General features: G+C 59.0%; 65 protein-coding genes and 1 pseudogene (2 of these 66 running past the window's edge). 29 read left to right on the top strand and 37 right to left on the bottom strand.

Features of this window, described 5'->3' with window-relative positions:
* The 8 genes from lgt to P73_RS23325 all read right to left on the bottom strand — a co-directional run.
* On the bottom strand, positions 1–406 hold the 5' portion of the coding sequence (gene lgt, locus P73_RS23355; RefSeq protein ID WP_028095401.1) for a prolipoprotein diacylglyceryl transferase. 500 nt of this gene lie to the left of the window's left edge; the window shows 406 of its 906 coding nt (coding positions 1–406); the start codon lies at positions 404–406; its stop codon lies beyond the left edge, outside the window.
* 97 nt (positions 407–503) lie between these two features.
* Positions 504–1652, bottom strand: coding sequence for a c-type cytochrome biogenesis protein CcmI (gene ccmI, locus P73_RS23350; protein WP_235953233.1), 1149 nt, complete (start codon positions 1650–1652; stop codon positions 504–506).
* A gap of 11 nt (positions 1653–1663) precedes the next feature.
* Positions 1664–2134, bottom strand: coding sequence for a cytochrome c-type biogenesis protein (locus P73_RS23345; RefSeq protein WP_028095417.1), 471 nt, complete (start codon positions 2132–2134; stop codon positions 1664–1666).
* A gap of 1 nt (position 2135) precedes the next feature.
* Positions 2136–2696 (bottom strand): DsbE family thiol:disulfide interchange protein, encoded by a 561-nt coding sequence (locus P73_RS25305; RefSeq protein WP_038068298.1) that lies wholly within the window; start codon positions 2694–2696, stop codon positions 2136–2138.
* Positions 2697–2699: 3 nt separating this feature from the next.
* A complete protein-coding gene (locus tag P73_RS23340) occupies positions 2700–4700 on the bottom strand; it encodes a heme lyase CcmF/NrfE family subunit (RefSeq protein ID WP_028095416.1) in 2001 nt (666 codons plus the stop codon).
* 47 nt (positions 4701–4747) lie between these two features.
* Entirely contained in the window at positions 4748–5047 is a 300-nt protein-coding gene (locus tag P73_RS23335) for an SHOCT domain-containing protein (RefSeq protein WP_198431755.1), read from the bottom strand.
* Positions 5048–5069: 22 nt separating this feature from the next.
* Positions 5070–6455, bottom strand: a complete 1386-nt coding sequence (locus P73_RS23330) for an ATP-binding protein (RefSeq protein WP_028095414.1) — start codon at positions 6453–6455, stop codon at positions 5070–5072.
* Positions 6452–7174, bottom strand: coding sequence for a response regulator (locus tag P73_RS23325; RefSeq protein ID WP_009573615.1), 723 nt, complete (start codon positions 7172–7174; stop codon positions 6452–6454). The genes P73_RS23330 and P73_RS23325 overlap by 4 nt, the downstream gene beginning before the upstream one ends.
* Here P73_RS23325 and P73_RS26590 point away from each other — a divergent pair.
* From P73_RS26590 to P73_RS23300, 6 genes are all read left to right on the top strand, one after another.
* Positions 7136–7966, top strand: a complete 831-nt coding sequence (locus P73_RS26590) for an EF-hand domain-containing protein (RefSeq protein WP_229861857.1) — start codon at positions 7136–7138, stop codon at positions 7964–7966. The two genes, P73_RS23325 and P73_RS26590, sit on opposite strands and share 39 nt — an antisense overlap.
* Positions 7967–8055: 89 nt before the next feature.
* A complete protein-coding gene (locus P73_RS23315; protein WP_009573613.1) occupies positions 8056–8442 on the top strand; it encodes a DUF302 domain-containing protein in 387 nt (128 codons plus the stop codon).
* Positions 8443–8463: 21 nt separating this feature from the next.
* Entirely contained in the window at positions 8464–8925 is a 462-nt protein-coding gene (locus P73_RS23310; RefSeq protein WP_035367136.1) for a rhodanese-like domain-containing protein, read from the top strand.
* 15 nt (positions 8926–8940) lie between these two features.
* Positions 8941–10389 (top strand): multicopper oxidase family protein, encoded by a 1449-nt coding sequence (locus P73_RS23305; protein ID WP_028095412.1) that lies wholly within the window; start codon positions 8941–8943, stop codon positions 10387–10389.
* Complete coding sequence (locus P73_RS25300; RefSeq protein WP_028095411.1) at positions 10386–11078, top strand: TVP38/TMEM64 family protein; 693 nt, start codon at positions 10386–10388, stop codon at positions 11076–11078. The genes P73_RS23305 and P73_RS25300 overlap by 4 nt, the downstream gene beginning before the upstream one ends.
* The gene (locus P73_RS23300; protein ID WP_028095410.1) at positions 11071–12393 is read left to right on the top strand and encodes an APC family permease; all 1323 of its coding nucleotides are present in this window, start codon (positions 11071–11073) and stop codon (positions 12391–12393) included. Before P73_RS25300 ends, P73_RS23300 begins: the two co-directional genes overlap by 8 nt.
* 208 nt (positions 12394–12601) lie before the next feature.
* Here P73_RS23300 and P73_RS23295 read toward each other — a convergent pair whose 3' ends face one another.
* Both P73_RS23295 and P73_RS23290 read right to left on the bottom strand, forming a co-directional pair.
* Positions 12602–12922: a type II toxin-antitoxin system RelE/ParE family toxin gene (locus tag P73_RS23295; protein ID WP_028095409.1), complete on the bottom strand. Its 321-nt coding sequence runs from the start codon at positions 12920–12922 to the stop codon at positions 12602–12604.
* A 5-nt stretch (positions 12923–12927) separates the two neighbouring features.
* Positions 12928–13170 (bottom strand): type II toxin-antitoxin system ParD family antitoxin, encoded by a 243-nt coding sequence (locus tag P73_RS23290; RefSeq protein ID WP_028095408.1) that lies wholly within the window; start codon positions 13168–13170, stop codon positions 12928–12930.
* 473 nt (positions 13171–13643) lie between these two features.
* Here P73_RS23290 and P73_RS25295 point away from each other — a divergent pair, with 473 nt between their 5' ends.
* Positions 13644–14297, top strand: a complete 654-nt coding sequence (locus P73_RS25295; RefSeq protein ID WP_051693628.1) for a hypothetical protein — start codon at positions 13644–13646, stop codon at positions 14295–14297.
* Positions 14298–14533: 236 nt separating this feature from the next.
* On the top strand, positions 14534–15376 hold the full coding sequence (locus P73_RS23285) for a hypothetical protein (protein ID WP_028095406.1): 843 nt from the start codon (positions 14534–14536) through the stop codon (positions 15374–15376).
* A 296-nt stretch (positions 15377–15672) separates the two neighbouring features.
* Here P73_RS23285 and P73_RS23280 read toward each other — a convergent pair whose 3' ends face one another.
* Together P73_RS23280 and P73_RS23275 are read right to left on the bottom strand one after the other, a co-directional pair.
* Positions 15673–15882 carry a hypothetical protein gene (locus P73_RS23280; protein ID WP_028095405.1) on the bottom strand — a complete coding sequence of 70 codons (210 nt, stop codon included), beginning with the start codon at positions 15880–15882 and terminating at the stop codon, positions 15673–15675.
* An 18-nt stretch (positions 15883–15900) separates the two neighbouring features.
* Complete coding sequence (locus tag P73_RS23275) at positions 15901–16125, bottom strand: DUF2188 domain-containing protein (protein ID WP_028095404.1); 225 nt, start codon at positions 16123–16125, stop codon at positions 15901–15903.
* 67 nt (positions 16126–16192) lie between these two features.
* Here P73_RS23275 and P73_RS23270 point away from each other — a divergent pair, with 67 nt between their 5' ends.
* Together P73_RS23270 and P73_RS23265 are read left to right on the top strand one after the other, a co-directional pair.
* On the top strand, positions 16193–17314 hold the full coding sequence (locus P73_RS23270; RefSeq protein WP_028095403.1) for a helix-turn-helix domain-containing protein: 1122 nt from the start codon (positions 16193–16195) through the stop codon (positions 17312–17314).
* On the top strand, positions 17311–17814 hold the full coding sequence (locus tag P73_RS23265; RefSeq protein WP_043872287.1) for a PIN domain-containing protein: 504 nt from the start codon (positions 17311–17313) through the stop codon (positions 17812–17814). The genes P73_RS23270 and P73_RS23265 overlap by 4 nt, the downstream gene beginning before the upstream one ends.
* On the opposite strand, the gene P73_RS23260 is transcribed toward P73_RS23265, so the two are convergent.
* From P73_RS23260 to P73_RS23245, 4 genes are all read right to left on the bottom strand, one after another.
* A complete protein-coding gene (locus tag P73_RS23260) occupies positions 17811–18602 on the bottom strand; it encodes a TniQ family protein (RefSeq protein ID WP_043872286.1) in 792 nt (263 codons plus the stop codon). The two genes, P73_RS23265 and P73_RS23260, sit on opposite strands and share 4 nt — an antisense overlap.
* Positions 18599–19480 (bottom strand): TniB family NTP-binding protein, encoded by an 882-nt coding sequence (locus P73_RS23255; RefSeq protein WP_028095479.1) that lies wholly within the window; start codon positions 19478–19480, stop codon positions 18599–18601. The genes P73_RS23260 and P73_RS23255 overlap by 4 nt, the downstream gene beginning before the upstream one ends.
* 1 nt (position 19481) lies before the next feature.
* Positions 19482–21116: a Mu transposase C-terminal domain-containing protein gene (locus tag P73_RS23250; RefSeq protein ID WP_028095480.1), complete on the bottom strand. Its 1635-nt coding sequence runs from the start codon at positions 21114–21116 to the stop codon at positions 19482–19484.
* 143 nt (positions 21117–21259) lie between these two features.
* Positions 21260–22879, bottom strand: a complete 1620-nt coding sequence (locus P73_RS23245) for an ISL3 family transposase (RefSeq protein WP_074743530.1) — start codon at positions 22877–22879, stop codon at positions 21260–21262.
* A 125-nt stretch (positions 22880–23004) separates the two neighbouring features.
* Between P73_RS23245 and P73_RS23240 the strand changes: the two are divergent.
* Positions 23005–23697: pseudogene (locus P73_RS23240) on the top strand (hypothetical protein); the annotation flags it as partial.
* 202 nt (positions 23698–23899) lie between these two features.
* The gene (locus P73_RS23235) at positions 23900–24565 is read left to right on the top strand and encodes a L,D-transpeptidase (RefSeq protein ID WP_043872284.1); all 666 of its coding nucleotides are present in this window, start codon (positions 23900–23902) and stop codon (positions 24563–24565) included.
* Between the two features lie 39 nt (positions 24566–24604).
* Here the strand turns inward: P73_RS23235 and P73_RS26585 are convergent, their stop codons facing one another.
* A complete protein-coding gene (locus P73_RS26585; protein ID WP_050686128.1) occupies positions 24605–24874 on the bottom strand; it encodes a hypothetical protein in 270 nt (89 codons plus the stop codon).
* A 169-nt stretch (positions 24875–25043) separates the two neighbouring features.
* Between P73_RS26585 and P73_RS23230 the strand changes: the two genes are divergently transcribed.
* Together P73_RS23230 and P73_RS23225 are read left to right on the top strand one after the other, a co-directional pair.
* Positions 25044–27440: a heavy metal translocating P-type ATPase gene (locus P73_RS23230; RefSeq protein WP_234994810.1), complete on the top strand. Its 2397-nt coding sequence runs from the start codon at positions 25044–25046 to the stop codon at positions 27438–27440.
* 99 nt (positions 27441–27539) lie between these two features.
* Positions 27540–28016, top strand: coding sequence for a L,D-transpeptidase family protein (locus P73_RS23225; protein ID WP_043872282.1), 477 nt, complete (start codon positions 27540–27542; stop codon positions 28014–28016).
* 3 nt (positions 28017–28019) lie between these two features.
* Here P73_RS23225 and phnE read toward each other — a convergent pair whose 3' ends face one another.
* From phnE to P73_RS23205, 4 genes are read right to left on the bottom strand one after another with little or no spacing between them, the layout of a single operon-like run.
* Entirely contained in the window at positions 28020–28778 is a 759-nt protein-coding gene (phnE, locus tag P73_RS23220) for a phosphonate ABC transporter, permease protein PhnE (RefSeq protein ID WP_009820129.1), read from the bottom strand.
* Complete coding sequence (locus P73_RS23215; RefSeq protein WP_052453653.1) at positions 28778–29560, bottom strand: phosphonate ABC transporter ATP-binding protein; 783 nt, start codon at positions 29558–29560, stop codon at positions 28778–28780. The genes phnE and P73_RS23215 overlap by 1 nt, the downstream gene beginning before the upstream one ends.
* Positions 29557–30432: a phosphate/phosphite/phosphonate ABC transporter substrate-binding protein gene (locus P73_RS23210; protein ID WP_043872281.1), complete on the bottom strand. Its 876-nt coding sequence runs from the start codon at positions 30430–30432 to the stop codon at positions 29557–29559. The genes P73_RS23215 and P73_RS23210 overlap by 4 nt, the downstream gene beginning before the upstream one ends.
* Positions 30432–32312: a cytochrome c peroxidase gene (locus P73_RS23205; protein ID WP_052453654.1), complete on the bottom strand. Its 1881-nt coding sequence runs from the start codon at positions 32310–32312 to the stop codon at positions 30432–30434. Before P73_RS23205 ends, P73_RS23210 begins: the two co-directional genes overlap by 1 nt.
* Positions 32313–32406: 94 nt before the next feature.
* On the opposite strand from P73_RS23205, the gene mntR reads away from it, so the two are divergent.
* On the top strand, positions 32407–32877 hold the full coding sequence (mntR, locus tag P73_RS23200) for a manganese-binding transcriptional regulator MntR (RefSeq protein ID WP_009820125.1): 471 nt from the start codon (positions 32407–32409) through the stop codon (positions 32875–32877).
* 243 nt (positions 32878–33120) lie between these two features.
* Here mntR and P73_RS23195 read toward each other — a convergent pair whose 3' ends face one another.
* Genes P73_RS23195 through P73_RS23135 form a run of 13 tightly spaced genes read right to left on the bottom strand, consistent with a single transcriptional unit; the run spans position 33121 to position 43676 of the window.
* Positions 33121–34113, bottom strand: a complete 993-nt coding sequence (locus tag P73_RS23195) for a cytochrome c oxidase assembly protein (RefSeq protein WP_040652273.1) — start codon at positions 34111–34113, stop codon at positions 33121–33123.
* A complete protein-coding gene (locus P73_RS23190) occupies positions 34110–36029 on the bottom strand; it encodes a penicillin acylase family protein (RefSeq protein ID WP_043872280.1) in 1920 nt (639 codons plus the stop codon). The genes P73_RS23195 and P73_RS23190 overlap by 4 nt, the downstream gene beginning before the upstream one ends.
* Before the next feature lie 24 nt (positions 36030–36053).
* Positions 36054–36221 carry a hypothetical protein gene (locus P73_RS26220; RefSeq protein WP_043872279.1) on the bottom strand — a complete coding sequence of 56 codons (168 nt, stop codon included), beginning with the start codon at positions 36219–36221 and terminating at the stop codon, positions 36054–36056.
* Positions 36221–37792: an apolipoprotein N-acyltransferase gene (gene lnt, locus P73_RS23180; protein ID WP_052453652.1), complete on the bottom strand. Its 1572-nt coding sequence runs from the start codon at positions 37790–37792 to the stop codon at positions 36221–36223. Before lnt ends, P73_RS26220 begins: the two co-directional genes overlap by 1 nt.
* Entirely contained in the window at positions 37789–38283 is a 495-nt protein-coding gene (gene lspA / locus P73_RS23175) for a signal peptidase II (protein ID WP_009820121.1), read from the bottom strand. Before lspA ends, lnt begins: the two co-directional genes overlap by 4 nt.
* Positions 38264–39049 (bottom strand): ZIP family metal transporter, encoded by a 786-nt coding sequence (locus P73_RS23170; RefSeq protein ID WP_040652270.1) that lies wholly within the window; start codon positions 39047–39049, stop codon positions 38264–38266. The genes lspA and P73_RS23170 overlap by 20 nt, the downstream gene beginning before the upstream one ends.
* A 22-nt stretch (positions 39050–39071) precedes the next feature.
* The gene (locus P73_RS23165; protein ID WP_009820119.1) at positions 39072–39530 is read right to left on the bottom strand and encodes a DUF411 domain-containing protein; all 459 of its coding nucleotides are present in this window, start codon (positions 39528–39530) and stop codon (positions 39072–39074) included.
* 3 nt (positions 39531–39533) lie between these two features.
* Positions 39534–40907, bottom strand: a complete 1374-nt coding sequence (locus tag P73_RS23160) for a M23 family metallopeptidase (protein ID WP_043872277.1) — start codon at positions 40905–40907, stop codon at positions 39534–39536.
* Positions 40904–41530, bottom strand: coding sequence for an SCO family protein (locus P73_RS23155; protein WP_043872276.1), 627 nt, complete (start codon positions 41528–41530; stop codon positions 40904–40906). Before P73_RS23155 ends, P73_RS23160 begins: the two co-directional genes overlap by 4 nt.
* The gene (locus tag P73_RS23150) at positions 41530–41997 is read right to left on the bottom strand and encodes a copper chaperone PCu(A)C (protein ID WP_040652268.1); all 468 of its coding nucleotides are present in this window, start codon (positions 41995–41997) and stop codon (positions 41530–41532) included. The genes P73_RS23155 and P73_RS23150 overlap by 1 nt, the downstream gene beginning before the upstream one ends.
* 28 nt (positions 41998–42025) lie before the next feature.
* Entirely contained in the window at positions 42026–42685 is a 660-nt protein-coding gene (locus P73_RS23145) for a DsbA family protein (protein WP_009820115.1), read from the bottom strand.
* Entirely contained in the window at positions 42682–43104 is a 423-nt protein-coding gene (locus tag P73_RS23140) for a disulfide bond formation protein B (RefSeq protein WP_009820114.1), read from the bottom strand. Before P73_RS23140 ends, P73_RS23145 begins: the two co-directional genes overlap by 4 nt.
* A 5-nt stretch (positions 43105–43109) precedes the next feature.
* The gene (locus tag P73_RS23135) at positions 43110–43676 is read right to left on the bottom strand and encodes an SCO family protein (protein ID WP_043872275.1); all 567 of its coding nucleotides are present in this window, start codon (positions 43674–43676) and stop codon (positions 43110–43112) included.
* Between the two features lie 213 nt (positions 43677–43889).
* Between P73_RS23135 and P73_RS23130 the strand changes: the two genes are divergently transcribed.
* The 6 genes from P73_RS23130 (at position 43890) to P73_RS23105 (ending at position 48447) form a co-directional block, all read left to right on the top strand.
* Positions 43890–44318 carry a MerR family transcriptional regulator gene (locus P73_RS23130; protein WP_037239845.1) on the top strand — a complete coding sequence of 143 codons (429 nt, stop codon included), beginning with the start codon at positions 43890–43892 and terminating at the stop codon, positions 44316–44318.
* A 1-nt stretch (position 44319) separates the two neighbouring features.
* Positions 44320–44646, top strand: coding sequence for a YnfA family protein (locus P73_RS23125; RefSeq protein ID WP_043872274.1), 327 nt, complete (start codon positions 44320–44322; stop codon positions 44644–44646).
* 78 nt (positions 44647–44724) lie between these two features.
* On the top strand, positions 44725–45459 hold the full coding sequence (locus P73_RS23120) for a cytochrome c biogenesis CcdA family protein (RefSeq protein ID WP_008282973.1): 735 nt from the start codon (positions 44725–44727) through the stop codon (positions 45457–45459).
* A 93-nt stretch (positions 45460–45552) separates the two neighbouring features.
* On the top strand, positions 45553–46323 hold the full coding sequence (locus tag P73_RS23115) for a transglutaminase-like domain-containing protein (RefSeq protein WP_008282972.1): 771 nt from the start codon (positions 45553–45555) through the stop codon (positions 46321–46323).
* Positions 46313–47257: a cation diffusion facilitator family transporter gene (locus P73_RS23110; protein WP_008282971.1), complete on the top strand. Its 945-nt coding sequence runs from the start codon at positions 46313–46315 to the stop codon at positions 47255–47257. Before P73_RS23115 ends, P73_RS23110 begins: the two co-directional genes overlap by 11 nt.
* 434 nt (positions 47258–47691) lie before the next feature.
* Positions 47692–48447 carry a hypothetical protein gene (locus P73_RS23105; RefSeq protein ID WP_085976983.1) on the top strand — a complete coding sequence of 252 codons (756 nt, stop codon included), beginning with the start codon at positions 47692–47694 and terminating at the stop codon, positions 48445–48447.
* Positions 48448–48550: 103 nt separating this feature from the next.
* Here P73_RS23105 and P73_RS23100 read toward each other — a convergent pair whose 3' ends face one another.
* The 3 genes from P73_RS23100 to P73_RS23090 form a co-directional block, all read right to left on the bottom strand.
* On the bottom strand, positions 48551–48775 hold the full coding sequence (locus P73_RS23100; RefSeq protein WP_008282968.1) for a hypothetical protein: 225 nt from the start codon (positions 48773–48775) through the stop codon (positions 48551–48553).
* Positions 48776–48941: 166 nt separating this feature from the next.
* Entirely contained in the window at positions 48942–49199 is a 258-nt protein-coding gene (locus P73_RS23095; protein WP_037275519.1) for a helix-turn-helix domain-containing protein, read from the bottom strand.
* Positions 49200–49323: 124 nt separating this feature from the next.
* Positions 49324–49575 carry a hypothetical protein gene (locus tag P73_RS23090; RefSeq protein ID WP_037275520.1) on the bottom strand — a complete coding sequence of 84 codons (252 nt, stop codon included), beginning with the start codon at positions 49573–49575 and terminating at the stop codon, positions 49324–49326.
* 210 nt (positions 49576–49785) lie between these two features.
* Between P73_RS23090 and P73_RS23085 the strand changes: the two genes are divergently transcribed.
* The 8 genes in view from P73_RS23085 to P73_RS23055 are tightly spaced (at most 55 nt apart) and all read left to right on the top strand, a layout consistent with a single transcriptional unit that may run on beyond the window.
* On the top strand, positions 49786–50154 hold the full coding sequence (locus tag P73_RS23085) for a hypothetical protein (RefSeq protein WP_009807505.1): 369 nt from the start codon (positions 49786–49788) through the stop codon (positions 50152–50154).
* Positions 50155–50197: 43 nt separating this feature from the next.
* Positions 50198–50818: a lytic transglycosylase domain-containing protein gene (locus P73_RS23080; RefSeq protein WP_043872273.1), complete on the top strand. Its 621-nt coding sequence runs from the start codon at positions 50198–50200 to the stop codon at positions 50816–50818.
* Positions 50815–51108: a TrbC/VirB2 family protein gene (locus P73_RS23075; protein WP_043872272.1), complete on the top strand. Its 294-nt coding sequence runs from the start codon at positions 50815–50817 to the stop codon at positions 51106–51108. The genes P73_RS23080 and P73_RS23075 overlap by 4 nt, the downstream gene beginning before the upstream one ends.
* Complete coding sequence (locus P73_RS23070) at positions 51101–51379, top strand: VirB3 family type IV secretion system protein (protein WP_040104433.1); 279 nt, start codon at positions 51101–51103, stop codon at positions 51377–51379. The genes P73_RS23075 and P73_RS23070 overlap by 8 nt, the downstream gene beginning before the upstream one ends.
* Positions 51369–53744, top strand: a complete 2376-nt coding sequence (locus P73_RS23065; protein WP_043872271.1) for a VirB4 family type IV secretion/conjugal transfer ATPase — start codon at positions 51369–51371, stop codon at positions 53742–53744. The genes P73_RS23070 and P73_RS23065 overlap by 11 nt, the downstream gene beginning before the upstream one ends.
* The gene (locus P73_RS26215) at positions 53741–53908 is read left to right on the top strand and encodes a hypothetical protein (protein WP_162841715.1); all 168 of its coding nucleotides are present in this window, start codon (positions 53741–53743) and stop codon (positions 53906–53908) included. Before P73_RS23065 ends, P73_RS26215 begins: the two co-directional genes overlap by 4 nt.
* A gap of 55 nt (positions 53909–53963) precedes the next feature.
* A complete protein-coding gene (locus P73_RS23060; RefSeq protein ID WP_043872270.1) occupies positions 53964–55052 on the top strand; it encodes a lytic transglycosylase domain-containing protein in 1089 nt (362 codons plus the stop codon).
* A protein-coding gene (locus tag P73_RS23055) for a type IV secretion system protein (RefSeq protein ID WP_043872294.1) crosses the window boundary here: on the top strand, positions 55052–55272 show its 5' end (the start). 589 nt of this gene lie beyond the right edge of the window; 221 of the gene's 810 nt are visible here — the first part of the coding sequence; its start codon is at positions 55052–55054; its stop codon lies off the right edge, out of view. The genes P73_RS23060 and P73_RS23055 overlap by 1 nt, the downstream gene beginning before the upstream one ends.

Genomic DNA, 55272 nt, shown 5'->3' with positions numbered 1-55272 from the left:
TCAGGAGCGGCATACGCTGACGGATGCCATAAACAAGCGCGGCAATGGTTACTCCAGCAAACCCACCATGAAATGACATTCCCCCTTGCCAGACCTTCAGAATTTCTAACGGATTGGCAAGATAGAACCCGCGCTGATAGAACATCACGAACCCTAACCGCCCGCCAACGATCACCCCGATGATAATCCAGGTCAAAAGATCCTCAATTTGGCGCGGTGTTAGCGGGGCGCCCGATGCAGGCCACAGAGCGGCGCGTTTGACCGTGGCAACACAAATTCTCCAGCCGACGAGAAGGCCGATGATATAGGCCAACGCATACCAGCGGAGAGTCAACGTAAACGTGCCGATCTCAACCGAAAATATATCCGGCCCGATATTTGGGAACGGAAGTGCGGACAAAGGCATGGACATTCTTTCTAGTCATTCGGGTGAGGTCGGATCGTGCACATACGCCGTTCGTGCTCTCTCATGGTTTGTTCATCGCGAGTGAAGCTTCCGCGGGCTATTGGCCCGACTGGAGTTCTTCCAAGGACTGCAAAATGACACTTTGGCGCGGGTCTTCGGAGGAAACGGGCACCAATAGCTCTTTGGCTCGACTGTACGCGTTCAAGGCGAGGTCAGTTTCGCCGAGCACCCTGTAGGCCCTGCCAAGACGCATCCATCCATCGATATCGTCTGGTTCAGCCTCAAGGCGTGTTGCCAAACGTTCCACCATGGATCGGATAAATGCATCTCGATCGACATCATCCATCTGGCTGGCCGCTTCGACATCTGCAGCAGTGGGGCCGGGCGAATTGCCTGACATTACTGGAGCATAATCCGACAAACTGATAGGCGCTCGGCCTAGTGCCGCACCTATCCGGTTTGCTTCCGCGACAAATGTTTCCATCCAGGGTGCGAACCCATCCACTTCGTCCAATCGCGTGAGAAGACGATTGTAGGCCTGCTCATTCGCACCCGCTTGCGCAAGCCCGACAGCATCGTAAAAAGTTCCAGCAGGATTGGTCGGATCGAGCTCAAGTGCTCTTGCAATGGCCCGCTTCGCTTGGGGTGTCACGATCCCCTGTTCGGAAACGATGAGAGCTTCCGCATAGATCGAAAACACAGCAGAATCGGCATTCATGGATTGTGTTGCACGCTCGTAGGCCGATGCGGCATCCGAAGCGCGGCCCAATTTCATGAAGGTCTGTCCAAGGAGCATCCAGCCCTCCAAGGCTCCGCCTTCTGAATCCGCCTGCAACCGCTGCAATAGCTTCTGCGCCAACGCTTCGATTTCACGATTTTGCGCGACCTCTGCCTGGCGATCCTCGAAAGCGATGCTGGATAGGTTTGGCGCTCCAGCAAAACTGTAATACCCCGCCGCGAACAGCGGCACAAAGACCGCAGCAGCCATGAGTATGACCCTGCCGCCGCCGCTGGATTCCCCGGTGTTTTTTACTCTCCCCACGGAGAGAACCCGCCGCTTGATTTCCTGTCGCGCCGCATGCGCCTCTGCGACTGAAAGCAGGCCGCGTTCAGCATCCCGATCGACTTCAGACAACTGGTCCTTCAAAACTGCGAGAGTCCTGTCTTCGGCCGGACCTTGCACCAAGGCAGGCTTCCACGCCGAAGCCGCAACAATCCCTGAGGCAGTCAAGGCGAGGACTGCCATTGCAATCCATATCATCGGTGGTCCCCTTCGCTGGATGAAGTGAAAATGCGTGCGACCTCGGCCTCCTCGTCATCGCTCAGGTCTGCGATTTTTTTTCTTTTTCGAGAGCCCATCAGGATGCCGCCACCGATCCCCAGAGCCAAGAGCCCAAGGAGTGGGGGGGTAAACCAGAGAGCGTAGGTCTCGGGTTTAAACGGAGGCTTCAGTAGAACGTAGTCGCCGTATCTCGCTTGGATGAAAGCAATTGCATCTTCGTTCGTGTCACCCGCAACCAACCGTTCCCGGACCAAAAGTCGTAGGTCGCGCGCAACGCCGGCGTTCGAGCTGTCAATATCCTGATTTTGGCAAACTACGCAGCGAAGCTGCCTGGAAACCTCCCGTGCCCGAGCCTCGAGGATTGGATCGGAGAGGATTTCGTCGGGCTCAACAGCCTGCGCAGACATTGGCATGATGAGTGCCAACACAAGGAAGAAACTACGCATGTCAGCTCCTCTCCTCTAACACACCCGCTTGTCGGAGAGCTTGGCGAAAGGCTGATACAGCCTCTTCACCGACGATCGGGCCGACGTATCGGTAGAGCACCGTTCCATCGCCTCCGACAATGAATGTCTCGGGCACACCCGAAATCCCCCACTCGATCCCGGCACGACCTGACAGATCCGAGCCAATACGTTCGTACGGGTTCCCGAGATTTCGAAGCCAATTGACCGCGTCTGCGGGTTGATCCTTGTAGTTGATCCCGAACAAACGCACGCCATCGCGCTCAACCAAAGCGCTCAGAACCGCGTGTTCGGCACGACAGGGAACGCACCAGGAAGCGAAGACATTGACGACGACTGGCGTTGGGTTTCCGAGCAGGTTTTCCCGAGACAGTCCCTGTACATCAAGACCCGGCACCGGCCCGAGATTGAACGAGGGAGCTGGCTGAGAAATGAGAACCGAAGGAATCTCGCTTGGGTCACGATTGGGATTCAGGCCCCACAAGAAAAATCCGCCGACAATCACTGCCAGTACCAAGGGAATAATCGCTACAGCTCGTTTCATTGCTCACTCCGCTGCGACCGGTTTCGTGGATCGTGCCTTGGAGCTTTGGGGTGCCCCGACACGGAAGCGGCGATCGGACAAGGACAGACTGCCGCCTATGACAAGCATGGCCGCACCCAACCAAAGCAAGCCGACGAATGGCTCATAGAGAATACGCAGAGTCCAGGCACCGCTCTCTTCGGCTTTGTCCAGAGAGGGTTCCGTGATCGAAGCGTATAGGTCTCCCGCCAGGGTTGACCGTATCGCCGATTCTGTTGTCGTACTTTGTGCGACCGGATAGCTGCGCCGCTCAGGTTTGAGAGCCGTCACGAAAGAGCCGCCCCTTTCGACGCGCAGGGTTCCCTGATCCGCAATATAGTTCGGGCCACGAACGCGCTGCACACCTTCAAATGTGACATCAAATCCCGCAATGTTGACACTCGTGCCGGGCTCTACAAATGCGATCTCTTCAGATTTCCAAACCGAAGAGCCAATCATGCCGATCATCAAGACCGCAACTCCCGCATGAGCGAGCGTCATTCCATGCGCCGCGCGGGGCAAATTGCGGGCACGCCGGATGCTTTCCTGGAGCGGAACCTCGAACAAACGAACCCGCAGCGCCCATTCACGTAAGGAAGCAAAAAACAACCAAAGCGCGATGAGGATCGAAAGATATGCCAACACGGGCCCGCCTTTGGCGAAATACCAAATTGCGAGCGTTGCCAGCACCGCCAGCACCACCACGAAGCGGACACGTTGAAGCACTCCGACCAGATCGGCTCGTTTCCAGGACAAAAACGGCCCGAGACCCATGACAAAAACCAAGGGGAGCATCATTGGTACGAACGCGCCATTGAAGAACGGCGGACCGACGGAAATCTTGTCACCAGAAACGGCTTCGAGAAACAGCGGATAAAGCGTACCGAACAGAACCGTGCCAGTCGCTGTAGCCAGGATCAGGTTGTTTAGCAACAACCCTGCCTCTCGACTAATCGGCTTAAACAACCCGCCACCTTCCATCATTGGCGCCCGCCACGCATAGAGTGCAAGTGAGCCACCAATTGAAATCGCAAGCAGGCCAAGAATGTATAGGCCTCGCTCCGGATCCACGGCAAAAGCATGCACAGAGGTCAGCAAGCCAGACCGAACCACAAATGTGCCGAGGAGTGACAGCGAAAACGTCAAGATCGCGAGCAGGATTGTCCAGCTTTTGAACGCGTCACGCTTTTCAGTGACAATCGCCGAATGGAGAAGTGCTGTCCCGAGAAGCCAGGGCATAAAACTGACATTTTCAACCGGGTCCCAGAACCACCATCCACCCCAACCCAGTTCGTAATATGCCCACCACGATCCGAGAGCTATCCCCGCAGTCAGGCTGATCCACGCGGCCAGTGTCCAGGGTCGAACCCATCTTGCCCAGGCTGTGTCGATCCGTCCCTCGATCAAGGCTGCGGCTGCAAACGAAAAGACGATCGAGAAGCCGACATATCCAAAATACAGCAGCGGCGGGTGCATCGCGAGGCCGATATCCTGGAGCAGAGGATTGAGGTCAGCGCCATCAAGCGGCGGAGGAAAGACGCGCTCGAACGGATTGGATGTAAAGAGAAGGAAGGACAGAAACCCGACGCTGATCCATGCCTGCATTGCCAAAGTTCGCGCTCGAAGTGTTTCCGGTAGGTTTGAGCCGAAAGCAGCAACCGCAGCACCGAAGATGGTCAGAATGAAGACCCAGAGCAGCAACGATCCTTCATGACTTCCCCAAGTCGCCGCGACTTTGAAGATCATTGGTTTCAGCGAATGCGAATTGTTCGCGACGTTCAAAACAGTGAAATCAGAGACAACAAAAGCGCGCATCAAGGCGGCAAAGGCAAGTCCGACGAAGACGACCTGCCCAAAAGCAGTTGACCGGGCTGAACGCATCCAGAGAAGATTGCCCCGGGCCGCGCCGAAAAGAGGAATAGTCGATTGGACGATGGCCAACGCCAATGCGAGGGCCAGCACAAAATGGCCGAGTTCCGGGGTCATAGGAGCCTCATGATCTTTGGCAGTGGGATCGACTGGTGATCAGTTTCTCAGTCGTCTAAAGCGGCCTTGCGCTTGCGATACTCGTCTTCATCAATCTCACCGCGCGCGAAGCGATCCCTGAGAATGTCCTGAGCACTAGACCCGGAAACACGGTCCTTTTCGCTGAACCAGCGAACGGCGAAGAATATCAGCGCAATAATCACGCCCCAGAACACGATCATCATCAGCCCTCCCAGCATTCCAAATCCACCGCCCCACATGTGGCCGTAATAATCTCCGCCTGGGTCCGCCATGGCGGCCGTCGCGAACAGCGTGAATGCTGCGGTTGTGTTGGTAAGTCTAAGCATGTCGGTTTCCTTTTCTGTCATTTCATGTTTCAGCAACTGGCAATCGAATTGTCGCGATAAGCCCGCCGTCCGGGTGGTTCGCCAGACTGATCTCCCCACCCTGCGCGCGAAGAATGGACCTTGCGATCGACAGGCCCAGCCCATGCCCGCCGGTTTCCAGAGATCGGCTTTCTTCAAGCCTGAAGAATGGGTCAAATACGCGTTCCAATTCTGCGGTTGGAATCCCCGGCCCTCTGTCAGTGACGGAAATTTCTATTTCCCCATCGGCTGATATCCAGCCCAGCGTTGCGGACCCGCCGTAGCGCACCGCGTTCTCGATCACGTTTCGCAATGCCCGTCGAATGGCATTGGGGCGCAATCGAACCGTGACTTCGGGGCCGTCAGAGAGCACAAACGGTACGACCATATCCCCCCGCAGAGCTTCTAGGAACGATTGCAGGTCAACATCCTGCATTGGTTCGTTCCCTGAGAGACCTTTCGCGAAGGTAAGGGTTGCTTCCACCATCGACTGCATTTCTTCGACGGTTGCGACGAGACTCTCTCGGGTTTCGTCTTCCTCTACCATTTCTGAATGTACTCTCATTGCGGTAAGCGGAGATCGAAGATCATGTCCAAGGGCCGCCAGAACCCTCGTTCGGTCGGCAACGAACCGTGTCAGCCTGTCCTGCATGCGGTTGAAACCAGCGGTCAGCTCCCGAACCTCCTGGGGTCCCCGTTCTGGCAACGCGTCTATGTCTTCTCCACGCCCCAATCGTTCCGACGCCCCGGCCAATCGCCGCAGAGGGCCCAGCAGTCCGGTCATGACAAACCAGCTCACTGCGACCAACAGGGCCATTGCCGTCAGACCAAATGTCAGCATGGAATAAAGCGGCCACTGGATCGGCGGACGCTCAAAGCGCGTACTTACGTTCAACCACTGGCCACCGGCGATCGAAATTGAAAGGTTCATCTCGATAGCGGACAGTTCACCTCGCATCATGGCCAAGTGCATCTCGGTCATTTCGTGCGACAGGTTCGGTAGCGGCAGGATCGCGCCTTGGATCTGGTGAAGCTCTACACGAATGTCGCGACTGTAGCTGTCGTTCAGGAGTGCGCGGACGCGGGTTTCAACCAACCCGCCATCCGAATGGTCGCTATGTTGCACAAGCGGCTTCGTCCCGAGGTCAAAGCGAACAAGGGGCGAGTTCGCCGCGCGGATAATTGATGGGCGCAGGTCAGCGGGTGCCTCTTCAATCAAGCGCGCAACATTTGCCGCTCGTCCAGCTGCCTCAAACCCAAGAGCAGCCCGTATGGCGAGGCTTCGTTCATCGGCGAAGAGCCACAGGCTGACAAACTGTGCGATCCCCAACGCGATAATGATGAGAAGAACGAGTTGGATCCGGAGAGATCGTAGGAGCCGCCAGATCATTCGGACACCTCGACGTCGACCGACAGGCAGTAGCCGCCGCTTCTGATCGTCTTGATAATACGTGGACGGAGAATGTCGGGCTCGAGCTTTCGCCGAAGGCGCGAAATCTGGTTGTCAATTTTCCTGTCCAACGGACCAGCGGAAATGCCCTGAGAAAGATCTAGCAACTGATCGCGGCTCAACACCATCCGAGGGCGCTCCAGAAGGACCGTCAGCAGTTTGAATTCTGCGACCGTAAGAGCGGTCTCTTGTCCCGCGTCGTCGAGAAGCACCTGCCGGTCTACATCCAAGGTAAGGTGTGCAAAGCGGACTTTGCGGCCGCTCAGAGATCCGGTGAAGGCTTCTTTGTGCTCGCTTCTTCGCAGGACGGCTTTGATCCTCGCAAGGAGTTCGCGTGGATTAAACGGCTTGGGAAGATAATCGTCCGCACCGATCTCCAAACCGACAATACGGTCCGCATCTTCACCGAGCGCGGTCAACATGATGATCGGCAGTCGCCCTTCGCTTGACAGACGTTGGCAAACGGAAAGGCCATCCTCGCCAGGCATCATGATATCCAGGACCAGTAGGTCGAAGCTTCCGACAGCCAGCTTCGCGTCCATCTCCGCCGCATCCTTGGCAGCGGTTGCTCGCATGCCATTCTTTTCCAGATAGCGGGTTACACTTTTCCGGATCTGTTCATGGTCATCCACGACGAGAATATGTGGCGCGTGTTGCATGGGGCCCTTCTAAAGCATTGGAAATCAGACGGTCAGGTTCCTTTTTGTCGCCAATTGTATCAGCCCCTGTCCATTGCGACAGACGGATACAAATCCACGGGTGTACGTCCTTACATTCAAATGTTTGATGCCAAGTTGTATGAGGTCAAAAGAAGGAAAGGCTTCAAAATGTCCTACTCAACAAAAATTTCTACCGGTCTTCTGGTTGCCGTTCTCACAGCAGGTGCTGCGCTCGCCGATGACAGCCATCACCAAGCTGCGGGCGCTGAAAGCGTCTCTCCCAATGTACTTGCTCAACCGATGGCAGGGACGGGCGGGCCCGGAATGCTGATGGGTGGCGGCATGATGGATCCCAGTCAGATGGCCGAGCATCTTCAGATGATGCACGGCATGATGCGCATGATGATGCAAATGCATTCGGGCATGATGAGCGGAAACGGCAGCATCATGGGACCAAGCACAACCGGTCAAGGTATGTTCCCGATGATGGGGGGCAACATGATGTCAATGTTCGATATGGATGGAAACGGCGCAGTGTCTCCCGAAGAGGCGCATGAGGGCCTTCAGTCGATGCTGTCGGACTATGACGCCGACGGTAACGGCACGCTCTCGATTGACGAATTCGCGTCGCTTCACGCCAAGGCGATGCGCGAGACCATGGTCGATCGTTTCCAGATGCTCGATGCTGATGGCGACGGCCAGATTTCTCAAGGCGAAATAGTCGCCCCTGCCGACAACATGGCACAGGGTATGACAGCAAATCCCGGAATGATGACGGACCAAGACAACTGAACCCCGTCGTTCAGAATTTCCCCATTCAGGCAAGCCCGTCAACGGTTCGGCGCTTTGGGTTTGCCTGAACAAGATCGAGAGGGCTCAAAATGAGTTATACCTACAACAGACATCTGCCCAATACGGCGATTGATGATGCGGAGATGCGCCTGCGCGAAGCCCTGAAAGAAAAGGGATTTGGTGTACTGACCGAAATCGACGTCCAGGCAACAATGAAGAAAAAGATTGACCGCGACATGGATGGATACCGCATTCTGGGTGCGTGCAACCCTCATATGGCATGGGAGGCCATTGGGCTGGAGCCCCGTATAGGATCGATGCTGCCTTGCAACGTGATCTTGCGGACGGTCGAAAACGGCACTGAAATCAGCGCTGTTGATCCTGTGGCTTCGATGGCCGCTGTCGAGAATGAGAAGCTGCACGAAGTCGCCGCGCAGGTGCGCGATATGCTGCGATCTGCGGTTGACAACGCATAAACTAAACTGAGGAGGCAGACCATGCTGAGCCGCCGTCAAACTTTTGGCCTGTTCGCATCGAGCACCTTGCTTGCCTATTCGCCAGCTTGGGCTGACAACCATGACGTATGGGCGCTCGATACTCTCCATGATGCGCTGAAAAGCGATTTGGCAAGGCTTGTGGACATCCGCAGACCCGAGGAATGGCAAGATACCGGCGTCGCGGAGGGGGCGTGGCCAATCGACATGACCCATCCGCGGTTCGGGGAGCGCCTCTTCGCCGCCCGCGATCTTGCTGCGGGACGCCCGGTCGCCCTGATTTGTCGGACCGGCCATCGCTCAGGTCTCGTAATGAGCAAGTTGCGTGAAGCGAAAGCTGCCGGCTTTGTTGACGCCGTAGGCGGGATGCTTGGCGCCCCGGGGAGATCCGGCTGGATCGAGCAAGGTCTGCCGACAGTAACAAGAGAAGCCGCACTGGCCGCCCTCCCAAGTGAGCTAGCGTGAGACACAAGCTATACCATGACCAATCGTAGAGCCTTCATCGCCGGCTTGGCTGGCCTGCCGTTTGCCACAGGTCCGCTGGCGGCCATCGCACAGGAGAGTGTCAGGGCGTTGGCTATGCCACCATTGCTCGACGCAACCCGCGATCGGCATTTCCGTCTGACTGCCCAAAAGGGCAAGACCGATTTTACAGGACTGGGCGGCGGCGAAACCTGGGGGTTCAACCAATCCTTTTTGGGGCCTACACTACGTCTTCCCGCAGGAGCTTCGACGCAAGCACAGATCGACAATACGCTGTCAGAGAAAATCTCGGTGCACTGGCACGGTATGCTGATACCCGGCGAAGTTGACGGCGGCCCACACCAGACGATTGAACCGGGCACGACTTGGTCTCCCGAACTGGATCTGACACAACCACCCGCTACTCTTTGGTACCACTCGCACGTTCATGGCGACACCGGACGACAAGTTCAAAGGGGATTGGCCGGTGTGATCCACGTTGATGACGGTCGGGACGATGCTCGGGGTCTCCCGATCTCATACGGCGTCGATGATTTGACATTGGTTCTGCAAGACCGCCGGTTCGACCGGCAGGGCCGCATCGATTATGGCCTGTCTATGCCAGATCAGATGATGGGTTTCATGGGAAATGTCATTCTTGTTAACGGTCAGCTAGGCACCCAGGCTGTCGTCCCTCGCGGTATTGTCCGTTTGCGCTTGCTCAACGGCTCGAACGCGAGGATTTATCCCCTATCGTTTTCTGACCGTCGCGAGATGCACCTCATCGCGACGGACAGTGGCTATCTTAATCAACCTGTCGCAATTGAGTCCCTCGTGATCGCTCCCGGCGAACGATACGAAGTCCTCGTCGATTTTTCGGGAGGAGAGGCTGGCACGCTGGTATCCTCTGCAAATCCCAATCAGATGATGGGTGGGATGATGGGCGGCGCGAGCACTGCTGGGGGGAGCTTCGTAGTTCTACCCTTTGGTGTGGATGTGAGACTTCCTGCCCGCATTCTGGAAATACCCGCCGACTTGGGCGGCGTCCTGCCTGACAGTGAGGCCCGATCAGTCAATACACGTCAGATCACACTCGATATGCCAATGGGGATGGGCATGATGATGCGTAGGTCGAATGATCGGTTTGCGATCAATGGGCAGTCCTTCGACATGGGGAGGATAGACTTGTCTCTTTCGAAGGGGGCGACCGAGATTTGGCAAGTCTCCTCAAACATGATGATGCACCCGTTTCATGTTCATGGCGTGAGGTTTCAGGTGCTCGCCGAAAACGGAAAGAAACCAAGCATACAAAATTCTGGCTGGAAGGATACCGTGCTCGTAAATGGCCGTGTCGATATCCTGGTCAGCTTTGAGCAGACGGCAGATCGCGCCAATCCCTTCATGTATCACTGTCACATCCTTGAACACGAAGATGGAGGAATGATGGCGCAGTTCACGGTCACATGATCGTGCAAGCATGGGGATATGGTCGCCTGATTGGTTGTTTGGCGATAGCAACTGTTCTGTCTCTTGCAGTTTTCGGCCTTTTTTCGGGCACGGTTTCTCTGAGCAATCTTGGGGTCGCCTTTTCACAGGCTGAAGTGCAGCGCCATATTGAAAATGCCGGAGCCGTTGGCCCCCTCGCGGTTATTGCACTCATGGCCCTCGCGATTGTCGCAAGCCCCATACCGAGCGCACCAATCGCACTAGCCGCCGGGGCTGCATTTGGCCACTATCTCGGAGCCGCCTACGTAGCCATAGGCTCGGAGCTCGGTGCTACAATCGCATTTGTCATCGCGCGAAAACTCGGTCGAAGCACAGTTCGGCGTTTTTTGGGTAAATATTCAGAGTTCGGGCTGTTGGGGTCGCAAAAGGCTCTGATGTTATCAGTGTTTGCGTCCCGCCTGCTTCCATTCGTTTCTTTCGATGCAATCAGCTATGTTGCGGGCTTGAGCCAACTTCATCTATGGCGCTTCATGCTGGCAACTTTTGCCGGGATTTTGCCGGCGAGTTTTGTTCTTGCCCATTTTGGAGCTGTGGCCATGTCAGGGGATTGGGGAACGGCTGAATGGATCACGATAGGACTTGGGGTTGTGACAGCACTGCCTTTTGTCTTTTTGACCCTCAAAAATAGAAAGCAGATCGACGATGAATAGCGACTATAAAGCGGGCAGCATTTCTCTTTGGGATGCCGTCGCCATGGGGACTGGTGTCATGATTGGCGCCGGAATTCTGGCACTCACAGGCCAAATTGCGGAACTGGCCGGCCCTACCTTTCCACTTGTGTTCATCGTTGGAGCCATCGTTACAGCCTTCAGCGCTTACACTTACATAAGAATGTCCAATGCCTACCCGTCAGCTGGCGGAATTGGAATGATCCTGCAAAAGGCCTATGGACCAACCGCCGTAGCCGCTGCAGCGGCTTTGCTTATGGCTCTGTCAATGGTCATTAACGAAAGCCTAGTCGCACGGACCTTCGCAAACTATTTGCTCCGTGGACTGGGCATTGCACCAGATGGCTTACTGGTTCCGGCAATAGGCGTTGCTCTCATTATCGCAGCCTATGTCGTCAACATCTCGGGCAACCGCTCTGTAGGCTGGATTTCCCAATTGCTCGCCGTACTGAAAGTTGGCGGTATCACTCTGTTTGGGATCTCTGCGCTTTGGGCCGGCGGGTTTACTTTTGGCACAACAGGAGATGGAACAGCTTCACAGGGTCTCAGTGGATTTGTTGGTGCCACAGCGTTGGCAATTCTGGCATTCAAAGGGTTCACGACAATCACCAACAGCGGCGCCGAGATAGTGGACCCACACCGCAACATCGGACGCGCGATCATCATTTCATTGGCGGTCTGCGTAGTGGTGTATCTCTTGGTAGCATTTGCGGTGGGAAGCAGCTTGCCGCTTGGCAAGATCGTCGAAGCAAAAGACTATGCGCTCGCGGAAGCGGCAGCACCGTCCCTTGGGGAAACGGGCTTCTATCTGACCGTCGCGCTCGCTTTGATCGCAACTGCATCAGGCGTGATTGCCAGCATCTTTGCGGTATCTCGTATGTTGGCAATGCTGACAGAGATGAAATTGATCCCGCACAGTCATTTTGGGATGTCAGGCGGAGTCCGCGACCATACACTGATCTACACAGTAGTGATTGCGAGCCTGCTGACCATTCTCTTCGACGTTAGCCGAATAGCTTCTATGGGGGCCTTCTTTTACCTTGTAATGGATATGGTTATTCACTGGGGAGTGTACCGAAACCTTAGGGCCGAGCTTTCTGCGCATGGATGGATCATGTTGACTGCAATCGGTCTCGACGCGATCGTGCTTGTCGTATTCGCTTCACTAAAGTGGCAGAGCGATCCAATGATTGTAGTGGTCGCATTCGCGATCATGGCTTGTGTATTGATCTTTGAGCATTGGTTTCTTCAGCGCACAAAAACCGAGCCACATCAACATGATCACAATGGGAATTGAGTGCTCGCGTGATGACCAGGTATCGAAGCAGTAATTCTTAGCGCTTCCAACATTCAAATTGGTCGGGTTTGAGCGATTTTGAGATCCACTTTGCCGATGTGTAGGACTACTTCCGTTGCCTCAATGCCGGGCGCCAACGCGCGTTTCACGAGGTCAGTGAAGACTATGGAAGACTGGTCGAGCCATTGAAATGAGGAAACGCAAGAGCTTAACCGCCGTCGAGACCCTCGTAGTAGACGAGCGCGGGCATGTTGCGGCGCTGGTGCACGATGCGCAGGATGACTGCCGCCCCATCCGCGGCATCTAGCCGCTTGTAGAAGATCACGTGACGTTGGCAGTTGACGGACCGCATCCCCGGAACGAAGAGACTCCTGTCCCGACCCCGGTCGGGATCCCCGGTGATCTGCTCGAAGGCGTTAACCAACTGGCGGTAATAGACGAGCCATTGATCCCTACCCCAAGTTTCGACGGTGTAGGCACGGATCTCTTCAAGGTCGGCCCTGGCCCGACCGGAAAGCCGAATAGTCATGTGGGTCAGCGATCAAACGCATCCGGTTCGAAGGCATGAGCATCGAACTCGGCGAAATCCCCATTTTCGGCCAGGGAGGCTGCTTCCTCTAGGTCGGCCTTGAGGGAATAGAACTGCCGGGCGCCATCCTTCTCCATCAGCATCCTTACGCCGGCGCGCACGACTTCGCTCAGATTGGCGTAGGCGCCGGACTCGATCTGCGCCTGCACATATTTCTGCATCGGTTCGGTCAGGTGGACGTTTGGCATCAGACTCTCCTATCCATGCTCAATCGTATCAGATACTGACATAGATATTCAAGCTCATGCTCGATCCCAACTTGGGCCCCAAATCGGCTCGCTGGCTGCTCCCGCCCTTCTGATCCCGGATTCCATGCGGAGAGCCGGGCCCGGCAGTTTCCCGATACAGCCCTTCCCGAGGCCACGAGCGCTGCGCCACGCGGTTTGGAGGGCTCATTCGATCTGTCCTTCCGTGACCACTTTCGCGGCCACATTGGAACACCCAATTTCCCCTTTGTAACAGACGTTTGTTTAGCAGCTAACGTGAAAGGGGTCCGCAATTTTGGCCACTTTCAAGACGCAGAAGCAGCCAGAACCGGCGTCAGATCTTGGAAGCGGTCAAGCGACACAAGCGAACAGTCGCAAGCAACCATCAATCAAATCTTCTTGCTATCATTAATGTTGTTTCGTATCGCTGCACCATTATAGATGGAGTCGGCATCATGAAGCACGTGATCCACAGCGTGGCAACAGCCACGGCACTAACCATATCCGGACTAATGGCCTCGTCAGGTCCGGCTCAAGCCTATCAGGTCGACTGTGCAATCCTCCTCTGCCTTGCGGGCGGCTGGCCTGCCTCCGCGCCCTGCGCGCATGCCAGAGCGGTCTTCATTCGGCGGATCACACCATGGCCGATCGAGCCGCCCTTACAAATCTGGCGGTGTCCGATGGGTGTGTCGTTCAACGATCCCAGCCCGATGTCGCCTATGGAACGCCTTAATGACACCACGTTCCGCGATCCGCCCGAACCGCAGGAATCGACTCCGATACCCCTTGTTCACGTCCAAGCAGATGAGCAAGCTGACATCGACATCTCAGGCGACGCCTTTGATTTCGTGCGCAGCATACGGGTCTATCACATCCAGTACCGCCAGCATGAAAACCGAGATGGCGACTGCAATCGCAGCGACTCGACGCGATTGGGGTCCTACGGCGTGCAGGGCGACTACCGATGGACAAGATCCACCGTGGGCCAGGTGCCAGCCGCATCCGGCCTGAGCATCCCGAATGGATGTGGCAGCTACTTCTACCGTTCCGTCTTCGTCGACTGGCGTGATCACGCCGGGAACTATGGTTCTGAAGAAGTTCGCTACTGACAAAATCTGCGCGCGGTTTTGCCGCGCGCGTCATCTCAACCCCGCACGTAAGGCTGTGCAAAACCCCCGAAAAGGAGACGACGCCAGACCGTGAAGCCTGACGCCGTGCTAGAAAACTCCGTGAACAAGAGTTTCCTAGCGCACCGCTAAAACACCTGCAACCAGCAAAGTTGTTTTGCTGGCAAGAATGTTGTTGTCTCACGACATGGCGTCGGTTCTCCAAGGAGACCTCGACCATGGAACCTACGACCGGCCTGATCCTGCGACGGATCACGCAGACAAATCTCTCTGTTGCAGCGCACAAGCTTGCTACCCTCATCCTCGATGCCATCGCCTGGAAGGATGGCTACAACGGTTTGTCGCGCGGAACGGCAGCCTTCACCCTCTCTGCCCTAGCGGAGAGGATGGGTGTTTCACGACAATATCTTTCGGTTCTTTTGAGCGAACTTGAGACGTCGGAGTTGCAGCTCGAGCGGGCGAAGCCGAATGGCAAGTTCGCGCCCTGGATCTTTCGGTTTTCCGCCTTCGACAAGGAGAGTGAACCCCATGATCTCGTGTCAGGTGAAGACGACACATCACTATCTAGAGATAATAATAACAAAACTATCTTCTCAGGGCTGATCGATATCACCGCGAGTTCGAACGTTTTTCAGACCAGTTGGGCAGAGCTCATCAAAGCGGCGAAGGCCACGTTGCCCTGCTGGAACATCGACACCCAGGTCATCTGGGATCGCTTCCTCGCCTTCAACCGATCCCGAGGCAACGGCAGGGTGCCGGCCGGCTTCCTGCTTGGCTTCATGCGCCGATGGCGAAATTCGTGGGGAACTCCAACTTGTCCCGCGGTCAAGCCGCCCGCGAGACCAATAACGGATCCCAAAGAGCGCGAATTGCTGAGACAGATGCAAGCCGCACCAACTGCGAACCGCCAGTTCCACGCGTCCGACTTGTGTCGCTTGATCGGACACGCTGCCTACGAAGCGCGGGTACTCGATGTGATCCGCAAGTTTGGGTGCCAGAGGTTTTCAGCAACTTTGGCGGTGCACGGACGGGCGGTGTTTGCTGGCGAGATTGCGCGGTGACTTTCACTCAGTTGGCCAATCAAGCTCGACTTCAGCCAGATTGTGGGCGCAATAGCCGGTGTGGTCGCGCAGTGAGTTCTTGAAGCACTGCATCGGCTTGAAGCCATGTGCCTTCCTATCCGAGGGGCCGAAGCCGGAAGGGATGGCCTGAATGTCGTATGAACGGCGGTTGCCTGAGAAAGGACTCCCGTCTCCCGCTACAAGCGGCGGTTCAGCGACCGGAGTTGATGATTGCCAGCCGAAGGGGCAATCCAGTTGGGGAGGTGAAGTCGCTGTGGGCGGCTTCGACGGCCACGTCAGCGCAGCCGCTTCTTCATGCGCTCGATCTGCTCGGGCGAGCCCTCGAAGCTGTAGCCTTCGCGGGTCTTCTTCATCCGCACGCCGGGACCGGCAGCCTTCTTGAGGCTGTCTTCAACGTGCTTCTCCATGCTGCGCGTCAGCTCACGCTGAAGCTGGGCGGCAGAGGCGATCTTGCGGCCATTGAACCGCATTTCGATGCGAGCCATCGCGTCGTTCCTTTTCTGTTAGCCCTTCGGAGGGAAGGGATCGTTGCCGTAGGTGTTACGCTCGCGGATGCGACCGTTCTCGCCGTGGATCAGCATCTCGCTGCCCTGGCGCATGGCGGATTCTCGCGCGGCCGCGATGGCCTCGCGCTGCGTGCCATGGACGGAAGACGCGCGGGAGTTGCCCGCCCCCTTCACTGCCCAACCGCCCTGATGCGGCACAACATGCTGATTTTTCTTAGACATTTTAAGCTCCATATGTCGATTTCGGTTGACGATTCTGCCAACCTTGTGTTTAAATATAGATTAGGAAATGGCGCTTATCAACCAAAACAACAACCGCCGGGAGAGGACCATGTTCGGACAAAGGCTCAGGCTTGCCCGCAAGCGGGCTGGCCTATCCATGCAAGCTCTCGCCGACCGCGTGACCCCAAGCGTGTCGGCGCAGGCCATCAGCAAATACGAAGCGGACAAGATGATGCCGTCCTCGTCGGTGTTGGTCGGCCTCGGAAAGGCGCTCGGCGTGTCGCTGGATTTTCTTGTCGGTGGCCAGGTCGAAGCTCTGGAAAGCGTCGAGTGGCGGAAGAACTCGACTGCCTCGGCGCAGGATCGCGCGATGGCGGAAGCCATCGTGATCGAGAAGCTCGAAGACTATCTCGCCATCGAGGACATCCTCGACCTGCATCCGGCTGAAGACCCGTTCGCCGCGCTGCGCGTGGACATGGTAGCCGATGAAGAGGCCATCGACGCCAAAGCGCGGGACGTGCGGCGCGAGTGGAAGCTCGGGATCGACCCCATCCCAAGCATGACCGCCCTGCTCGAAGACAAGGGGCTCAAGGTCATCGAGGCCGATCTACCTGAGCGCATCAACGGGCTGGCTTGTCATGTTGAGCGGGCGGAAGGTGCACCGACTGAGGTGATCGTCGTCTCGCGGCACACCAACGTCGAGCGCAAGCGCTTCAACCTCGCCCATGAGCTCGCGCATCGGATCATCATCGAGACCGGCAATGTCGCGCTGAAAAAGGAGCCGTCCATGCACCGCTTCGCGGGGGCGTTTCTTATCCCGCGCGAGCATCTGGAAGAGGAAGCTGGCCGGAACCGGCACGGCATGACCTGGATAGAGATCATGCGGCTCAAGCGCACCTACGGAGTCTCTGCCGCCGCGATGCTCGTGCGGCTCGGCCAAGTGGGCATTCTGTCGAAGAGCGCTGTGGAATATGCGTTCAAGACCTATGCGCGAAGCTGGCGGCGCGAAGAGCCGGAGCCTATCGGTCCCGGTGAGGGTTTCGCGGCCTTCGAGAAGCCGCAACGCTTCGAGCGCCTCGTTTGGCGCGCGCTCGGCGAGGAGTTGATTTCGCCTGTTCGCGCTGCCCAGATGCTCGGGCTCCCTTTGAGCGTTGTCGAACGTGACATCAGGGGGCCGCGTGACCAGTGACCTGTATCGTCGTCAATGATGCGTCCTGCCTGATCGACCTGAAGAAGGGAGAGTTGCTGCACGTCCTGCTGCGGCTGCCCTATCGGTTCATCGTGCCCCTGCCCATCCGTGAGGAGGAGCTCCTCGACTTCACGGCGCAGGAATGGCGGATGCTCGAAGATGGTGGCCTTGCCACCTATGATCTGCCGGGCGAAGAGGTCGCGCGGGTTTTCGCACTGAAGCGGGAACATAGCCGCTTGTCGGCCAACGACTGCTTCGCCCTCGTGACGACAACCTGCCAGGAGAACGGTATCCTCCTGACCGGCGACAACCTGCTGCGCAAGGTGGCCACCGCCCGCGCCGTGCGCGTTCATGGCGTACTCTGGATCATTGACGAACTGCACGCGGCCGGTGTCTGCGAGGTCGAGCTTCTCATCTCCGCGCTGCAGGTCTGGCGCGCGGATGTCGCGTTGCCCTTAAATCTGAGACACGACGCGTTCGGGGATATTTTTTGCCCTTAATTATGAGATTCCACTGCCATCGCGCCTATGCTTTTCGCGCGCTGCCGGGCGATGTAATCGACCGCGGCAAGCAGACGTGGCTCCTTATCGAAGGCGCGCAATAGAGCAACCCTTGCATAGTCGTCGATGCCGGAGCTTGAGATGGCCGCTTTGACCAGTGGACGGGATTGGGCTGCATCAATTGCAGCAAGGCAAAACAGCCTTACTTCCAGCCTGTGGCCCTGAAGAGCGTGTAACGGATCTCCGCGGAAGGCCTTTAATGATATGGCAAAGGTGACCGCGCGCATTGCGCGCCGAAGTTGCTTGGAGCTGCGTAATCGCGCGGCGTATTCAAGCCGCGCGGCGCCGTTGCGCGCACGATTTATCAGCTTTTCGGGCATCTGTTCGCCACTGGCCTTGCCGAGCGTCGGCACAAGTCTCGTCCCACAAACCTGGCAGTCGAATGCCCAGGCTCGCCTCCAATGCTTGAGCGAAAGGCCCTCTCTGGAACATTGCAGGCAATGCTGGAATGGTATCTGGGCCGTCAGCGAGGCTTCTCGTGTCGTCATTGCTGGGAAGGTCAAAGATCGCACAACATCTGGGTCAATCCGTGCGGCGTTGGCAATCTTCGCCGCCGCTGCCGCGTCGATGTTGAAGTCCAAGGACGTGCCATGAGTTGTATCGATTTCGATATGGGCCAGCAGTTCCGCATCATCACAGTAGTTGGCCGCCGCCAGCCGAGACAACCAACCTGACAACAACTCGTCTGGCAGCGGCGCGACAGTCTTGGGCAGCGGGTGCGGCTTCACACCCCGGACTTCTCGAGCCGCCGATGGGGGTTCGCATGGCGCGACCAAACCGGCGTCCATTTTACGATTGCGTCATCGGTGATGCATTCATCACCTGTTACAATGGCGTCGATGGAAAGATCCTTGATCAGGGCGAAAATGCGCGAGGTCACCCCACCGGTCAGTGCAAGTATCTGCTTGAGTGACTTGACCTTCAGGTTGGACTTCTTTTCCAGTGGCATGGCAGCAATAAGGGTCTGGATCATGTCCGAGAACTCGGCATCGTCGCGCCAGTTTGGCAAGTGATGTTCGTCCAGCCGTCGGGCAAGCTGGATATCACCACGGATGGCGTCGACGGCCTCGCTGACCCCAAGACAGACCAGTGACACCTCGAGCTCATTGCTGAGATAACGAAGAACATTGAGAAAGCGTCGCTGTTCGCGGTGGGTCCCGGCCAAGAGGTTGTGGACCTCGTCGATCATGATCATCCGCAGGCCAAGGTCGCGCAAAAGCGCAATAACACGGACTTCGAGGGAGGCCACATTTTGAGCGCGCGCGCCCAGTGCCGTGGCCGGTGCCCCGACGGACGCCAGGATGTGCAGATAGAACCGCCGTTCGTCGGGAGCTGGCGGTGCTTGTAACAGCAAGAGCGGCGTTCGCGTAATTCCCGATGCTGGGTCATATTCCGGTGCATATCTGCGCGACAGGTTGCGGGCGATCATCGTCTTGCCGATCCCAGACGCGCCATGCACAAGAAGGCCAGGCATACGGGTTTGCCTTGGCGCTTCGATCATACCCTGCAAACGGTCCAGAACTTGTTCGGCCCGCGGAAAGCCAATCCAGATATCCGATTGAATGAGGGCGATCCGACCGTCTTCCTCTGTTGTCCCTGCCCTCAATTCACCATCTCTCCACTTTGAACAATGGGCGCGATGTATCACCCGTGTCGATCGGGCGCAGCCTTTCGGTTTTCGAGACAGCCGAGTTGGTGCCCTCCAATGTCCCTTTTCTTTCACGGGATCGGCGTTCGGCCTTCGTTAGGCCCCGGCTTTCAAACTCGATCTGGCGTTGCTGTCGGATCAGCTCAGCCAGGACCAGCTCATTGGACCCGGATTTGCCAAGGGCACGGGCCTTCCTCATGGCTTCGCGATATTCCCAGAGCGGCACGGGCGGAATTTCCAAGTTTCTGTAACGCGCCTCAACATATCGGCCATCGTCCAATTCGACCCAGATCATTGAGATATCGCGAGGGTCGTAGCGAACGACCACCTTCCCATCCCCGCGCCCAATGTGGCCTGCAAGCGCATCCGACCAGTACCGTATCTGGAACAGATGGATGCCGTCACGCCTGACCTTGCGCAGTTCGCTCGGCAAGAAGCTCACCCGAAAGGCTTCCATCTCGAAGGGGATGTCGCCCATCATTTCCTCTGAGAGCACCTCCCATTTGGCGACGGGCGTACAGCCAAGACTTGAATGAATGCTGTTGTTGTAGCGGCAGATTTCCAGGGCAAACCAGCGATCAAATTCGCCTAAAGTCATCGCGGCCATGCCTTCGGCATCGTAGTCGCCCTTGGCCACGACCGAGGATTGCGTTGTTCCAGGCAACAGGTGCACGGCCCCCATCATCGTGCCGATCAATCGTTCGATGTGCCCTCCGAAATGAGGACTGCCTGGCGGCCGATAGACCAGATCGATCCCCCATTCCGCACATGCCGACCGAAAGGCATGCGACCGGAAATCGCGCCCGTTATCGACGTGGATGCTATGCGGTTTACCCTGCGCGGGCCAAGGAACATTGCACACCAATTCCGCCAGAAGTTCCGCCTTGGGGGCCACAGCCTGTGTCAGGCAAAGCGCCACCGACAGACGCGAAGGAGCCTCGAGAGAGGTGTAATATCCGGTCACCATCCGCGTTGCGACGTCGATCGCCAGCGTGACCCAAGGCCGCCCAATTGGTTGGCGTTCAAAACTGTCGACGAGAATGATGTCCGCAGGCGTATGGTCGATTTGCACGACCTCCAGTGGCCGGTTTGCCTTGTTGTCGCCTACGACCGGCGCAAATTTCTGGCGGGCCGCCTTTGCGCCTTCGCGTGCCTTGGCAATTGCGCGGGCGTCCATTGCATCCAGCCTGCGCTGAACCGTCCGACGCGTCGGCGGTTGCAAGCCCTCCTGCCAGCAAGCGCTGCGGATTTCTGTCACGACGCGCGACAAGCTCGAACGCTCCCGGCGCAAGAAATAGCGGCGAAGGTGCTCCTCGATTACCGCTTCGACTTTGCTGGATATTAACATCGTCCCGGTCGGGCGGCCCCGTTTCCGCGGAGCCAGAGCGCTGGTGCGCCCACCCTCTTCCGCCAACCGTTTTATCCAACGCCAGACCGTCGCCCTGCTGACACCAAGCTCCCAAACGGCGTCATTGATGCCACGTTCCAGGCTGCCAGTCCCATTGAGATATGCCTGAACAAGAGGGCGCAGCACCGCGGCCCTGCGCGCCTCTTCAGCACCAACGGCAACGGAGTCTTCGCCATCATCATTCATCGATATTTGCCGCAAATGTCTGTGAACCCTGTCTCAGGCTTAAGGGCAAAAATATCAGAATTAAAGGCAAAATCTCATATTTAAGGGCAAAGATCAGCCGTTGATTTCGTTGGATTTCCCATCTCACAATTAAGGGTTCTGCCTCAATCTGTGTGGCGCAGTGGCAGCATTCGGGCTCTGAGGAGTTCTGGTCCGGCGCGACCGTACATGGCGCGCTTGAGGGTCTTCAGGCGATTGACTTGGCCCTCAGCCTGACCGTTGCTCCACGGAAGTTCGATGGCATTGCGCACGGCCTCGATGTCGCGGTGCAGCGTGCGGGCAAAGCGCATGATTGGTGGGATGCCAGTCTCAATGGCCAGGTCGATCCATGCGTCCAGCGGGGCGGACTGGTCGCCGCGCAAAATGCCCTGAAACCGCATGGCAAGGCTCCGCATCGTGGCAAAGCTTGGCGATCCGGCCTTCAATGCATCTACCTTTTGGGCCTGGTCTGCGGTCAATTTGCGTCGCGGCTTGATACAGAGCGCCGCTGCGACAACCGGCGAAATGGCGTGACCGGTTTGCGGGTCCCGCACAGGCGCCAGGGGCAGCGGCGTGTCGGTCGGGCCTGCTAGAACGGTTTGTTCATCCCTTCGCCATCCGGCCAGCAGACGTTGCAAATGAGACAAGCTGCCCTCATAGCCATGGCGTTGAATTTCGACCAATAATTCCTGGCCGGACCGGATACCCTGTTTCCAGAGATCGGCCAGTATGCTCTCAAAATACCACGGCGACGTGGGCTTCAATGCAGCTCGGCGGCGGTCTGGTGGCGAGTCGGAGCTCAACCACTTCGCCACACTACGACGCGGGAAGCCGGTCCGACGTCCAATTTCGCTACAAGACAGCCCTTGATCACGAAGCGCATGGATGTTTCGGAAAATTTCCTCACGTGATTTCCGATGAGCAAGACGCGATCGCAGTAGATGATTGGCCGTGCTGATGTTTTCGGCATCTGACAATAGCGCCCGCCCGGTGGCGCGGCCATGCATATTCATCTGCTCTTCAATGGCCTGGCGCAGGTTCTGGACGAGATGGAAACGGTCTGCGACCTGCAGGGCTTGCGGTGCACCCTGACGTGCGGCCTTCGCATATCCGCCACAACGATCCCGACTGATGACTTCAATCTCAGGGTGCTGCCGCAGCCAGCTCGCACAGCTTTCAACGCTCCGATCCGGAAGAATATCAATTACGGTCTGCCGCTCGAGATCGACGATGATGGTTCCGTAAGTCTGCGACTTGCGCCAGCTCCAATCGTCGATGCCAATGACCGTTGGCGGCGGGGCGACGCTTTCCGCACACTTCTTGAGGTGTCGCAGCACCGTGTCATTGCTGACACCGACGCCTAAACGGCGCAAGAGCCGCTCGGCAGGCCGTCCACCCGTGGCGTGCCCCAGATGAACTACAATCTCATCAGCACGCGAAGTTCGACGTGCAAATGGACGCGCAATTGACGAGGTGTAGTCCGAAAAAGTCCGCCGCGGGCACGTGGAAGCGCGACATCGCCACCTGCAGACCCAGAGTGCGATTGTTACCTTGTCGCCAAGTGCAGGTAAATCCTGTAGCCGCCTTTGCCGCCACCCGTGACGACGCCGAGAATGCAAACCACAATCTGGGCAGATGCCTCTCGGTGCCAAAACACCGGATACAAGCCACCCGCCGGAATCACGTCGCTTAACGCCTTGAACCGAAACGTCGCTCCCGGGCGACCAGTGCTTTTTTGAAATCACGACTATCCCTCCCGAATGTTCCAAGCTCAGGATAGTTGCGCCACACAAATTGAGGCAGAACCCAATTAAGGGCAAAAATTGTCGCCAAACGCGTCGCGTCTCAGATTAAAGGGCAACGCGACAGCCTGTCAGGCGTTCAGGAGGACACCGCAGCACTCGCGCGTGTCGGATGGGCAGTTCGCCGTTTGAGCGGCGGGCCGGGGCCCGAGGTGGACCTTTCCGCCTTTCTCGACCGCCGCGACCCCGAGAACCTTGGTGATGATGCCGAACCTTTCATGAATCGTGCGAGCGGCTGGCTGGATCTGATGGCGCGAGCTGTCGATCTGCATCCGATCAGCCGCGCCTGCATGGGTTTCCACCTCTGGAACCTCGCTGGTCTTGGACAGCACGGAGACGGGATGGAGGCGGCAGTCACAGCCGCAAGGATTGCGGCCGGTGAGGGAAGGGGGGCAGTCTTTGCACCTCTGGCCATGGGCGGATCAGGGGGGCTGCGCGCTGGCGGCCCACCCGCTGACCGTCTGGCGCGTTGGCTCGATGGGATGATGACAGCATCCTTGAGCGCGATGCGGCACCTAGACGACATAGAGGCATGGGCTATGCGCGCAGACGCCGAAATGGCACCGCTCTCGGGCAAGACGCCACCTGCTCTCCGCGCCTTACTGACCGAGTGGCCACTCGTCTCTGCACCGATGACCGAAATCTTGACTGGCGCCAGCCGCGCCGCCGTCCAGCGCAACCTTGGCTGGTTGGAAGCGCGGGGTCTGATCCGTGAGGTGACCGGGCAGGGGCGCTATCGGATGTGGCGTGCAACGATATAGTAGAGAAGCCTTTTTGGATTTAGCCCTTTGCTGACCCAGTTGGCGCGTGAACGTCTAGCATTGAAATCGCTATTCAACCCTCTGCTTCTCGCGGTTAAGTGAAAATTTAACCCTTGAACCTCTAGTTGCTAGACGTTTTAGCGTGGAGCAAATCGATCTGACAGATCCGACACCGAAATAGAAACTGCGCGGAGCACGATACATGCTGACAAGACGACACTTCATCCAGACGACTACCGCATTGTTCTCGGCGTCTATCTCGAGTCCGCTCCTCGCTGACACCTGGCCCACTGAAGCGGAAAAGGCTGCTTGGGATGCACAGGTTACACCGCCGGGCTATAATCCAGCCACATCAAACCCGTGGGGCCTGCATCCGCGCTTTCTGCCGCAGCGGGTTGTAGCTAAAGATGGTCTTGTGGCCGGTGACATCCATGTCGATGCTGTTGCGCGCTATCTTTACCATATCGAGGAAGGCGGAACGGCGATGCGCTATGGCGTAGCGATTGCTCGTGGCAAACTTTATGAGCCGGGTGTCTACACGATTAAGCGCAAGGTCAGGTGGCCGCATTGGCAGCCAACACAGAACATGATTGACCGCGACCCGGAGCTCTACGCCGATATCGCTGACGGTATGGAACCCGGACCTGAGAACGCGCTCGGGTCACGGGCGCTTTATCTCTTTGTCGGGGACCGAGACACCTATCTGCGCATCCATGGTACACCACAGCCGCGAAGCATCGGCGGCCGAGCAAGTTCCGGTTGCGTCCGGATGGTCATGGCGCACATAAACGATCTGTATCCGAATGTGGAGATTGGCTCGATGGCGTTCCTATATTCGGCCGAGGACAGCGTGACTCCGCAGAGTTGACCCAAGCCGCGCCGTCAATCCGACGCTTGGACGCGTCAATCAGGATTGGCGCGCGACGCAGATGGGATTGCCGCCTGCCGATCGCAACGGGACCAAGGTCGTTTCCACAGGCCCACTATGCGCATACCAATAGCAATTATCTTCGGGACGTAGCCGTGCCGTGTTGAGATCCTGGTCGGGTGCAGCGAGGGCTGCGACAGATTCTGGAATATTCCCGACCCTGAATGGATCGTTGTCTTCCTTCGGAGGTACCGCACAGCCAGCCAGGGCCAATGTTGCAACCATGATCACCGCATATTTTTGAAGCATATCTATCTCACTTTTTGGCAGGTCAGCCGCGTCCACAGACTTGGCAACGCGTTTCAAGGTTCCGCAGATCGGTGTCCTTACTTGACCAAGTTTCTGTTTTAGCTCTTGAAGCTCTAGTTACTGTAGGGGCTATCTCAATGTGGAATGAACGAATCCCGAGGTCAATCCCATGTCTTCCAATGGCCACCGCCACGACCACAAGCACAGCTCTGACTGCAGTCACGATCATGTTGATGATCACAAACATGCGAGCGTAGCTCGCTACTCTCATGGAGATGGTGCTGCGTGCTGCGGTGCTGGAGCCAACACGGGACCGGCAGAATCCATCCCGTCGAATGGGCGAAGTTTTCAAGTTTCCGGTCTGGATTGTGCCGAAGAGGTGGCAATCCTGAATAGGGTGGTCGGTCCAAAAGTCGGCGGGACTGAGCATCTGGCGTTCGATGTCATCAATGGGCGGATGACAATTCTGGATACCGCAGTCGGGATTTCGGACAACGAGATTTCGCAACTGGTCGCGAGTACCGGCATGAGCGCAAAACCGTGGGACGCCGACAACGCAGCAGAGAATCAGGCCGCGCATCTGGCACGTCAAAAGCGGTTTACCGCGCTCAGCGGCGGCTTCTGGGTGGCAGGTTTTCTCTACCACATCGTCGAAACCGGCATGGGTGGTGCGCTCGGGCTATTCGCAGGGCACGGAGAAATGCCGATGCCACTCGCGGAAGCAGGGTTATTCGCGGTGGCAATTCTCTTCGGGGTCTGGCTGGTCGCGCCCAAGGCTTGGTCTTCCGCGCGACGGTTTTCCCCTGACATGAACTTGTTGATGGTGGTCGCAGTGGCGGGTGCCATCGGGCTGGGCGAATTCTTCGAGGCCGCGACGGTTGCGTTTTTCTTCTCACTTTCGCTTTACCTTGAGAGCTGGAGTGTGGGGCGGGCCCGCAACGCGGTATCGGCCTTGCTGGATCTGGCGCCGCCGACAGCTCGGGTGATCCGATCAGATGGCAGCGAAACCGATGTGCCTGCGGCAGAGGTCGCCGTGAACGATCGCTTCATTGTGCGCGGCGGCGACCGCATCCCCCTCGACGGTGAAGTGGTGGAGGGGGCGGGAGCCGTCGATCAGGCTCCCATTACCGGAGAAAGCGCGCTCGTGCCAAAGGAGCCGGGCGATGAGGTCTATGCCGGCACGATCAACGGCGAAGGCACACTGACGGTACGAGCGACCAAGGCAGCTTCCGACACAGTGTTGGCCAAGATCATCCGTCTGGTCGGTGATGCCCATGCCCGCCGCGCGCCGGTCGAGCAATGGGTGGCGAAATTCGCGCGCATTTATACACCCATCGTGATGGCGGTGGCGATCACCATCGCGGTGGTGCCGCCACTCTTGCTCGGCGGCGCCTGGGACTATTGGTTCTACAATGCGCTGGTCCTTCTTGTCATCGCATGTCCTTGCGCACTGGTCATTTCTACGCCGGTGTCCATTGTAGCAGCGCTGGCCGCTTCGGCGCGAGCAGGGGTGCTCATCAAGGGCGGCGCTTATGTCGAAGCGCCAGGGCGCACCACAGCGCTGGCGATGGACAAGACGGGAACGATCACCATGGGCGAGCCTGAGGTGGCGGCGGTTCACCCGCTGGGTGAAGCCTCCGCTCGCGAAATCATCACGCTGGCAGCCAGTCTGGAGGCGCGGTCCTCGCACCCGCTGGCACGCGCCATCCTCGCGCGCGCAGAAAGCGATGGTGTTTCCGTGTCTGCCGCAGAGGACACGCGGACCGTGCCTGGGCGCGGGCTCGAAGGACGCGCCGACCGGCGCGCGATCTGGCTCGGATCAGATCGGTTTGCCCAAGAGAAAGGTTTCAGCAATGCCATTCCGGCGGATCTTCGGGACCGGATCGAAGGGGCAGGCAGCACCCTGGTTGCCGTGGGTGACGAGACCGGCGTGACCGGCGTGCTGGAGCTTCGTGACCGCATTCGCCCCGATGCAAAGGGTATCGTTGCGCGTCTGCACGCGCAGGGTGTGAAGACAATCGTGATGTTGACGGGCGACAACGAACGCACCGCACGTGCGGTGGCGGCCGAGGTCGGCATTGACGAGGTGCGCGCCGAACTCTTGCCAGAAGACAAGGTGAAGGCCATCGAGGAACTGGTGGAATGCCACGATATGGTGGCGATGATCGGCGACGGCGTGAACGACGCGCCCGCAATGGCGCGCGCGCATTATGCCATTGCCATGGGGGCTGTCGGATCGGATGCGGCGATCGAAACGGCAGATATTGCACTGATGACCGACGATCTGGCTCGAGTGCCGTGGCTGATTACTCACTCTCGGCGGACAATGACGATTATCCACCAGAATATCGGTATATCGCTGGCAACAAAGGCGCTGTTCGTCGGGCTGACCGCGTTCGGGATGGCCTCGATGTGGGGCGCCATCGCTGCGGATGTAGGCGTTTCCCTGTTGGTGGTCGCCAATGCGCTGCGGCTTTTGAACGGCCATCGGATCAAGGACGGGCCTTCGGGCGGTGAACCGGTGGGCGAGCAGATGGCGAAGGGAGCACTGGCGCACGGTCATTGATCCGACGTCTTCGGTAGAGTAACCTCTGGCACCAACAGACCTCGCAAAAAGGGGCGTCGAGCAGTGACAAACACCAGATTTCCACGGCGCGCCTTTTTGATGGGCGGATTGGCCTCCTTCCTGTCAGGTTGTGCCAGCAAGTTCCGGTCTTACAACGGACCCGAAGTGACCCGGCTACGCATGTATAAGGCACAGCGGTTTCTGGTTCTGGACGGGGTGGATGACGTCTTGCGGACCTATCCCATCGGATTAGGCTTCGCGCCCGAAGGTCACAAGCAGTTCGAGGGGGACGGCCGTACGCCGGAGGGCTCCTACGTGATTGATCGGCGCAACCCGGAGAGCCTCTTTCACCTGTCGATTGGCATCTCATATCCCAACGCGGCAGACATCGCTTTTGCGCAGGCTCAAGGAAAGTCGCCCGGTGGCGACATTTTCATCCACGGAGGACCGCGCAAGGGGATCGACCCAATGAATGTCCGCGACTGGACGGCAGGCTGCATCGCCGTCACTGACCGCCAGATCGAGGAAATCTATGCCATGGTCAGGGACGGGACACCGATCGACATTTACGCCTAAGGATCAGGTGAAGCGGCGCCGCAGTGCGACGTTGATCGCCTCAATGGCCATGACCATGACGACGACCGCAATCGTGACGCTGGCGGCCTTATCATACTGGAAGGATCTCACGTAGGTCTGGATGTAGAAGCCGATCCCACCCGCGCCGACGATGCCGAGGATCAGCGACTCGCGCAGGTTCAGTTCGAACCGGAAAATCGTGTCGCGGGCAATGACTGGGGCCATCTGCGGCCAGATCGCATGCCTGAGCCGCACGAGCGGTCCGGCGCCGGCGCTTTCCAGTGCTGCGATCGGCGCGCGGGACACGCCGTCGATCGCCTCGGCATAGAACTTGGCGAGCATCCCCGTTGCATGAAAGGCGACCGCGATGATGCCGGGCAGCGGCCCGAGCCCGACAGCGCCCACCATAAGCATGGCCACGAGGATCAGCGGCACGGCCCGGATAAAGGCCAGCAGCGCGCGCACAGGGCCGAACACCATGCGCGAGACCATGGTCTCGGAGGCGAGGATGGCCAGAGGGATCGACAGGATCACAGCGCCGAGGGAACCGAGGATCGCTATTCTCAGCGTTTCCGCGCTGCCCTTCCTGATCTCGGCCATCACTGTCGGATCGGGCGGGAACATCCGCCCGAGAAAGTCAGCGATCCGCGGACCGGCCGAAACGAGACGCGACAACTCGACATCGGTCGTGGCGAAGGACCAGAGGATTGCGCCTGCGATCAGGGTGCTGGTCGCGAAGCCGCCGAACCTGCGGTGGCCCATCAGGACACCGCCCGGAGGCCGGAACCGGGCATCGGCTCTGCCTCCCGGTAGAGAGCCGCCGTCGCCTCGTCCTGCAACTCGGATGTCGGCACATCGAACACGATCCGCCCGTTCCGCATGCCGATGATGCGCTGCGCGAAACGCCGCGCCAGGTCGGGCTGGTGCGAGGAAAACAGCGCCGTTGCGCCGCGCGCTTGCGCCGCCCCGGTCAGCAGCGCCAAGACCTCCCCAGCGCGGGTGGGGTCGAGGTTGCTCACCGGCTCGTCGGCGAGGATCAGCCGTGGCTCCTGCGCGAGACACCGCGCAATGGCCACGCGCTGCCGCTGGCCGCCGCTGAGACTGTCGACCCGGCGTTCGGCGAGATCGGCAATGCCGCAATCAGTGAGGGCTGTGCGCGCAATGTCGAGATCATGTGGCCTTGGCGACCCCAGCAGGGCGCGCAGGGGCGCCATCCGGCCTAGGCGGCCGTTGAGCACGTTGCGCAGAACCGTGGAGCGTTCGACCAAGGCGAATTCCTGAAATACGAAACCGGTATCAGGTCGGCTTGCGCGCGGCGGCGGTTGGTCTGGATCGAGCGGCGCACCCAAGACTGAAACGCGCCCGCGCCAGCCGTGGAGCCTGCCATCGAGCAATGCCAGCAGCGTTGTTTTTCCTGCCCCGGACGGGCCGAGCAAAGCGACGCTTTCGCCGGTCGAAATCGTAAGCGAGACTCGCTCCAGCGCCGGAACACTCCCGCCCGGATGGGCAAAGTTCAGGTCGTCGATCCGGATGGCGGTGGTCATTCCAGGAGCCCATATCGCCGTGCCATGTCGCGCACGCCGTCATAGGCGGCAGGGTCGGCCCTGACATAGCCGTCCGGCCCGTAGAGATAGCGCAGCTTGTCGCGGTTCTCGGGCTCGTTGAGCCGCAGCATCGCGTTGGTGAAGCGGTCTTGCACCTCGGCATCCAACCCGGGTCGCGCGATCACGACATGGCTGGGGATTGGCGGGCTTTCCGCGATCCATGTCACCTGTGCTTGCTGCTGCGGCGTCAGGAGCAGGTCGGCATACTGGCTGGCACCCGCAGCGTCGACCAGACCTTCGGCCATCGCCTGCATGGCCTGCTGATAGCCGCCTGCGAAGAAGACGCGGCCGAAGAATGCCTCCGCCGCGCCTGGGCCGTCGATCAGCCGAGCCTCGACGAATTCGGCGAGCGGGTAGAGATAGCCCGATTCCGAGATCGGATCGGCGAATGCGATGTCGCGTCCGCGCAGGTCTGCAAGCGCGCCGATGCCACTGTCGCGACGCACGAAAATGCGTCCCGTATAACTCGGCGCGTCGCGGTAGACCTCGGAGAGAAGCGGCACCGCGCCGATCTCGGCCTCGGCCAGAACGAAGGGCAGGGCGCCCATGAAGGAGATGTCGGCGTCGCCGTTTCTCAGCGCCTCGACCGCCGCCGCATGGTCGATGGTGACGAACCCTTCGACGGGGACGCCGATCTCACTGGCCAGCCAGCCGCTGATGGCCTCTATGTCGCCCAGGAGCTTCTCGGGGTTCTCCTGCGGGATGAAAGCCAGCCGCAACGCAGTGTCCTGCGCGGCCAGCGGGGTTGCGAGCGATACTGCGCCCGCAGCGGCCAGCGCCAACATCGTTCTGCGGTTCATATGGATCGCCATCAGAATGCCCTCTCTTCGATTGCGTCGGCTTCGGACTTGAACGCGGTCCAGCTTGTTTCGGCAGCCACCCAGTCATCAGTACGAACGGCGTCACCAACCTCGGCCAGACGTTGGGCCAACGCGTAGACTTCAGGCCGCGCAGCCAGGTTCGACATTGTGCTGGCGTCCGCCGAAAGGTCCGCGGCCACGGTGTCGGTCAGCAGCAGGATATGTTTTGCATCCCGCTGCGGCAGCAGCGTATCAAGCGTCGAGGCGAAGGTCGTCAGTTCGGAGAATGCCAGCCGGAAGGCGGTGTTCTCGGCGTCGAATGCCTCATAGGGCTCGTCCGCTGCGCCCACGGTCTCCAGATAGGCCGTCAGGTCGGCCCGTTCCGCTCCGGTCAGGCCGAGCGACTTCGATTCGTCGAACCAGTCCACGACAGCGGCCAGGGTCGGCAGCGACCCGTCGTGGAAATAGGGCGCGGTGTAGACGGTGCCGAGCAGCGTGGGTGTATCCATCGCACCGGTGCGGGCGCCATCGTAGGCCAACGCAACCGAGCCGATATCATGGGCCTGCCGGTCCAGGAAGTTCGTGTCCGGGACGTGGCAGCTGGAGCAGGAACGGTCGCCGAGCGCCGCGAAGGGTGTATTGAAGATCGCTTCGCCGCGCTGCGCTGCCTCGGGAGCGGCTTCGGTCAGCTGACCATCCGGTGTCAGCATGGAGTTGGGCAGGAAGTCGAATTCGAGCATGTAGGCGAGCAGAGCATCCAGCATGAAGGGCGTCGGTTCATCGCCGCCGAACTCGTTGACGATGACGTTGCGGGTGAAATCGCGCAAGGAGGCGAAGCGGCCATCGCGGCCGTAGGGCCCGGTGAAGCGCAGGCCACGGAGGCTGGGGATGTCAATCGGATCATCACGCCGGTCATTGAAGATCGGGTTGAAGAAGGCGCCATCGACATCGATCGCGCCTGGTTGATGGCTCGCACCCGGAATGAAAAGCCTCTGGTTAACGTCCGATCGGTTGTGACAGGTCGAACAAGCGACCCCGAGACCCTGCGCCGGATTGCCAAAGATTTGCGCGCTGTCGAATAGCATGTCGCCATAGGCCACCAATGGCAGGTCGGTCTCGTCGATGCCCTGCTCCTCGAAATTGAGGACGAGGCGCGGCAGCGGATCCTGATCGAAGATGTCAAACCCCGGCGGCAGGCTAGGCGGCACCTCGATGGTGCGGCCACTCAGGACAACAGTTTCCGGCAGCGCGCTCAGCGTCCGGCGCGGCGCGAAATCGTCAACGAGGTAATTCTCGGCGAGATAGAGGGAGATGACTTCGCGCGCGGCTTCCATGGTTTTGCGACTCGCGGGTGTGGCACCAGCACCAAGAACACCGGCGGAACCTGTGCTGCTGTTGAGTTCCAGCCAGGCGAGGCCGATGCGTCTCGAAGCGTCGGGATCAGCAGCCGCGATACCGTCCGCGAACGAGCGATAGAGTTCTCGGGCTGTCCGCACGGCCTGCTGCGCACGTGCAGGGTCGTCGGCCATGACTGCTCGGTCCAGTTCCTCGTCGATCCGGCGCGCGATCAGCCGCGTCGCCTCGGCAAAGACCGCCTGGCGGTCTTCGCGAGTGATGGCGTCCAGAAGGGGGGCGGGTCCGATGTCGCTGTTGCCGTCCAGCCATGCCAATGCACCAACAGAGAATTCCGAACCCCGGTAGGGTTCGGCCCAGGCGGTCCCGACGTCATCCCAAGGCAGCGGTTCGAGATTTCCGAGGAAGAGAGTCAGCCGGTAGGCCGCCGCCTCGGGAAGCCATGGAGCCTCCTTGGCAGGCGTCGCAGCGACAGGTCCGGACAGGACGAGCGCACTTGCGAGTGCGACAATGAACGCTCCAAGGAATTTCTGAATCACCGCAGTCTCCGAATTCAAAAGTTAGACACGGCTAATTTATCTACCCTAAGCAAACAAGTTGTCAATCCTGCAGTTTCCCTGCAAAGTCCCAACTATGACAAAGCTGCAATCACAGGAACATGAACCGTTCGAAACTGTCGACAGGGCTCCCGAAGCACAGGCTGAGGGGTTCGCGACCGTGCGTCAGGCACATGAGAGCGAAATGGCGGAAGATTACGTTGAACTGATCGCCGAACTGATCGAGTCGCGCGGAGAGGCAAGGCCGGTGGAAATCGCCGAACGTTTTGGAGTGAAGCCGCCGACCGTGACCAAGAACATCTCGCGGCTCAAAGCTGCTGGCCTGGTGCGGCGGGAACCTTACCGCGCCATATTCCTCACGGATGCCGGTCGGGAGTTGGCCGAGGCCTGCCGCCGACGACACAGGATCGTCGTCGCGTTTCTCCTCAGCCTGGGAATCGACGAAGAGACTGCGGAACGCGATGCGGAAGGGATCGAGCATCACGTCAGCACGACCACGCTGGAGGCCTTCGAACACGCCCTCCTGCAATCTCAAAGCGGCAAGTAGCGCAGCATCAAGTTCTCGCGAAATTCAGAAAAGCAAGACTCAGGAGGCGGCGGCGTCAGCAGTCAAAGGCTGGTGGGTTGGCATTTGTTCTGATGGTCAACCTTAGTGCAGAAAATCGTTCGTGTCCTCTGAGCTTGGCCAGCCCGAGATAGTGTGCCCAAAATCTCTGACTGCGACGACGGTGCAGCGAGAATGTCGATCGCGGGAAAAGACGTGGATACAACCTTTGATTTGCTCCTCTGTTCAAAGCGCATAGACAATTGTCACCACCGTCGTCATGACGATGAAGAACATGACCAAGGCACCTATGGCGAGCGTCCGGCCCATGTCGCGGTTTGGCTCTGCTACTTTCAGACGCAATTCTTCGGCCGTTTCCGGAAACTCGAGCGCCGCGGAGTTTGACCCTCGCACCAACTCGTATCGTGAATTCCAGCGACGCACCTCGGCCGCGTTCCACCCGTTCATGACCAGAATGATCGCGGCGATCATCAGCATCGAGGACGGGACCCAGATCGTGTAGCCACCCATGGTTTCGTCGGACAGGGGATCGAGAAACCCGGTTCCCGCCGTTTGGTAGGAAGCATAGAGGCTCACCTCTTTGAGTGTCGTCAAGGAACCCAGAAAAATGTTTGAAACGATCACCGCGAAACCGGAGATCAGCCTTGCGCCGCGCCTCGCGCCCTCAGGGGGATCTCTCGGGTCGAAGAGCATGCCGAAATACCAGATCCCTGCCAGCACCATCGCAAAATGGGCGAACACCTCGATCGCCGCGATGCGCTGAGCAAGTCCGTAAAGCACTGGAATCTGCCAGATAAAGAGCGACGTGATGAGCGCGGCAGTGGCGGTTACCGGATGTGCCAAGAACCGAAATGCAAAAGATTTTCCAAGAGCGTCGAGGTATCGACGCCACCGTCTGTTCAAACCGGCTTGCAATAATCGCCACGGCTGAGAGACCGCGAAGAGTAGTGGTCCTGCAAGGCGGAGGAGAAGGTGCTCCACTTGGTGCACCGAAAAGAGGCTATGCCCCAACGAAGCCAGAGGCGCATTTGTGGCCGCGAGAATGCAGGTCAAGCCAGCGAGGAACAGGGCTTGCCGCCACATAGACACCGTCCCGCGAATGCGAGCGGATCGCACGAGGCCGCGCATGTAGACCCATGCGGCCAAGCTGACGGAAACAAGGGACACTGGCGAAATCGCATACCCAAACGGGTCGAAAAGGAGGAAGTAAGTGATCATCGGCTCCTGTCATTTTGTATTGTCGGCGTATCGACGGATACCGGTGAAAGTCGGGATGTTCCCACAGCGCCACCCCGGGCCAAGGACAGATCAGTGGACATCGTGAGATATTTGCCCTGCATCCACATGAGAAAAAGGTTTTCATAGAAACGTGAGAGCGGGTGGCCGGACTGACCGGCTGGCGCGATGAAATAGGATCCGGCTTCTTCCGAAAACGACATGACCGCCTGAAAATTGGTGCCCGCGCTGGCCGCGAAGGGGCGGTCATTGTCAGAAGATAACAGCGTTGCAATCAGTGTGTATGGATCGCCCGAAGATGGGGCTTCGAGAGACAGCAGATCGCTGATGATCCCACTCGATCGGATTGGCGCCCACCCCATATTCAAAGCGTGTGCTTCGCCCCAGACCCAATCTGACGGATCGGGTCCGTAGCGGTCGACAAGCCAGCCGATGGCATCATCCAGGGCCGCACGAACCTGATCCTGGCAGGTCTCGATGCGGGTGGACGGGCGGATGTCGCACCAGATTGCGCTCCCTCCGCGATCTGAAAGCACCGCAAATAGGATATCGGCATTTGGCCTGGCCCAGACCGTTGTCGCGGATGGAAATTCATCCTGAAGTATCCGTTTTTGCAACGCGCGCGCCCAGGCCCAGAACACGAGCGGTTCCGGTGAAAAGCGATCCATGTCGCCATTCCATTGGGCAAGTTGACCCAGAATATCGCCGCGAAACTCATCTGCGCGGTTCTCTTCGAGAGCGCCTGCGGAACCCACGAACCAGAGCTCTTTTGCCATTATAGGAAGAAGCGCCCGCGCGGCAGTGCTGACCGTGTCGCGCTGCGCCGCAATCGCGCCCTCGACCGAGAATATCGGTTGCCGCACATCAAGAGCTGCCAGACGGGCGTCTCGAAACGAGAAAGGCGTTTCGACCTCCCTGTCAGGCCAGCGAGCAAGGATTTCTCGGCCGATGGCAAGAATCTCCAATCCGGCTGGTGCCAGGTTCATGCTTGCGTCCATAGCATCGTTCACATCGGCGGACCGCGCCAGACGGTCAAGCATCATCAGAAAATTGCCGGCCTTGGCAGCGGTGGGACTCACTGGCTCTTTAAGGGCAGTCAGTGACAGAGATCGGAACGCCCAAGCGACGCGTTCGCTGCGACCGACGACAATGAAGGGCACACCCGGCATTGTAGCCCCAATCGCGGCTCCGGTCGGGAGTTGAATATCCGCCAGGTACCATTCAGAAGGCAGCGATAAGGGGCCACGTATATCGGCGGCGAGAATTGGTGCTCCCGAAGCTGTTCTGTCTCCAGGCAACGCCCAAGCATCGAGGCTGACCTTGGGCGAGGTCACAAACAGCTCGGGCAAAAGAGGTCGATCTGACAAGCCGGACAGGTCACTCTGGCGTCTCTCGGGTTGAAGATCGTTCAGAAACGCTTGGGCAAGTCTGAGACTATCGACGGGTCTCCAGGCAGCGATCATTCTCTCATCCGCGATCAACAGATCGGGTGAGCCTCTGCCGCGCCCGCCTTCGGATACCAGACCAAGCCACGCGTTGACACCAGCGGCATATGCGTCGAGCGCTTGGGCTGTCGAAGGCTCGACTTCGATCGTCTGGTCAAGTGGCAACAAGGCTTGCGCTGCCCGCCTTGCCCTCAATAACTGGCCAAGCCTGTCCTGAGCGTGAACGAAACCAAGCGCGAAATAGGCGTCCGCAGCGGAGTCTGCAGAAATGTGCGGTATGGCCGCAGCATCTCGCAGAATATCGACTGGACCTTCGATTCCCGCAACACTGAAATCCTCGTCATAGTCGGGGACGGAGGCGCGCAAAAGAAAGTAGACGACACCGGATACGGCCAGTCCTGATGCAAAAATCGCCAGGAGCAAGTACAGTAATATGTTGAACAGTCGTTTCAATTCGTTGCCGGTGCCAAAGCAATCTCAAGACGTGATGCGCAAGAGGATCACCGAGGCGAAAAAAGCGAGTAGGCCGAAAGCAATACCGAAGCCTGTCGCGTATTGAAGTATATCCAGGCGGTTCCCTTTCTGCCGTTGCGCCAGATAGCCACCCCAGAGCGCCCCTCCGACAAAGCCTGCGAGCACCAGCATCACGATTCCTCCGATTTTGATTTTTCTGAATTGAAACGTCGTCTGGCCGATCCGACGGTAAAGGCTAAGGCCCAGACCGCACAGATGAGCGCCAGCGATGTCCAATCACCGAAACGTGCGTAAGGTGTAGGCGCAAGCGCTGTCGGCAGGGTGGCATCTATGACTCCAGTTTGTCCGGTCTCGAGGCGCGCGATGATCTCTCCCTTGGCGTCGATGATCGCGGAAATCCCCGTGTTGGCCGCCCGGACCACAGGAAGCCCTTCTTCGACCGCGCGCATGCGCGCGGAGGCGAGGTGCTGCTCGGGGCCGATGCTGGTACCGAACCAGGCATCATTTGTTGCGTTGAAAATCCAGTCGGGGCGAAAAAGGTCATCGACCACCTGGCCCGGAAAAATGATCTCGTAACAGATCGCCACCGCGACCAGAGGCGCACCCGGGATCGCCAGCGTGCGTGGCCCTGGTCCTGGCGTGAAATCGCCCAAACCTTCGGTGAGCCGCTCGATCGGCAGCCAGCCTCTCAGGGGCACATATTCCCCGAACGGAACAAGATGATGTTTTGCATATCCCGTCAGAATTTCGCCGTTGCCGTCATAGGCTTGAACCGTGTTGAAATATCGGGTTTCCCCATCGCCCTCTACGCGGTCAGGCACTCCTGTCAAAAGGATCCTGCCGTCTGGCAGAACCGTGGATAACCGCCTGCGCGCCAAGGCGTCCTCGTCCAGAAAACCGGGAAAGGCCGTTTCCGGCCACAGCAGCAGGTCGAAGCGTCCAGGTTGCGCAGACAAGCTCAAGTATTTTTCCAGTGTTCGCTCGCGGCTGCCCGGTGCCCACTTCTCGACTTGCGGCACATTGCCCTGGACGATGCGCAAAGCGATGTCCGTCGGCGGCACATCCGTCCCTGAACGCAGCGCGCCGCCACCCCAGAGGCCCATCACCGCAGCGGCGAAGAGCACGAGAACAGGCACGCGTCTGTTTGGTGCCGCCACAATCAACACACCGGGCAACAGCCCGATAAAGACCGTGAGAAAGCTTAGCCCATAGCTTCCGACCCAGGCGGCCGGTTGGCGCAGGGCGGCATGTTCGACAAGAGCATAAGCGGCAAGGTTCCAGGGAAACCCCGTCAGGACATGACCGCGCAGCCATTCTGCGGCAACCCAGCAGGTTGCAAGCAGAAGACCTGCCGTAATGCCGCCGACAGCACGGCGCTGCATGATGGTGGCAAATAACATCGCCGCAATCGCTGGGAATATGGCCAGTCCGGCGGACAGTCCCGCGACTGCCGGGATCGCAAGGGCACCGAAACGTTCGGCATCGACGTAGAAGCTCTCGGCGATCCAGGAAACTCCAAACCCGAACTGGCCCATTCCGAAGACCCAGCCGATGAAGAAGGCGGGCGCTGTCGAAACCTGCCGGAGGACGAGAAAGAGTGCTGAGAAGGCGACCGGAACAACGATCAGCCATGAGAATGGTGGAAGGGTTAAAACCGTTAAACCGCCCGCTGCAAAGCTAATCCCTGATCGCAGGGGAATGTAACGGCCACGACCCGTCAGTGGTCGCAAGCCCGCCATCATGTGCCAGTTTTCAACTTGGCGCTCAACCAAGGGGCTATGAGCAGTAGGCCCACGCCACTGACCACGAAAACATCCGCCATGTTGAAGGCGGGCCAATGCGTGGATCCGACATAGAAATCGAGGAAGTCCGTCACACCCCGAAACCGGATGCGGTCGAGGACGTTGCCGAGCGCGCCACCGATAATCGCACCATAGGCGATAGCCTCGGCCCGGTTGTCAGTGCGCAATAACATGACAGTCAACCAGCCGCAGACCGCGAGGGCCAACACTGTAAGGCTCCACCATGGCGCTCCACCAAGTAATCCAAATGTCACGCCATCGTTGCGCAGGTAGATGAGATTGAAACCGGGAAAGACCGGAACTCCGGCGCTCAAATCTGCCGCATTGGCGACGACAATTGCTTTTGTCACCTGATCGACAAGAAAAGCAGTTCCAGCCGCAAAGAAACCTTGGAAATGGGACTGTTTCATCTCATCCTCCCAGCCATACATCGAGGAACAACATGATCACCAGGCCAACCGCGAGACCGAGTGTCGCCCTGTTTTGATGGCCAGAACGGTGGGTTTCGGGAATGATTTCGTGGCTGATGACGTAGAGCATCGCCCCGGCGGCGAAGGCGAGGCCCCATGGCAACAGCGGCTGCGAGATGCTGATGATCCCAGCCCCAAGAAGCCCGCCTACCGGCTCGACAAGACCTGTCAGGGCGGCAATGCCCCACGCACGGCGCCTGGAATATCCCTCACCAAGCAATGAGACCGCTACGGCGAGACCCTCGGGAGCGTTTTGCAGCCCAATGCCAATCGCAAGCGGCAAGCCACCAGAAAGACCGTCAGCCCCGAACCCGACACCAACGGCGAGTCCTTCGGGGAAATTGTGGATCGTGATCGCGATGATGAAGAGCCAGACGCGGCGCAGCGAAGCAGAGTCAGGGCCTTCCCGCCCCGACTTGAAATGCTCATGCGGCAGCCGTTCGTTCATCAGAGCGACCGCGCCCATGCCAAGCAAGATAGCAACACAAACGATGGCCGCCGGGAGAGCACCGTTGTCGAACTGTCCTTCGGCTGCATCGAGAGCCGGGATGATCAGCGAGAAAAACGATGCAGCGAGCATGACACCCGCTGCAAAGCCAAGTAGCAGATCGCGTGTAGCCCGGGATGGGATGCGCCCGAAAAGAACGGGGATCGCCCCGACCGCTGTCAGCGATCCGGCGGCCAGACTTCCTAGAAAGCCAAGGGTAATTGGGGAGAGGGGTTCCAAGCGTTGAGGTCTCGTCGATACGTCAGTCAGCGGCCGAATAACTGCTAAAGATCTCGGTCGATCCATCGCCGCGGATCAGGAAGACCTCATAAGCCTCTCGATCGTCTTCCGGTCCCATGCCCGGCGATCCATAGGGCATTCCGGGCACCGCCAACCCCACTGCATCTGGACGCTCATCCAACAAACGCTGAATGTCTGATGCCGGTACATGTCCTTCGATCACGTAGCCGTCGACCAAAGCCGTATGGCAGGAGACCATGCGCTGAGGCACGCCATTGTCGAGTTTGAAGCGCACAAGAGATCCCCCGAACATGTCCTCGCCTGTCGGCGCGAATCCGCTTTCCTCGAGGTGCTTCATCCAGGACAGACAACAGCCGCAGCCGTTTGTCTTCCGGACATCAATCTGGATCGCATCGGCGACCGCTTGCGCTGCGGGAAACAAGGCCAGCGTGACTGCAAGGGCGGGAGCCAGTCGTTTCATGGATTAAAGCCTTTCGGTTGTTGTTTGCACAAATTCGCTGGTGAGCCTCTCGGCCAGTAGCGAGCGTGCCTCAGCCAATCGCTCAAGTGCAGCCGTGTCATCCGCATCCCGCTCGGCCGCCTCTGCCAGTCTGTCGTCTGAGAGAGGATCGGTCGGGCGACCATCGACTAGAACCTCATAATGGAGATTTGGGCCGGTCGCGGTGCCGGTCGCACCGACGCGACCGATCATGTCTCCGGCCAAAACGCGCTGCCCTTGTTCGAGTGTGTCCGGCACCTCGCTGAGATGTGCGTATCGTGTCAGGGTGTCGGATCCATGCGCTATCTCCACCACCCGGCCATATCCACCACGACGTCCGATGAAGCTCACGCGTCCGGGTGCTGTCGCTTTCACCGGCGTACCGCGGGCCGCAGCAAAGTCGACCCCGGTGTGCATGCGCACATTCCCATAGACCGGGTGTGTGCGACGGCCAAAGACGGAACTCAGCCGCGCTCCTTCCACCGGTTGGGCAAAAACACGCAGGACCTCTCCATCGACATAGATCGTTGCTTCACCGCTGCCGTCATCCGGCCAGACGATCTCGTAGACCGTTTCACCAAGGTCCAGTGTGGCAAAGGCAAGTTCGGGCTGACCGATCCTCTCGTTTCCGTCGCGGGCTTCGCGCCAAAGAATACGCATCGTCTCGCCACCGGAAAGTTCGCGTCGAAAATCTACTGTGCCGCCCAGCATCTGCGCCATGTCGACCGCAAAACGAGCAGGGATGCCTGCTTTGTCCAACGCCGCGAAGACAGAGCTTTCGATCACTGCCTCGCCCGCGAACGTCACCATTTCAGGGTCTGGCTCCAACACGCGTGTGACAAGTTCTTGACCAAAGACCGTTTCGATCCGCACCCCATCGTCAACTGCCAGTTCCACGCGGCTCGGATTTCCGTCCACCTTTGAGATCACAGTGATCTCATGGCCCGGGCGCAATCGGCGCAGGTCATATTCTGCACCAAGCGCGAGCGCGATTTCGGCACGCGCAGGCGCAGCGATACCCGCGTTCGCCAGGACCGCATCCAGCGTCTCGCCCGACGCGATCTCACGCGACCAAGTGATCAAAGGCGGTTCAATCTCGGGCAAGGCGGTTTCTGCGAAGACAGATTGCAAGAGCGGCAGAGGTCGCATTGGGCTAGCATTGTCGGCGTGAAATGCAGCGGGCGGTGTCACATCGTAGTCGGCGATCTGAGGCATCGAGAGCGGATCGGGAGTCCAGAGGGTCGCTTCAGCAATCGCAGGAGGCACTGGCTCTTTAGAAAGAACGCCAGAAATGGCGATGGCGGTCAGCGAAAAAGCGCCTGCGACCACAGCGCTCGCCAAAACAATTCTAATCTTCATGTTGCCCCCTCTACGTCTTCTGTCAGTGCACGCCGGATCTTCGGCACTGCGAATTCTCTTGGCTCGTGATAGTCAATCATGGTGACGAGTTCACCCTTGGCATCGAACAGGAATACGCTTGCCGTATGGTTCATTGTATAGTCGCCGCCTTCGGTCGGGACGCGCTCATACGAGGCACGAAATCCTTCTGCAGCGCGGGCAACCTGGTTTGCCGGCCCAGTCCAGCCGCGAATAGCCGGATGAAAATAGCCGACATATTCGGCCATGGCCTCGACCGTGTCCCGCTCCGGATCGACTGTGATGAAGACCACGTTCATCCGCGCGGCGTCGTCCCCGAGATCTTCAAGCCAACCTGAGATATCCGATAACGTCGTGGGGCAGACATCCGGGCAGTAGGTGAACCCGAAAAACACCATGGTCGGGCGTCCGATCAGGGTTTCCGGGCCCACTTCATTGCCTTCGTGATCGGTCAGTCGGAAATCCATCGCCGACAGGGGGAGAGGCCTTTGGCCGGCCGGTTTTGGTGCACCGGGACCATCCACCCGCCACCAACCGACGCCGAGCATCAGAGCGACAGCGCCTACACCGGCTGCACCGTATTGGACCACATGTCGACGCTGCATCAGCTCTCCGGCCCGCGCGCGGCGATCCCCAGAATTGGGACCTCAACAGTCACTTCACCACCGTCCGAGAACGTCAGTGTCAGTGGGAAGGTCTCGCCTTCGATCATCGGGTTTTGCAGCTTCATGAGCATGGCGTGCAGCCCTCCCGGTTCCAATGCTACGCTTTGGCCCGGTTCAATCGTGATTTCGTCAGCAGGCGCCATAGAACTGACGCCGTCGGCGTTGGTTTTCGTCTCATGGATCTGGGGCATCACGGCCAGTGGTGTTGTAAGCCCGGTCAGCGTGACCGTGTCTTCACCGGTGTTGCGCACAGTCATATAGGCCGCACCAGGGCGGTTGACCCCGATTGAAGCACGGGACCACGCGTTTTCGACGACCACATCCTCCGAACCGGCAAATGCCGGAGTCGACATGCCCGAGAGTAGCAAGACAAGGGGCAAACCATTGATGTAAGATCGTTTTGTCATGAAGAATTCTCCTGTATCTGGCCGAGCATCAACTTTGGCTGGCCGCAACTTCCGCAGCCACCAGTCGCCGCAGTTCGGCCTCACCGAACGGGTCTAATGGCTTGGCGTTGACGAAGAACGTGGGCGTTTGTCGCACGCCTACCGCTTCGACATCAGCGCGGTCCTGATTGAGCACCGCCACGACACCGGGGGCCAGCATCTGTGTCCGAGCAGCTTCGACATCCAGACCACCGCTTGCGGCAATCTCAAGGATCAAACCCGGTGCCGGAGTGCCATGGGACGCCCATCGCGGCTGCTCGCGCAGGACCGCTTCCAGCACGGGTTCGAACACATCCTGCATCCGCGCAGCTTCGAGAACACGGATCGCTTCCACCGAAGCGTCCCCGTGAAACGCGGTGTATCGAATTACGACACGGATCGCATCACCGTGCTCAGCCATGATCTCTTTGACCACGGGATAGAATGCGCGGCATGCCTCGCAAGCTGGATCGAAAAACTCGACAATCGTGACAGGTGCCGTTTCGGGGCCGAGGATCGGGGAATAGGGCCGGATCAGCACATCGTTCACTTCGGGCGCGACAGGGACTGCCTCTGCCATGGGTTGGGGGCGGGTGGCATACCAGGCCGCGCCGCCAAAACCTGCGGCGCCAACAGCCAGAACGGATAGAACGAGGCCGCGTCGATTCATGTTTGTTTTTCCTTCAGTGAAAGGGCCGACAGCATCCCGATCATCGTGAAGGCGACAAGCGCCAACAGCGGAATCGGAATGCCGAAGACCACCTGGTTGTCGTCGGTACAAGAGGGGCCGGTCGCCGTGCAGGGCTGGATCGCCTCGGGGATCAGCCCGACATAGAGGCCGATGTGATACAACGCCACTGCCGCCCCCCCAAGCGCTAGCGCAACGCCATAGCGCCCCACGCGGGGATCCTGCCACCACAGCCCGAGCCCAAGAACGATAGCCAGGGGGAACATGAAGGCGCGCTGGAACCAGCAAAGGACGCAAGGCGTTTGACCAAGCACCTCGCCAATAAAGAGCACGGCAAGCGATGCGATAAGCGCAATGATCCAAGCAAGAACAAGGGCCGCTTCTCCGGAAAGGCGGGTCATGGCAATCAGATCCTCTTTCTCAGATCCGCAAGGATCTCTTCGGCGGGTGTGCCGTAGGGCCAGGAATTGGCGAAGCCCGCCCGCGGATCAAAAAGAAACAGGTGCGATGTGTGCCCCATTGTGTATCCACCCGGCGCGGTGGCCTCCTCGATCCTCTCAAAGAAAATTGGGAAGGTCTCGGATGTTGCGGCGATCTGCTCCGGCGTGCCGGTCAGCCCGATGATCCCAGCGTCGAACAGGGGCACATACCCGGCAAGTGCTGTCGGCGTATCCCGCTCCGGATCAATCGTTATAAAGATCGGCTGGACCTTTGCCGCCTCGTCGCCCAAGCCCTCCATCACGGCCGCGACTTCGGACAGTGTTGTTGGACAGACGTCGGGGCAATTGGTGAAACCAAAGAAGACCAGCATCCAGCGCCCTGCGAAATCTTCGTCTGTTTGGACCATGCCGCGATGATCCGTGAGTTCGAACTGCGCAAAGAAAGGTGGTTCGGTCTCGGCTTGGGCAAGGTCGGCGCGGTAGTCCGCCCACATTAGCAGCCAGATGAAAACGAACGCCGCCGCGCCCGCCAAAACCCATAGTACTTTCTGAAGATTTGAAAGCTTCACGCGCTCCGCCCGAATTTGATTCTATATTTTCAGCGCGTTTACACCCTCTAGCTACTGTAGGTTCAAGACTTATTATGGATGGAAGAGCGATGTTCACTGACCTGTGAGATGCCAAGCGGAACTTGTGCAAAAAAACGCTTAAAGCTACACGGGCTGTAGATAGTCTGGAGAGATGATATGCTGACAATCGGCACTTTGGCAAAAAAGACCGGGACGAAGGTGCAGACGATCCGCTATTACGAGCAGATCGGACTCTTGCCCGAGCCCGGGCGATCGGCTGGCGGTCAGCGGCGCTATGGAGATAGTGAGCTTGACCGTTTGTCTTTCGTCCGGCATGCGCGGCAACTCGGGTTCTCGCTGGACGCGATCCGTGAGCTTCTCGATCTGAGCGATCATCCGGACAAGTCTTGCGCGGAGGCCGATGCCATCGCTCGCAGGCAACTTAAGCAGGTTGAGCAACGTATGGCCCGACTTGAAGCCCTTCGGACAGAATTGCAGAGGATGGTGCATGAATGCAGCGGCGGGCACACGGCCGATTGCCGTGTGCTGGAGGTGTTGCGCGACCATTCCGAGTGCCTGACGGACCACGACGAGATCGGCGCCTGAGATGACCGCAGTGCTCGTCTATCCGCTCGCGGCCTTGGCTGAGATCGCCGGATGCTTTGCCATCTGGGCATGGTGGCGTCTTGGCGCGTCCCCTCTTTGGCTTGTCCCCGGTGTAGCGGCGCTGGTGGCGTTCGGCTGGCTTCTGGCTCAGGTCGACACTGTGGCTGCGGGACGCGCCTTTGCGGCCTATGGTGGGATCTATATTGCCGCGTCCATTCTCTGGATGTGGCTCGCCGAAGGGCACCGGCCGGACAGGTGGGATCTGCTCGGCACCGCTGTATGCTTGTTGGGTGCCGCTATCATCCTCGCGGCACCCCGCGGAGCGTAAAAAACGGCATTGCTCCTACAGTAGCTTTAGCTTTTACAACGGTGCGCGTTTCACAGGCTAAAGCAAGGCAGGAATTGAATGTTCGAAATCTCAGGTGTTGGAATCGTCGCGGCTTTTCTGGGTGGCGCTATATCCTTTCTGTCGCCTTGCGTCTTGCCTCTTGCACCTGGCTACGTCTCTTACATCGCGGGACAGCCCGCCGCGAAATCCGGGGCGGCGCGCAGCATTGCCGAACGGGCGCGCAGCGTGGTCCTGAGTTTGTGGTTCGTGCTCGGGTTTTCGACAGTCTTCGTGGCGCTCGGGGCCGGGGCAAGTCTTTTGGGCGGGATGCTCTTGCGCTGGAAATACGAACTCGGGCTTGCGGGTGGCTTCTTGATCGTCTTGTTCGGACTTGTCATGATGGGCGCGATCAAGATCCCCGCAATGATGCGTGACACGAGGCCCGACGTAAAAGTTGACGGCGGCAGCGCCGTTGGAGCCTACCTTTTGGGTCTTGCCTTTGCCTTTGGCTGGACGCCCTGCATAGGCCCTGTGCTTGGGTCGATCCTGGCAGTAAGCGCGACATCTGGAGCGGACGGGATGGCCTTGCTGGCAATCTACTCCGCAGGGCTTGGACTGCCGTTTCTAATCATAGCGCTCTTCACCAACGAGATTGCAGGCAGGCTAAAGCGGATCGGTGCGGCTGGTCGATGGCTCTATCGTATATCGGGCGGACTGATGGTGCTGATGGGTATCGGCGTGATGACAGGTCAGATCAGCCGCCTTGCCTTCTGGCTGCTCGAAACCTTCCCGGCCCTTGGCACTATCGGATAGAGCTGTGATCGAAAGTAACATTTGAGAAAAGGCTTGTCTCTCTAGTCACTGTAGAGATTAAGACTCCTCGTGAACGATTCGAGGAGAGACCCTGTGGCACCCACCGATTCCTATTTAACCGCAACAAGACTGCTGGATTTTGACTCGCCCTCAATCTCGAACCTGGTACGAGATCGTGGCTGGCATGACCTTGCCCGTGTCGACCGGATTGGCGCGGTTTATGACTTTGTCCGGAACGTGATTGCGTTCGGCTACAACCGCGTCGACGACATTCCCGCCTCTGCGGTGCTGACCGACGGCTACGGGCAGTGCAACACGAAAGGGACGCTTCTCATGGCACTGCTGCGCAGCGTAGGCATCCGCTGCCGACTGCACGGCTTCACCATCCACAAGGCCCTGCAGCGTGGCGTGGTGCCCGAATTGGTCTACCCCCTCGCACCGTCCGAAATTCTGCACTCGTGGGTCGAAGTCGAAACAGAAGAGGGCTGGATCAATCTCGAAGGCTTCATTCTGGACGCCCCCTTCCTGCAGTCGCTTCAGAAGGAATTCAGCGAAACAGAAAGCCTTTGCGGCTACGGCGCTGGAACGGATTGCCTGAGTGCGCCACCAGTCAGTTGGAACGGCGGCAGCACTTATATTCAGAAAACCGGTATCGTTCGTGATTTTGGAACCTTTGATGCGCCCGATGACTTTTATTTGAAATATAGTCAGAACTTCGGATTTGCGCGTGACTTTCTCTATCGCCACGTCATCCGTCACTGGATGAATGCCCGGGTTCGCCGCATCCGTCGTGGAATGTTGCCAAAGGTCCCTGGTCTCAGTCGACCGAACCACAGCCATGAGGAGAACAACCGTGCCGCATGATCATGGCCATACCCACATTGATCCTGAATCAGGTGATCGTAGGGTCTCCATCGCAATCTGGGCCAACGGGCTTCTGACCGTCGCGCAGATCGTTGGCGGCATCCTTTCCGGCAGCCTGGCGCTGATCGCAGATGCCCTACACAATTTTTCGGACATGGCGTCACTGGTGATCGCGTTCGTTGCGCGCAAAATCGCCAGACGACCCGCCGATGAACGCATGACATTCGGCTATGGTCGGATTGAAATCGTCGCGGCACTCATCAACTACACGACCCTGATCCTGATCGGTTTCTACCTGATCTATGAGGGTGGCATGCGGATGATCGACCCGCCCGAGGTCGCTGGTTGGACGGTGGTGATCCTGGGCGGTGTGGCACTCGTCGTCGACACGTTGACGGCGCTGCTCACCTATTCGATGCAGAAAGGCAGTGTGAACATCCGTGCGCTTTTCCTGCACAACCTGTCGGACGCTTTGGCCTCTGTGGCAGTCATCATTGGAGGGTCCCTGATCATCCTCTACGACATGCGATGGGTCGATCCCGCAATCACCATCGGCATTGCCCTTTACATCCTCTATCTGGCTTTCACTGAGATTGGCGGTCCGATCAGAACCCTGATGCTCGGCAGCCCACCCGACATCGACAATGCAGCCGTCGTTGAGGCGCTGCGGAGCGTCGATGGTGTAGCGGACGTTCACCACGTGCATCTGTGGCAGATGGAGGAGCACAAGGCGGCGCTGGACTGCCACGTGGTGCTGACAGCGGGCGGCTGGGGTAAAATCGAAAAGATCAAGGCAGCGATCAAGGACCGGCTGAAGGAGGACTTCAACATCGCCCATTCCAGCCTGGAGTTCGAACACGAAGACCGCGCACACGAAAACGCCGACCTCTACGGTCACGGCAAGCCTGAAGAGGAGGAGAACCGTTTTCACTGAGCTTGTGAGAGGTCATGAAGGTGTGATCGACGTCGATTGCGAGTGCAAGCTAAGCGACAGCGACCTGAAACGGGTGCACGGCCTGCTTCAAGCCAGCCTGGCCTGGTCCTCGAACTCACGAGGTTCGAAGCCTTCAAGGTTCCGTCTGCTTCTGAGCCGTTGCAGAACTGCTGAGAGCCCGAATGCGTCCTATTCGCCAAACAGATTTAGGTAGAACCGATTTAAGGGCAATTCGAGACTCATTTGACGATCGAGATGGCTCGGACGCTTTGACATGCCGTGGGATTGGCGCAGCGCGGAACGTGGCGGATGACGACGGGCGGCTCGGTCACCTCGCGATCTTGCTGACCGCCGCAACCGCAACACGCATCATCATTGTTGCAATAGTATATTTTCGTAGGTATGCTGGGTGAAGATTGTCAAGGGTCCTTGCCATGCGTTTCGAATTCAAAAACCTCCCTCTGGCGGCCTTTTTAGCTCTCGCCTTGACCGGCCCAACAGTTCCGACACAAGCACGCGCCCAAACCTATCAGATCGATTGTGCCATCCTGCTGTGTTTGTCCGGTGGATGGCCAGCTTCCGTGCCCTGCGCCCGCGCACGGGCCGAGTTCATCCGGCGCATAACTCCATGGCCGGTGGAGCCGCCGCTTCAGATTTGGCGCTGCCCGATGGGTGCGTCTTACGATGGACCTGCTAGATCGCGGCCCGCGGACCGGATCTTCGATGCCCTATATGGTGATTCAGGAACCCCTCCAAACTCTTCAACCCCGCTCTTCGATCAGGCAGCCAGGGCAGGCGGGATGCTTGGGCGCAAAGGCTCCAACGCGGCTTGGGACAACCTCGTAAGGGCTGATTACGCCCTCCAGCTCGTAAAAGACCGCGCCGACATCGATATCAGCGGGCCGGAATTCAACTTCGTGCGTTCCATCCGCGTCTTTGACGTTCGTTATGCCCGCCAGCACGAATCCGGGCGAGATGGCGACTGCAACCGCAGCGCCGCCGTTGTCCTCGGCACCTACGGGATCCAGGGCGATTTTTCTTGGAGGGTGTCGTCACCCGCAGCGCTTCCTGATGCGCATGCCGGTCTCGAGCGATGGGGCGAGCACTGCCCGAGCATTTATCACAGATCCGTCTTCGTTGAGTGGCGTGACTATAGCGGGAATTACGGTTTTGAGCAGGTCAATTACTGACTATTGAGCCGCAGCGAAGTCGCGCAGGGCCTTGTACGAAATCAAACCTGCAACGCAGGCACACTCACACAATCGAGGGCCATAAAGGCCATATTCTACCATGTCAGTCGTTGCGACAGGGCAGCTGCATGAGAGACGCGAAGTCAATTTCGGCTTTATCCGCATCGCAGAGCTCCGGGTAAATCTTTGAGACACGCTGCGGGCCATGGATGTCCCACCGGATTGCCAGAGCACCTGTGTTCCAGCGATATACCCAGCCGACAATGGTTTCTTCATCGGTTGCAATCAAATTGGCGATCGCGACGCCTTCGACCTCATTTTCGTTCACTGTTTACTGACTTCCTGCAATTTGGCGTTGCGGATAGCAGCTCAGATCCAAAGCGTTTGCTGCAACCGTGTGCCGGGCCTCGTTAAAATCGGTTACTGTTCGTCCTCGCGGTAACGAATTCACACCGGGAGAAGTCAGCTCCCGTGTTCTCGAAAGATGAAATGGATCAAATCCGGTGGTCGGGCTCCGTGGCGGCTTCAACGATCGCCAGAACCTTGAAGGGGTCAAAGCCAATGGCGCGCGCAAGGACGACCAGCTCGACGACGTCGACCCGGCGCTGGCCGCTTTCAATGCGCGCCACAAGTGATTGATGGCACTTGAGCTTGACCGCCAAGTCCTCCTGACCGAGGCCCGCCTTGATGCGGGCGTCGACCAATGCTTGGCAGAGTGCCACCTGTCCTGTGCTTCTGATTGTCTTTGCCACGCGTCACATACCTTTTGTGACGTCGCTAGCGGATGAAATCTGTTATCTAAAAAGTAGATATATGAGGGTGTTATCGGCGTCTGGTTTCCATGGGCTGCAAGTCTGATGCTCCCGAGGTTGCCCATCAATCCCCTGCCAATTGCAGAAATCGGCCATAGTCCTCGCTGACTTCGCGCGCTTCCTCGAAGGCGCGGGCGCGTTCGCTGTCGAGGCAACGGAAGTAGCTCTGGATATCCTGAATGTAATCTTCGAAATCGCCACGGATGATGTCTGCATAGTCCCGCGCTGCCTGCGAATCGCTTGGCAGGAAGGGACGGGCCGGGGCGAAGCAGGATTCCGCCAAAACTGGTCCGGGAACGCAGATCAGAAGGACCATAGCTTGCAATGGGAGCAGGCCTGTCAACCTTGGGTTTCTCAAACCTGTTATCTCCTTGATCGCAGACACTGGCCGTGACTAGTGTTTGCGTGACCAAACTACAGCTAAAGCACGATATTACATCTTGCGGTTGATAGTATACTATCGTAACTCTGGGCTTCAAGTGGGAATGCCTGGGGTCGCGCCATTGGAGAAAGCGTGAGCCGGGCCATGAACTGGGACATCGAAGCACCAAATGTGGTTACGGAAGCCAGGTTCCGCGAACTCGTGGAAAGCGGCTATAGCGCAGAAATCCTGTGCCAGGAGTCGGCACATAAGAAAGGCCCCAGCTATTACGGGGTCTGGATTATGCGCGTTGTCTCTGATGATGGCGTGGAAAAGCTCCTCGTCACCGCCCGCACGCGGACGACCTACAACGATATCAAGATCCGCGAGTTCAAGACGATCTCCGGCGTGGTGTCTTTCTTTATTGGCCTTGGCTTTGCACATGTCGACCTGCCGCTTGAGGCGGGGACAAGCCGTACGCATAAACTCGCCCCGCCAGACAAAGCGCCATCAGACAAGGGCGCTGGCAGCTAACCTCGTCTGTCTCTGGCTGGTCGCAGCACCTGCCTCAGCGCAAATGGTCCTGGTCATGGAGAGCGACGGCTCTCTGACCCCATCCCGGTCTCAGAGCAGTTTTGCTCGGAACTACAATGACGGCATCGGTCAGGGATCGGCAGCCGACGAACTTGCGATTTTCGGCAGCGATGAAACTGTGCCAGAGCGAGAAGCGATGCGCTTTGCAGCCCGTGTCGGTCCGGCACCCCTGCCCCGTGCCGATGTCCTAAACGCCATAGAGACCACGGCCCTGCGTTATGCCAGCCACCCCGGCCTAAGGCGCGCGGAGCTTTCCGTCACGGACTGGCTGAGCCTCTACCGCGCCAATATCGAGGTTGAGAGCGCCTATCGGCAGGATGCGATCTCACATGCGGGCGCCATTGGCCTTGGTCAGCTGATGCCTGACACCGCGCGTGATCTGGGCGTCGACCCGCGTGACCCCCAACAGAACCTCGACGGCTCCGCCCGCTACCTCGCGATGATGCTGGAGACGTTCGGCGATCCGCATCTGGCGTTGGCGGCCTACAACGCGGGGCCGGACGCCGTGCGCCAACACGGTGGCATTCCCCCTTACCGAGAAACCCAGAACCACGTGGCCCGCGTCATGGCTGTTACGGCCCGATTGGAAGGATCAAATTCATGAGACAGATTTCAAACCTATTCATCGCAAGTTTGGCCCTCTTTCTGGTCATTTCCGAACCCGCCCTTGCGCAAAGCATCGATCTCTCCCCGATCCAGAGCTTGTTGCAGGGCATTGTCGATGCGCTGACCGGCCCTCTTGGTGTGGTCATCGCCACACTCGCGGTCCTCGGGGTCTTTCTCAGCTGGTTCTTCAACATCATCGATCTGCGCCAAGCGCTCTGGGTCCTCGTGGGCATCGCCGGTGTTGCGGCCGCCCCCACCATCGTTGCCGCGGTATTTGCCGGTGGCTGAGCGCGCGCCTCTCTTTCTTGGGCTCGTGCGCCCGCCCAAGCTTCTTGGCCTGCCCATCATGTATGCGATGGTCTGGCTCTTCGGTTCGGTGCTCTTGTTCGTCTGGGTCCAGCACATCGCGGTGCTGGGTTTCGCGGCCCTGCTCTATCCGGTGCTGTGGAAGGCCGCAGATTGGGACCCGCGTTTCATCGACGTGATGATGACGGCCCTGCAGGAGACACCGCCCACGCGCAACAGGTCCATCCATGGCGGGGACAGCTATGCCCCGTGATGACGCCCCTGATGCTGCGCTCGATCCCCGCACGATGACGCCAGAATGGTATGCGCGCGAGACCCGCCTCGCGCATATGCTGCCCTATGTGAGCCTCGTCGACGACCAGACCGTGCGCACCCGGGTCAACGAGCTCTTCCGCTGCATCCGGCTCGAGGGGATCAACAGCTACACGACGGACGATGCCTATCTCGACAAGGTGACCGCCCTCTTTGCCCGCATCGTCGCGCAGCTCGGGCCGGAATTCAGCTATTACGTCCACAAGGTCTCCAAGGCCATCAAACCTGATCTCGACCCCATCCGTGAGGACAGCTTCGCGGGCGAGGTGGACCGGCGCTGGCGCGCGAAACTCGAGACCAGCGGGCTCCGCGACAAGACGCTGACGCTCACCGTCATTCACCGCCCGCCCCCGAAAAGCCTCCTGCCGCACCTCGGCCGCAGCGCGCCGGACCGACTGAAGGAGGAGACCCGCAAACGCCTGCAGCGCTTGGGCGAGGCCGTGAACGTCTTCCTTTCGGGGCTTACCGAGCTCAAGCCGCGCCTGCTGTCGGCTGCATCGGGGGAATTGGTGGGGTTTCTGGGCGCGCTGAACACGGGCACCGAGCTGCCGCTCTACCCTGCAAACACCTACGGCTTTTTGTCCGTCAATGTCGCCAATACCCGCGTGACGTTTCATGGCGATCATTTCGAGCTCTCTGAAGGCGTCGTGGGGCATCGCTACGGCAAAAGCTTCACCATCGGGGAATACTCCGAAGGCACCTCCTGCACCATGTTCGACATGCTGAACCTGCCGGTCGACATGATCGTGACGCACTCCTTCACGCCGATCAATTCGAACCTCATGGCCGGCCGCATCAAGCGGCAAAAGCGGCAGATGCAGGCGAGCCAGGACGCGGCCCTCTCGCTCCTGGAAGCCCTCGATATCGCCGCCGATGATCTCGAGGCCAAGCGCCAGAGCTTTGGCGAGCACCATATGGTCGTGACGCTCTTCTGCGACACGCTGGAGGAATTGCAGACCCTCAGCGCGGAGATCGTAAACGCCGCCGCGACTGAGGGCGTGAAGATGATCGGCGAGCGGGTCGCGGCCAAGGCGCATTACCTCAGCCAGCATCCCGGCAACCAGCCCAAGCGCGTCCGCGCCAGCGCCGTCACCAATCGCAACTTCGCGGATTTCGCGGCCTTCCACCGGACGCAGCTCGGAAAACCCGCAGCACTTACCCCCTGGGGCCGGGTCATCACCTATCTGCCCACGCCCGAGCAGAGCGCCTACCGGTTCTCCTATCACGAGCAAGGCTCGCCCGACAAAGAACCGACCAGCGGCCATACCCTGATCATGGGGCGCCCCGGGTCGGGCAAGTCGGTGCTGTCGGCGTTCCTGATGACCCAGGCCCGTCGCGCAGGCGCCCGGATCTTCGTTTTCGACTACCGCCTCGGGATGGAAATGGCCGTCCGGGCCAATGGCGGGCGCTACGCCTCCCTGAAAGCCGGCCAGCCCACGGGTCTGAACCCGCTCTGGACCGAAACCGATGCGCGCGGCACGGCCTGGCTGTCGGACTGGCTCACAACGCTGCTCTACCGCGCCGACAAGCCCCTGACCCCGGCGCAGACCAACCGCATCCAGGAGGTCGTGCGCCAGAATGCCCAGGCCACCAATCCGGCCCTGCGGAACTGGCGGGATTTCGCATCGCTGTTCGTCTCCACCGATGATGGCGGCGATCTGCACCAGCGCCTGCTCGAATGGACCGAGGACGGCCGCTATGGCTGGATCTTCGGCCAGAGCCTCGAGGACACGTTCTCGCTCAAGGGCGACGTCGTGGGTTTCGACCTGACCGGCATTCTCGACAGCGAGGCCGACAAGGAGCGGATGGCGGTCCTCTCCTATCTCTTTCGCCGGGTCGAGCGCGAGATCGAGGACCGCCACCCCACCATCATCGTGATCGACGAGGCCTGGAAGGCGCTCGACAACGCATATTTCGCCGAGCGGCTCTCGAACTGGCTCGTGACCGCACGCAAACAGAACACCGTCGCTGTGATGATGACGCAATACGCCAGCCAGCTCGAGCGCACCCGAACCGGCAAGACCATCGTCGAGGCGGTGCCGACGCAAATCCTGCTTCCGAACATCCGCGCCCATGCGGCCGACTACGCGATGCTGAACCTCTATGAGAAGGAACTCGACGTGCTTCTCAACACTGGCAGCGACAGCCGCTTGGCCCTCATCCGCGACGACCAGGGCTCGATCGTCATTGATGCCGATCTGAGCGCCCTCGGGCCCAATCTCACCATCCTCGGCGGCATGGAAAAAGGCGAGGCGCTCGTGGGCGCCGATTACCGCGACCGCCCAGACTTTTGGAGGCTTTCATGATTCGTACCCTGTTTCTTCTCACCGCGCTCGGCGCTTTGGCCTCCTGCGCCCAGTACCAGGAACCGCAGGCGAACTGCTTCACATTCCTCGCGTCCACGGCACCTGTCGCGCCTGATTGCACCTTTACGCCTCTAGATGCGCCGGAGGGCGACATTGAAGTCTAGCCTGCCTCATATCCTGGCACTTTGCCTGCTGCCCGGTCTCGCCTTGTCTCAGGGCGTGCCGACCAATGACAGTGGGCTGACCGCGCGTGACATCGTCGAGACTGGCGATCGCGAGGCTGACTTGGCCGTTCAGGCCGACAAGCTTGCCGTGCGCGAACTCATTGCCGAGATCGAACGGGAGCAGCTGGAAACCCTGCAACGCATCCTCGATGCCCAGACCAGCTTCGGCGGTCAGGGCCTGCCCGCCATGGTCTCGGGGCTGGAAAGCGGCAGCGGCGATCCCGACCGCGCCGTGGCGGCGGTCTATGGCACGGGCAAGATCGATCCCAATCCCGGCGGTGCGCAGATGTTCGGGGACGCCGCCGAGAACATCGAGCAGCTCATCATCCGCGTGGCTCAGGAGACCAGCGACTTTGCGGGTGTTGGACGCGCAGGACTCTCCCCCGTCCAATGGCGCGCGCTGCTGCAAGCGCTCATCTGGCAGGAAAGCCGGTTTACGATTGGGGCACGGTCTCCCGTCGGCGCCTATGGTCTCACACAGATCATGCCTGGCACGGCCAGCGATCTCGGCATCAACCCGGAATATTATGACAGCCCCTACCTACAGGTGCATGGCGGCGCGCGCTATCTCGCGACCCAGCTCAACACATTCGATGGCAACATCATCAACGCCCTCGCGGCCTATAACGCCGGACCCGGCCGGGTTTTCGAGTATGGCGGCGTGCCACCCTTCCGCGAGACCCAACATTACGTCCAGGTTATCCCGGAGCGCTACAATCTCTATCTGAGCCGTATCGGCGGGATCGACGCACTTGGCACGATCGATCCGGCGCTTCTCGCCAATGCCAACCTCTCGCTCACTGGGCACGGCGCGGCCTTCTATGGCAACAACTCACCCGCCGCGATCAGGCAAGCCGCCCTGCGTATTGCGGATATCGTCGAACAGATTTCCGAGACCGAGGATGTGCAGGAGAGCGTTGCGCTCAACACTTATGCCCGCGCCGAACTCGTGCGTCTCGTGGCCGCCCGCATCCGGCTTCAGGCCGCCCGCACCCGCGTGCTCTCCGCCGAAGAGCTGGCCCAGGCCAGCGCCCGCATGGCCGAAGGCGCGTTCATGGATTTTACGATCAGGGAGATTGAATGATGGGACATCTGCTCTTGAGGACAGCTTTGGCCACGACATTTGGCGTTGGCTTGCAGTTCAGCGTCCTACCCCCTGCCGCAGCACAAGGTGTACCGGTCGTCGACACCCAGAACATCGCGCAAAACATCCAACAGCTGCGGCAGATGATCGAAGACGAGATTTTGCAGAACGAGCAGCTGACGCAGCTCCGCGAACAGCTTGCCACACTCACGGATCAACT

Source organism: Celeribacter indicus (assembly GCF_000819565.1).
In the GTDB taxonomy this organism is placed as follows: domain Bacteria; phylum Pseudomonadota; class Alphaproteobacteria; order Rhodobacterales; family Rhodobacteraceae; genus Celeribacter; species Celeribacter indicus.
The sequence above is the reverse complement of the archived record's forward strand: the minus strand, read 5'-3'. Positions and strand labels throughout refer to the sequence as shown.

Bases quoted from the DNA above. Each gene is read 5' to 3' on its own strand.
- ccmI (WP_235953233.1), bottom strand. From the start codon at position 1,652: ATGGCAGTCCTCGCCTTGACTGCCTCAGGGATTGTTGCGGCTTCGGCG.
- P73_RS23345 (WP_028095417.1), bottom strand. From the start codon at position 2,134: ATGCGTAGTTTCTTCCTTGTGTTGGCACTCATCATGCCAATGTCTGCG.
- P73_RS25305 (WP_038068298.1), bottom strand. From the start codon at position 2,696: ATGAAACGAGCTGTAGCGATTATTCCCTTGGTACTGGCAGTGATTGTC.
- P73_RS23340 (WP_028095416.1), bottom strand. From the start codon at position 4,700: ATGACCCCGGAACTCGGCCATTTTGTGCTGGCCCTCGCATTGGCGTTG.
- P73_RS23335 (WP_198431755.1), bottom strand. From the start codon at position 5,047: ATGCTTAGACTTACCAACACAACCGCAGCATTCACGCTGTTCGCGACG.
- P73_RS23330 (WP_028095414.1), bottom strand. From the start codon at position 6,455: ATGATCTGGCGGCTCCTACGATCTCTCCGGATCCAACTCGTTCTTCTC.
- P73_RS26590 (WP_229861857.1), top strand. From the start codon at position 7,136: ATGGTCATCCACGACGAGAATATGTGGCGCGTGTTGCATGGGGCCCTT.
- P73_RS23325 (WP_009573615.1), bottom strand. From the start codon at position 7,174: ATGCAACACGCGCCACATATTCTCGTCGTGGATGACCATGAACAGATC.
- P73_RS23315 (WP_009573613.1), top strand. From the start codon at position 8,056: ATGAGTTATACCTACAACAGACATCTGCCCAATACGGCGATTGATGAT.
- P73_RS23310 (WP_035367136.1), top strand. From the start codon at position 8,464: ATGCTGAGCCGCCGTCAAACTTTTGGCCTGTTCGCATCGAGCACCTTG.
- P73_RS23305 (WP_028095412.1), top strand. From the start codon at position 8,941: ATGACCAATCGTAGAGCCTTCATCGCCGGCTTGGCTGGCCTGCCGTTT.
- P73_RS25300 (WP_028095411.1), top strand. From the start codon at position 10,386: ATGATCGTGCAAGCATGGGGATATGGTCGCCTGATTGGTTGTTTGGCG.
- P73_RS23300 (WP_028095410.1), top strand. From the start codon at position 11,071: ATGAATAGCGACTATAAAGCGGGCAGCATTTCTCTTTGGGATGCCGTC.
- P73_RS23295 (WP_028095409.1), bottom strand. From the start codon at position 12,922: ATGACTATTCGGCTTTCCGGTCGGGCCAGGGCCGACCTTGAAGAGATC.
- P73_RS23290 (WP_028095408.1), bottom strand. From the start codon at position 13,170: ATGCCAAACGTCCACCTGACCGAACCGATGCAGAAATATGTGCAGGCG.
- P73_RS25295 (WP_051693628.1), top strand. From the start codon at position 13,644: ATGAAGCACGTGATCCACAGCGTGGCAACAGCCACGGCACTAACCATA.
- P73_RS23285 (WP_028095406.1), top strand. From the start codon at position 14,534: ATGGAACCTACGACCGGCCTGATCCTGCGACGGATCACGCAGACAAAT.
- P73_RS23280 (WP_028095405.1), bottom strand. From the start codon at position 15,882: ATGGCTCGCATCGAAATGCGGTTCAATGGCCGCAAGATCGCCTCTGCC.
- P73_RS23275 (WP_028095404.1), bottom strand. From the start codon at position 16,125: ATGTCTAAGAAAAATCAGCATGTTGTGCCGCATCAGGGCGGTTGGGCA.
- P73_RS23270 (WP_028095403.1), top strand. From the start codon at position 16,193: ATGGCGCTTATCAACCAAAACAACAACCGCCGGGAGAGGACCATGTTC.
- P73_RS23250 (WP_028095480.1), bottom strand. From the start codon at position 21,116: ATGAATGATGATGGCGAAGACTCCGTTGCCGTTGGTGCTGAAGAGGCG.
- P73_RS23235 (WP_043872284.1), top strand. From the start codon at position 23,900: ATGCTGACAAGACGACACTTCATCCAGACGACTACCGCATTGTTCTCG.
- P73_RS26585 (WP_050686128.1), bottom strand. From the start codon at position 24,874: ATGCTTCAAAAATATGCGGTGATCATGGTTGCAACATTGGCCCTGGCT.
- P73_RS23230 (WP_234994810.1), top strand. From the start codon at position 25,044: ATGTCTTCCAATGGCCACCGCCACGACCACAAGCACAGCTCTGACTGC.
- P73_RS23225 (WP_043872282.1), top strand. From the start codon at position 27,540: ATGGGCGGATTGGCCTCCTTCCTGTCAGGTTGTGCCAGCAAGTTCCGG.
- phnE (WP_009820129.1), bottom strand. From the start codon at position 28,778: ATGGGCCACCGCAGGTTCGGCGGCTTCGCGACCAGCACCCTGATCGCA.
- P73_RS23215 (WP_052453653.1), bottom strand. From the start codon at position 29,560: ATGACCACCGCCATCCGGATCGACGACCTGAACTTTGCCCATCCGGGC.
- P73_RS23210 (WP_043872281.1), bottom strand. From the start codon at position 30,432: ATGGCGATCCATATGAACCGCAGAACGATGTTGGCGCTGGCCGCTGCG.
- mntR (WP_009820125.1), top strand. From the start codon at position 32,407: ATGACAAAGCTGCAATCACAGGAACATGAACCGTTCGAAACTGTCGAC.
- P73_RS23195 (WP_040652273.1), bottom strand. From the start codon at position 34,113: ATGATCACTTACTTCCTCCTTTTCGACCCGTTTGGGTATGCGATTTCG.
- P73_RS26220 (WP_043872279.1), bottom strand. From the start codon at position 36,221: ATGCTGGTGCTCGCAGGCTTTGTCGGAGGGGCGCTCTGGGGTGGCTAT.
- lnt (WP_052453652.1), bottom strand. From the start codon at position 37,792: ATGATGGCGGGCTTGCGACCACTGACGGGTCGTGGCCGTTACATTCCC.
- lspA (WP_009820121.1), bottom strand. From the start codon at position 38,283: ATGTATGGCTGGGAGGATGAGATGAAACAGTCCCATTTCCAAGGTTTC.
- P73_RS23165 (WP_009820119.1), bottom strand. From the start codon at position 39,530: ATGAAACGACTGGCTCCCGCCCTTGCAGTCACGCTGGCCTTGTTTCCC.
- P73_RS23160 (WP_043872277.1), bottom strand. From the start codon at position 40,907: ATGAAGATTAGAATTGTTTTGGCGAGCGCTGTGGTCGCAGGCGCTTTT.
- P73_RS23155 (WP_043872276.1), bottom strand. From the start codon at position 41,530: ATGCAGCGTCGACATGTGGTCCAATACGGTGCAGCCGGTGTAGGCGCT.
- P73_RS23150 (WP_040652268.1), bottom strand. From the start codon at position 41,997: ATGACAAAACGATCTTACATCAATGGTTTGCCCCTTGTCTTGCTACTC.
- P73_RS23145 (WP_009820115.1), bottom strand. From the start codon at position 42,685: ATGAATCGACGCGGCCTCGTTCTATCCGTTCTGGCTGTTGGCGCCGCA.
- P73_RS23140 (WP_009820114.1), bottom strand. From the start codon at position 43,104: ATGACCCGCCTTTCCGGAGAAGCGGCCCTTGTTCTTGCTTGGATCATT.
- P73_RS23130 (WP_037239845.1), top strand. From the start codon at position 43,890: ATGCTGACAATCGGCACTTTGGCAAAAAAGACCGGGACGAAGGTGCAG.
- P73_RS23125 (WP_043872274.1), top strand. From the start codon at position 44,320: ATGACCGCAGTGCTCGTCTATCCGCTCGCGGCCTTGGCTGAGATCGCC.
- P73_RS23120 (WP_008282973.1), top strand. From the start codon at position 44,725: ATGTTCGAAATCTCAGGTGTTGGAATCGTCGCGGCTTTTCTGGGTGGC.
- P73_RS23105 (WP_085976983.1), top strand. From the start codon at position 47,692: ATGCGTTTCGAATTCAAAAACCTCCCTCTGGCGGCCTTTTTAGCTCTC.
- P73_RS23090 (WP_037275520.1), bottom strand. From the start codon at position 49,575: ATGGTCCTTCTGATCTGCGTTCCCGGACCAGTTTTGGCGGAATCCTGC.
- P73_RS23085 (WP_009807505.1), top strand. From the start codon at position 49,786: ATGAACTGGGACATCGAAGCACCAAATGTGGTTACGGAAGCCAGGTTC.
- P73_RS23080 (WP_043872273.1), top strand. From the start codon at position 50,198: ATGGTCCTGGTCATGGAGAGCGACGGCTCTCTGACCCCATCCCGGTCT.
- P73_RS23075 (WP_043872272.1), top strand. From the start codon at position 50,815: ATGAGACAGATTTCAAACCTATTCATCGCAAGTTTGGCCCTCTTTCTG.
- P73_RS23065 (WP_043872271.1), top strand. From the start codon at position 51,369: ATGCCCCGTGATGACGCCCCTGATGCTGCGCTCGATCCCCGCACGATG.
- P73_RS26215 (WP_162841715.1), top strand. From the start codon at position 53,741: ATGATTCGTACCCTGTTTCTTCTCACCGCGCTCGGCGCTTTGGCCTCC.